The organism is Streptomyces sp. NRRL S-495 (assembly GCF_000966955.1).
GTDB lineage: Bacteria > Actinomycetota > Actinomycetes > Streptomycetales > Streptomycetaceae > Kitasatospora > Kitasatospora purpeofusca.
Window position 1 is genome coordinate 1 of the sequence record NZ_JZWY01000111.1, and the last position, 43960, is coordinate 43960.

General features: G+C 72.6%; 32 protein-coding genes, 1 pseudogene and 1 riboswitch. Of the genes and pseudogenes, 13 read left to right on the forward strand and 20 right to left on the reverse strand.

The genetic code is table 11. The annotated features are described in order from the left end of the window. The 5 genes from VR45_RS42140 to VR45_RS07935 form a co-directional block, all read right to left on the reverse strand. On the reverse strand, positions 1-1386 hold a 1386-nt coding region (locus VR45_RS42140), incomplete at its 3' end, for a right-handed parallel beta-helix repeat-containing protein (RefSeq protein ID WP_199925913.1). A 195-nt stretch (positions 1387-1581) separates the two neighbouring features. Then, the gene (locus VR45_RS07920) at positions 1582-2271 is read right to left on the reverse strand and encodes an SDR family oxidoreductase (RefSeq protein WP_045938949.1); all 690 of its coding nucleotides are present in this window, start codon (positions 2269-2271) and stop codon (positions 1582-1584) included. 13 nt (positions 2272-2284) lie between these two features. Further along, positions 2285-2809 (reverse strand): TIGR00730 family Rossman fold protein, encoded by a 525-nt coding sequence (locus VR45_RS07925; protein WP_045938950.1) that lies wholly within the window; start codon positions 2807-2809, stop codon positions 2285-2287. A gap of 57 nt (positions 2810-2866) precedes the next feature. Continuing rightward, complete coding sequence (locus VR45_RS07930; RefSeq protein WP_052708927.1) at positions 2867-3070, reverse strand: Uma2 family endonuclease; 204 nt, start codon at positions 3068-3070, stop codon at positions 2867-2869. Between the two features lie 28 nt (positions 3071-3098). Next, positions 3099-3563, reverse strand: a complete 465-nt coding sequence (locus tag VR45_RS07935) for an NUDIX domain-containing protein (protein WP_045938973.1) — start codon at positions 3561-3563, stop codon at positions 3099-3101. On the opposite strand from VR45_RS07935, the pseudogene VR45_RS50480 reads away from it, so the two are divergent. After that, positions 3550-3726, forward strand: a pseudogene (locus VR45_RS50480) (GntR family transcriptional regulator); the annotation flags it as partial. The gene VR45_RS07935 and the pseudogene VR45_RS50480 overlap by 14 nt on opposite strands. 494 nt (positions 3727-4220) lie before the next feature. Here the strand turns inward: VR45_RS50480 and mnmA are convergent. Further along, positions 4221-5360, reverse strand: coding sequence for a tRNA 2-thiouridine(34) synthase MnmA (mnmA, locus tag VR45_RS07945; protein ID WP_045938951.1), 1140 nt, complete (start codon positions 5358-5360; stop codon positions 4221-4223). A gap of 97 nt (positions 5361-5457) precedes the next feature. Beyond that, a complete protein-coding gene (locus VR45_RS07950) occupies positions 5458-6639 on the reverse strand; it encodes a cysteine desulfurase family protein (protein ID WP_045938952.1) in 1182 nt (393 codons plus the stop codon). Between the two features lie 293 nt (positions 6640-6932). Here VR45_RS07950 and VR45_RS07955 point away from each other — a divergent pair, with 293 nt between their 5' ends. Continuing rightward, entirely contained in the window at positions 6933-7718 is a 786-nt protein-coding gene (locus VR45_RS07955) for an IclR family transcriptional regulator (RefSeq protein WP_045938953.1), read from the forward strand. Here the strand turns inward: VR45_RS07955 and VR45_RS07960 are convergent. From VR45_RS07960 to VR45_RS07995, 8 genes are all read right to left on the reverse strand, one after another. Next, a complete protein-coding gene (locus tag VR45_RS07960) occupies positions 7654-8313 on the reverse strand; it encodes a trimeric intracellular cation channel family protein (protein ID WP_045938954.1) in 660 nt (219 codons plus the stop codon). The genes VR45_RS07955 and VR45_RS07960 overlap by 65 nt on opposite strands. Positions 8314-8356: 43 nt before the next feature. Beyond that, a complete protein-coding gene (locus VR45_RS07965; RefSeq protein ID WP_045938955.1) occupies positions 8357-9421 on the reverse strand; it encodes a dipeptide ABC transporter ATP-binding protein in 1065 nt (354 codons plus the stop codon). 34 nt (positions 9422-9455) lie between these two features. Next, positions 9456-10526: an ABC transporter ATP-binding protein gene (locus VR45_RS07970; protein ID WP_045938956.1), complete on the reverse strand. Its 1071-nt coding sequence runs from the start codon at positions 10524-10526 to the stop codon at positions 9456-9458. Beyond that, on the reverse strand, positions 10523-11533 hold the full coding sequence (locus VR45_RS07975; protein ID WP_045938957.1) for an ABC transporter permease: 1011 nt from the start codon (positions 11531-11533) through the stop codon (positions 10523-10525). The genes VR45_RS07970 and VR45_RS07975 overlap by 4 nt, the downstream gene beginning before the upstream one ends. 100 nt (positions 11534-11633) lie before the next feature. Beyond that, entirely contained in the window at positions 11634-13415 is a 1782-nt protein-coding gene (locus VR45_RS07980; protein ID WP_045938958.1) for an ABC transporter substrate-binding protein, read from the reverse strand. Between the two features lie 56 nt (positions 13416-13471). Beyond that, the gene (locus VR45_RS07985) at positions 13472-14461 is read right to left on the reverse strand and encodes an ABC transporter permease (protein WP_045938975.1); all 990 of its coding nucleotides are present in this window, start codon (positions 14459-14461) and stop codon (positions 13472-13474) included. A gap of 475 nt (positions 14462-14936) precedes the next feature. Beyond that, positions 14937-15752, reverse strand: a complete 816-nt coding sequence (locus VR45_RS07990; protein WP_234325880.1) for an enhanced serine sensitivity protein SseB C-terminal domain-containing protein — start codon at positions 15750-15752, stop codon at positions 14937-14939. 306 nt (positions 15753-16058) lie between these two features. Further along, positions 16059-16853, reverse strand: coding sequence for an enhanced serine sensitivity protein SseB (locus tag VR45_RS07995; protein ID WP_045938959.1), 795 nt, complete (start codon positions 16851-16853; stop codon positions 16059-16061). A 216-nt stretch (positions 16854-17069) separates the two neighbouring features. After that, positions 17070-17176: riboswitch (glycine riboswitch) on the forward strand. A 215-nt stretch (positions 17177-17391) separates the two neighbouring features. On the opposite strand from VR45_RS07995, the gene gcvT reads away from it, so the two are divergent. The 4 genes from gcvT to VR45_RS08015 all read left to right on the forward strand — a co-directional run bounded on the left by gcvT (position 17392) and on the right by VR45_RS08015 (position 21890). Further along, entirely contained in the window at positions 17392-18513 is a 1122-nt protein-coding gene (gene gcvT, locus VR45_RS08000) for a glycine cleavage system aminomethyltransferase GcvT (protein WP_045938960.1), read from the forward strand. Positions 18514-18600: 87 nt separating this feature from the next. After that, positions 18601-18984: a glycine cleavage system protein GcvH gene (gene gcvH, locus VR45_RS08005; RefSeq protein ID WP_045938961.1), complete on the forward strand. Its 384-nt coding sequence runs from the start codon at positions 18601-18603 to the stop codon at positions 18982-18984. A gap of 79 nt (positions 18985-19063) precedes the next feature. Next, positions 19064-20332 carry a serine hydroxymethyltransferase gene (glyA, locus tag VR45_RS08010; protein WP_045938962.1) on the forward strand — a complete coding sequence of 423 codons (1269 nt, stop codon included), beginning with the start codon at positions 19064-19066 and terminating at the stop codon, positions 20330-20332. Between the two features lie 190 nt (positions 20333-20522). Beyond that, the gene (locus tag VR45_RS08015; RefSeq protein WP_045938963.1) at positions 20523-21890 is read left to right on the forward strand and encodes an L-serine ammonia-lyase; all 1368 of its coding nucleotides are present in this window, start codon (positions 20523-20525) and stop codon (positions 21888-21890) included. Between the two features lie 515 nt (positions 21891-22405). Here VR45_RS08015 and VR45_RS08020 read toward each other — a convergent pair. The 4 genes from VR45_RS08020 to VR45_RS08035 all read right to left on the reverse strand — a co-directional run bounded on the left by VR45_RS08020 (position 22406) and on the right by VR45_RS08035 (position 27459). Then, entirely contained in the window at positions 22406-22903 is a 498-nt protein-coding gene (locus VR45_RS08020; protein WP_233290167.1) for an ATP-binding protein, read from the reverse strand. Positions 22904-23081: 178 nt separating this feature from the next. Then, the gene (locus VR45_RS08025) at positions 23082-24119 is read right to left on the reverse strand and encodes an Ig-like domain-containing protein (RefSeq protein WP_052708930.1); all 1038 of its coding nucleotides are present in this window, start codon (positions 24117-24119) and stop codon (positions 23082-23084) included. A gap of 434 nt (positions 24120-24553) precedes the next feature. Then, complete coding sequence (locus tag VR45_RS08030; protein ID WP_234325879.1) at positions 24554-25843, reverse strand: Ig-like domain-containing protein; 1290 nt, start codon at positions 25841-25843, stop codon at positions 24554-24556. A gap of 176 nt (positions 25844-26019) precedes the next feature. Further along, positions 26020-27459 (reverse strand): Ig-like domain-containing protein, encoded by a 1440-nt coding sequence (locus tag VR45_RS08035; protein WP_063772434.1) that lies wholly within the window; start codon positions 27457-27459, stop codon positions 26020-26022. 239 nt (positions 27460-27698) lie between these two features. Between VR45_RS08035 and glgX the strand changes: the two genes are divergently transcribed. The 4 genes from glgX (at position 27699) to VR45_RS08055 (ending at position 34660) form a co-directional block, all read left to right on the forward strand. After that, positions 27699-29954, forward strand: coding sequence for a glycogen debranching protein GlgX (gene glgX / locus VR45_RS08040; RefSeq protein WP_045938965.1), 2256 nt, complete (start codon positions 27699-27701; stop codon positions 29952-29954). A 116-nt stretch (positions 29955-30070) separates the two neighbouring features. Then, complete coding sequence (locus VR45_RS08045; protein ID WP_078896317.1) at positions 30071-31930, forward strand: ABC transporter ATP-binding protein; 1860 nt, start codon at positions 30071-30073, stop codon at positions 31928-31930. Then, positions 31927-33780 carry an ABC transporter ATP-binding protein gene (locus VR45_RS08050; protein WP_045938966.1) on the forward strand — a complete coding sequence of 618 codons (1854 nt, stop codon included), beginning with the start codon at positions 31927-31929 and terminating at the stop codon, positions 33778-33780. Before VR45_RS08045 ends, VR45_RS08050 begins: the two co-directional genes overlap by 4 nt. A 127-nt stretch (positions 33781-33907) precedes the next feature. Further along, on the forward strand, positions 33908-34660 hold the full coding sequence (locus VR45_RS08055; RefSeq protein ID WP_045938967.1) for a class I SAM-dependent methyltransferase: 753 nt from the start codon (positions 33908-33910) through the stop codon (positions 34658-34660). Positions 34661-34748: 88 nt separating this feature from the next. Here the strand turns inward: VR45_RS08055 and glgP are convergent, their stop codons facing one another. Continuing rightward, entirely contained in the window at positions 34749-37412 is a 2664-nt protein-coding gene (gene glgP, locus VR45_RS08060; RefSeq protein WP_045938968.1) for an alpha-glucan family phosphorylase, read from the reverse strand. A 1037-nt stretch (positions 37413-38449) separates the two neighbouring features. Between glgP and VR45_RS08065 the strand changes: the two genes are divergently transcribed. From VR45_RS08065 to VR45_RS08075, 3 genes are all read left to right on the forward strand, one after another. Then, positions 38450-40405, forward strand: coding sequence for an alpha-1,4-glucan--maltose-1-phosphate maltosyltransferase (locus VR45_RS08065; RefSeq protein ID WP_045938981.1), 1956 nt, complete (start codon positions 38450-38452; stop codon positions 40403-40405). Further along, the gene (treS, locus tag VR45_RS08070) at positions 40402-42126 is read left to right on the forward strand and encodes a maltose alpha-D-glucosyltransferase (protein WP_045938969.1); all 1725 of its coding nucleotides are present in this window, start codon (positions 40402-40404) and stop codon (positions 42124-42126) included. The genes VR45_RS08065 and treS overlap by 4 nt, the downstream gene beginning before the upstream one ends. Before the next feature lie 349 nt (positions 42127-42475). Continuing rightward, entirely contained in the window at positions 42476-43858 is a 1383-nt protein-coding gene (locus VR45_RS08075; RefSeq protein ID WP_353612670.1) for a maltokinase, read from the forward strand. The last annotated feature ends 102 nt before the right edge of the window (positions 43859-43960 follow it).

The following is a 43960-nucleotide window of genomic DNA, read 5'->3' on the forward strand; positions in this document are numbered from 1 at the left end:
GTTCAGGGTGGAGGTGGTCGCCCTCTCGTCGATCAGCGAGGAGGGGCTCGACCAGGCGTAGCCGAACGGACGCACCGCGAGGTCGCCGTCCCGCGTCGGCTCGGTCGCGGTCACGGTCATCGTCACGGCCGTCACACCGTCGACCGGCACCCCGGCCACGCCCGTGACCGGCAGGTTGACCGTCTCCCCCGGCGCCACGGCCCGCGCCTGCGGAACCCCGATCGCCTCCCGGGTGTCCAGCAGCCGCACCGGGCCCACCGGCGTGTACGCGCTGCCGCCGGTCCGGTCCTCGTACGCGCCCCGGTCGCGGGTTCCGCTGCCGGTACCGGTGTTGGGCACCGTCGGGTCGTCCTGCGCCGCGTTCCCCTTGAGGTCGACGGTCAGCATGCCGGGCGCGTTCTCGTCGGCCGAGTCGAACTGGTGCTTGGGCGCGTCGGGCCGGTTCCGCGCGTCCCTGGACGTGGGTTCGACGAAGTCGTGGGCGCCCTGTCCGCTGGCCGCTGTGAAGGCCGCCCGGTCCGTGTACCCGGTGCCGGCCCAGTCGTAGGCGGGCGACCCGCTGCGCGAGTCGACCACGTTGTAGTCGAGCTTCAGACCGGCCGTGGCGCTCCGGTCGACGGTGATGCCGACGGCCGGGGTGCTCGCGTCGCAGCGCTCGCCGCGCTCGTTCGCGGTGTTGATGACGTTGTTCTCGACCGTGGTTCCGGCGGAGGCACCGGTCAGGACGAGGCCCTTCGAGCAGTCCCCGAGGGTGTTGCTCACGACGACGGTGCCCGGGGCGCCGTCGACCCGGACGGAGCCGGCCGTGTTCGTGCTGAGCACGGTCCCGGTCGAGCCGCCGTCCACCGTGATGTCGGAGAAACCGCTGCGGACGGCACTGACCCGCTCGGAGCCGTTGGTGATCCGCAGCGCCGGGCCGCCGGCCAGACCGACCTCCGAGAAGGACACGTCGCGCGAGCCGTCGACGAGCACGGCCGTGTTCTGCGGTCCGGTCAGAACCTTCAGCACCTCGAACCGGACGTGTTGGGCCCCCTTGACGGTGAGTCCCCCGCCGGGCTTGTCGGAGGTGCCGAGGTAGGCCCAGCCCGAGTTGTACGGCGCGGGCTGTCCGGCCGTCGGGCCGCGGAAGGTGATGGGTGCCTCGGCCGTGCCCGAGTGGTCGACGGTCACGGGCTCGACGTAGGTGCCGTCGGCGATCTGGACCGTCTGGCCGGGCCGGGCCGCGGCGGCCGCGGCGGCCACCGTGCAGTAGGGCCGGGCCAGGGTGCCCGTGCCGTCGTCGGCACAGGCGGCCGCGGCCGCGTTGTTGACGTAAAGAGTGGTGGCGGCCGCCTGCGCGCCGCTCGTCGCGACGGCCGGCAGGCCGACCGTTCCGAGCAGCGTCACGCCGACCGCAAGTGTCGTGCGAATTCTGGACATGGAACCCCCCTGACAGGCCGACGGCCTGACAACATGTCAATCCTCTGCACCCGGACAGGCCGAGGACGAACGGACGAACCCAAGGACGACCTTCGCGCCTTCACGGTTCCCCCGCCGAAAAGCCGGGGCGCCGGACCTGCCGGCGCCCCGTTCGTGGACCTCCTACCGCCCCGGGCGGACGGTGATGTCGGTGATCTCCGCGTCCCGGGAGGCGTCCAGCGCCGCCAGGACCGCCTTCGCCACCGACTCCGGCTCGATCCACTGGCCGGCGTCGTACACCCGGCCCTCCTGCTGGTGCACCTTGACCTGCATCGCGGTGGCGGTACGGCCCGGGTACACCGAGGTGACCCGCACGCCGTTGCCGTGCTCCTCCAGCCGCAGCGAGTCGGCGAGGGCCCGCAGCCCGTGCTTGCTCGCCGCGTACGCCGACCAGTCGGCACTCGCCCGCAGCCCGGCGCCGGAGTTGACGAACACCACATGGCCCTTGGCCAGCCGCACCGAGGGCAGCAGCAGCCGGGTCAGCTCGGCGGGGGCGACCAGATTGACGTTCAGGGTCTCCTGCCAGGCCTTGACCGGCAGTTCGCCGACCGGGGCCAGCTCGACCATGCCCGCCACGTGCAGCAGCGAGTCCAGCTCGACCGGCGGCGTCTGGTGCCCGAGGGCCCAGGAGAGCTTCGCCGGGTCGGCGAGGTCGCCGACCAGGGTCCGCGCGCCGGGGAAGCGCTCGCGCAGCTCGGCGGCGCGGCGGGCGTCGCGGGCCAGCAGCCAGAGCTCGTCCCCGCGCTCGGCGAGACGGGTGGCGAGGACGGCGCCGATGCCGGAGCCGGCGCCAGTGATCAGATGAGAGGCCATGACCGTGATCCTCTCAGCCCTTGAGCTGTTCGAAGACCTGGGCCGGGGCGTCGGCGAAGGTGATCAGCTCGCCCAGCGGGCGGGGCAGGAAGCCCTCGGCCTCCATCCGCTCCAGCTGGGTGCGCAGCCCCGCGTAGAAGCCCTCGGTGTCCAGCACCACCACCGGCTTGTCGTGCAGCGCGTGCTTCTTCAGCTCCAGCACCTCGGTCACCTCGTCCAGGGTGCCCAGCCCGCCGACCAGGACCACCACCGCGTCCGCGCGCATCAGCAGCTGCGCCTTGCGCTCGGCCAGGTCGGCGGTGGTGACCAGCTCGTCGGCCCCGTCGTACGCCTTGTGCTTCAGGAACTCGACGGAGATGCCGACCAGCCGCCCCCCGGCAGCCTTCACCCCGTCGGCGAGCAGCCCCATCAGCCCGGCGTTCGACCCGCCCCACACCAGGGTGTGCCCGCCCTCCCCGAGCAGCCGGGCGAACTCGGCGGCGGGGGCCGAGTAGCGGTCGTCGAGCGAGTACGCGGAGCAGAAGACGCAGATATTCATAGTGCCTCCCGGTCTATCACGCCCCCGCACCCCCGCTCACCGGGTTTGTCCGCCGCCTCAGTCCTTGTACGGGACGAGCACCGCCAGGTCCAGCATGAAGCCGAACGGCTCCGGAATGCCGATCCCGTCACCGAACTTCCGGTCCGTGCGGGTGTGGTAGCGGTCGTGGTCGGGCTCGGAGAACAGCGTCACCGTCCGCTCGCGCGGGTCCACGATCAGGTAGAGCGGGATCCGCATCACGGCGTAGTCGTGCAGCTTCACGCCACGCCCTCCAGGCGACTCGCGACCGTCAGCCGAGCAGTTGCCGCCCGTCATGGGACCGCGTGGCCGGTGCGGCACTGTCCCGGAGCGCGTCCAGGACACGTACCGCGTACACCTCGGCCATGCGGTCGGACACCTCGGCCGGTGCGAGCCAGGCGACGGCGGTCGACTCCTCCGAGAGCCGCTCGCTCCCGCTCTCCGGTCGGCAGCGGAACACCAGGGCGACGATTCCGCGACTCACGTTCTTGTAGACGCCGGTCAGCCGCTCCACGCCGACCTTGATCCCGGTCTCCTCGAACACCTCGCGCCGCACGCCGTCCTCAACGGCTTCCGCCACCTCCAGCACTCCGCCCGGCGGCTCCCAGGTCCCGTTGTCGGCCCGCCTGATCGCCAGCACCCGGCCGTCCTCCCGCACCACCACCCCGGCGACGGACACCGAGTGGAGCGGCGTTGACCGGGAGTTCCCGGCGCTGTTCCTCATGTGCAGGAGAATAGGAGCCTCGAATGGTGACGTGGCCTCGTCGGCCACAGCAAAGTACTTGCAGATCGCGGCCGATCTCGCCGCACAGATCGCATCGGGCGGCCTCGCCCCCGGCGCGACCGTGCCCAGCGAAGCCGAGCTCATGCAACGGTACGGAGTGGCGTCCGGCACGGTGCGCAAGGCCGTCGCACTGAGTCCCGGCGCGCCGGTGATCCACCTCGTTCGCGATGCCGTCGCCACGGACGACCGGGTGGTCGGCGTGTGCGACACCGTCATGGCCGCCGACCAGTTCGTCCTCGACCACCGCTTCCCCGCGCGGGACTGAGGAGCTGTCAACTCTGTCGACCTGCCGCGGGATTCTCCCGCGGCAGGTCGACTCATGTACATGAGCGCATGGCAGAAGCCCGTTCAGAGGAGATGCGGCCCTGCAAGGGCGGAGGTCGTTCACGCCGACCTGGCGATCACCCGGTGAGGCCGTCGGAGGACAGGCCCGACTCCGATGACGTGTGTCCCGGCGCCGATCCCGTCCGGGCCTGGGCCGCGTACGGCGTTTCAGCGGCGGCCGCGCTCCACGTCCTCACCGCGGCCCTGGTGCTGATCGGCCACTTCCGCTGAACGCCGCCCGCGCCGCCGGGTCGGCGGCGCGGGCGGTCACGGCCGAGCTCGTCCTCAGACGTTGACGGCCGGGCGTTCCGTGGTGGCGATGGTGGCGGAGCCGACGACGCGGGTGCCGTCGTAGAGGACGACGGCCTGGCCGGGGGCGATGCCGCGGGCCGGGGTGTCGAGGTCGACGCGGAGGGTGTCGTCGGTGACCGAGGCGCTGACCGGGACCTCCTCGCCGTGGGCGCGCAGCTGGGCGGTGTAGCGGCCGTCGGCCAGGGGCTCGGTGCCGCACCAGCGGGGGCGGATCGCGGTGAGGCCGGTGACGTCGAGGCCCTCGGCCGGGCCGACGGTGACGGTGTTGTTCACCGGCGAGATGTCCAGTACGTAGCGCGGCTTGCCGTCGGCGGCCGGGCGGCCGATCCGCAGGCCCTTGCGCTGGCCGATGGTGAAGCCGTAGGCGCCGTCGTGCTCGCCGAGCTTGGTGCCGTCGACGTCCAGGATGTCGCCGGTGGCGGTGCCGAGGTGGCGGGCCAGGAAGCCCTGGGTGTCGCCGTCGGCGATGAAGCAGATGTCGTGCGAGTCGGGCTTCTTGGCGACGCCCAGGCCGCGCCGCTCGGCCTCCTCGCGGATGACGTCCTTGGTGGTGTCGCCGAGCGGGAAGAGCGAGTGGGCGAGCTGGTCGGCGTCGAGCACGCCGAGCACGTAGGACTGGTCCTTGGCCGCGTCGACGGCCCGGTGCAGTTCGCGGGCGCCGTCCGGCCGGTCGACGATCCGGGCGTAGTGGCCGGTGCAGACGGCGTCGAAGCCGAGGGCGACCGCCTTGTCCAGCAGCGCCGCGAACTTGATCTTCTCGTTGCAGCGCAGGCACGGGTTGGGGGTGCGCCCGGCCGCGTACTCGGCCACGAAGTCGTCGATGACGTCCTCGCGGAAGCGCTCGGCGAGGTCCCAGACGTAGAACGGGATGCCGATCACATCGGCGGCGCGGCGGGCGTCCCGGGAGTCCTCGATGGTGCAGCAGCCGCGCGCGCCGGTGCGGAAGGACTGCGGGTTGCTGGACAGGGCCAGGTGCACACCGGTCACCTCGTGGCCTGCCTCGACCGCGCGGGCCGCGGCGACGGCGGAGTCCACCCCGCCGGACATCGCCGCGAGCACACGCAGGCGGCCGGTGGGGGACGGAGCGGTCGGGGCACCCGGGAAGTCAGTCATGATGACAACAAGCGTACGTGGTGCCGCCCGGCATTCCACCGGGGTTCCGGCTCAGCGCCGGACGGCCTTCCCGCTCGGCACCGGACGGCCTTCCGGCTCAGCGCCGGACGGCCGCGAGACCGGCGTTGCGGGCGCGCTGGACGGCCGGGGCGATGGCCTCCGCGAGGGCGGTGACATCGTCGCGGGTGGAGGTGTGGCCGAGCGAGAAGCGCAGCGAGGCCCGGGCGAGCAGCGGGTCGACGCCCATCGCCAGCAGCACGTGGCTGGGCTGCGGGACGCCGGCCGAGCAGGCCGAGCCGGTGGAGCACTCGATGCCCCGGGCGTCGAGCAGCATCAGCAGCGCGTCGCCCTCGCAGCCGGGGAAGGAGAAGTGCGCGTTGGCGGGCAGCCGCCCCTCCCCCGCCGGGTCGCCGTTGAGCACCGCGTCCGGGACGGCGGCGAGCACGCTCGCGACCAGTTCGTCCCGCAGCCCGCCGAGGGCGAGGGCGTGCTCCTCGCGGCGTTCGACGGCGATGGCCGCGGCGGCCGCGAAGCCGGCGGCGGCGGGGGCGTCCAGGGTGCCGGAGCGGACGTCGCGCTCCTGGCCGCCGCCGTGCAGCAGCGGAACGGGCGTCGCGCCGCGCGACAGCAGCAGCGCGCCGATGCCGAACGGGCCGCCGATCTTGTGGCCGGTGACGGTGAGCGCGGTGAGTCCGGAGCCGGCGAAGGAGACCGGCACCTGGCCGAGCGCCTGCACCGCGTCGGCGTGCATCGGGATGCCGTACTCGGCGGCGACGGCGGCGAGTTCGGCGACCGGCTGGACGGTGCCGACCTCGTTGTTGGCCCACATGACGGTGACCAGCGCGACCGAGGCGGGGTCGCGTTCGATCGCCTCGCGCAGCGCCGCCGGGTGCACCCGGCCGAGCGCGTCCACCGGCAGGTAGTCGACGGTGGCGCCCTCGTGCTCGGCGAGCCAGTGCACGGCGTCCAGCACCGCGTGGTGCTCGACGGGGCTGCACAGCACCCGGGTGCGGGCCGGGTCGGCGCCGCGGCGGGCCCAGTACAGGCCCTTGACCGCCAGGTTGTCGGACTCGGTGCCGCCGCCGGTGAGGACGATCTCGCTGGGCCGGGCGCCGAGCGACTCGGCGAGCGACTCGCGGGCCTCCTCGACCACCCGGCGGGCCCGGCGGCCGGCCGCGTGCAGGGAGGAGGCGTTGCCGACGACCCCCAGGTGTGCCGTCATCGCGGCGATCGCCTCGGGCAGCATCGGCGTGGTCGCCGCATGGTCCAGGTATGGCATAACCATGCGATTGTAGTGGCCCTCCGGCCTGCACCGGACCGGTGCGTCCGGCACGGCCGGGCGCACCGCACCGATCCGGCCACCGGACGGCGGTCACCGGGGCGGTGCCCCTCGGGGCAGCCCCGGTACGGGATTCGGCCCCCGAACGGTTAGCCTGACGGCCACCAGCACGCGGCCGGACGGCCATCGCCACGCGGCCCGACGGCCATCACCACCCGGCAGGACGGCCACCGCCACCCGGCGCGAAGGCCACCGCCACGCGGCCCGGCCGGAACCAGGAACGGGGGAGCGCAATGTCGCAGTCGGTCGATCGGGCGCTGACCCTGCTCGGCTCGCTCGGCGACGGACCGGTGACCCTGGAGCAGGCCGCCGGCTCGATCGGGGTGCACAAGTCCACCGCCCTGCGGCTGCTGCGCACCCTGGAGGAGCACGGCTTCGTGCACCGGCTGTCCGACCGCCGCTACCGGCTCGGCGGCCGGGTGCTGTCGCTGGCCCAGCGGGCGCTCCAGGAGATCGACGTCCGGCAGGTCGCCGCCCCGTACCTGGCCGCGCTGAACGAGCGCTGCGGCTGCACCGTGCAGCTGGCCGTGCTGCAGGACGACGAGGTGCTGTACCTGGACGAGCTGGCCGGCCGCTGGAGCACCGATCCGGGCCGGCCGACCCGGATCGGGCGGCGGGCGTCGGCCGCCGGGACGGCGATCGGCCGGGTGCTGCTGGCCGGGCTGCCCCCGACCGGTGCGGCGGCGAGCAGTGCGGCGGCGAGCGGTGCGGCGGCGGACACCCTGGCCGCCGAACTGGCGGCGGTGCGCCACCGGGGCTGGGCGGCGGAGTCGGCCGAGCACCGGGAGGCGGTCACCTGCGTGGCGGCGCCGGTGGCGGGCAGCGACGGGCGGGCGGTCGCGGCCTGCGCGATCTCGGCGCCGGCCGACCGGATGCCGTCGGCCGAGCTGCTGCGGCTGGTGCCGGAGCTGCTCTGCACCGCGGAGGCGGTCTCGCTGGCGTACGGCGGCTCGCCTACTCCTCGCTGGTGCGAGAACCGTTGCGGTGCCAGGCCCGCGGCGCGCGCCAGCCGTACTTGAGGGCGAGCATCCGCAGGATGAACGCGGTCAGCGCGGCGGCGGTGCCGGTGGCGGCGGTGAGGCTGTCGAGGGCGATCAGCACGGCGACCAGGGCGGCGCCGACGAGGGCCGGCACGGCGTAGATCTCGCGGTCCCAGCGCAGCAGCGAGGGGAGTTCGCCGGCCAGGACGTCGCGCATCACCCCGCCGCCGGCGGCGGTCACCATGCCGAGGGCGACCGAGGAGACCGCGCCGAGCCCGTAGTCGTGGGCCTTGGCGGTGCCGGTGACGCAGAACAAGCCGAGGCCGAGCGCGTCGAGGGTCTGCACGGCGCGGTTGATCCGCTCGACCTCGGGGTGCAGGAAGAAGACCACCAGCCCGGCGAGCAGCGGGGTGACGAAGTAGCCGAGGTTGCTGAACGCGGCGACCGGGGTGGCGCCGATGACGAGATCGCGCATCACTCCGCCGCCGAGCGCGGTGACCTCGGCGAGGACGCAGATGCCGAAGATGTCCATGTTCTTGCGGACGGCGAGCAGCCCTCCGGAGAGGGCGAAGACGAAGATGCCGACGAGGTCCAGCGACTGCTGCACGTCGGAGGGGAAGATCTGCGAGGTCACCGCACCAGTGTGACCCGGCCGGTCCTCCCCTCCGACCGCGCGGTCAGGCGGAGGCCGGCGCCCCGGCGCCGGTGACGGCGTTCTCCGGGAAGTGGCAGGCCACCTGGTGGCCGGCCGTCGCCGCGACGAGCGGCGGCTCCTGGCTCGCGCAGATCTCCTGGGCCTTCCAGCAGCGGGTGCGGAAGCGGCAGCCGCTCGGCGGGTTGATCGGCGAGGGCACGTCGCCCTTGAGCAGGATCCGCTCGCGCCCGCCGCGCTGGCGCCGGCGCGGGTCGGGCACCGGGACGGCCGACATCAGCGCGGTGGTGTACGGGTGCATCGGGCTGCGGTAGAGCGAGTCCCGGTCGGCGATCTCGACGATCTTGCCGAGGTACATCACGGCGACCCGGTCGGAGACGTGCCGGACCACCGAGAGGTCGTGCGCGATGATCAGGTAGGTCAGGCCGAGTTCCCGCTGGAGGTCGTCGAGCAGGTTGACCACCTGGGCCTGGATGGAGACGTCCAGGGCGGAGACCGGCTCGTCGGCGACGATCATCCGGGGCCGCAGGGCGAGCGCCCGGGCGATGCCGATGCGCTGGCGCTGGCCGCCGGAGAACTCGTGCGGGTAGCGGTTGTAGTGCTCGGGGCTGAGCCCGCACAGCTCCAGCAGTTCCTGGACGGCCTTCTTGGTCCCGCCCTCGGGCTCGGCCTTCTGCAGCCGGAACGGCGCGCCGACGATGGTGCCGACGGTGTGCCGCGGGTTCAGCGAGGAGTACGGGTCCTGGAAGATCATCTGGATGTCGCGGCGCAGCGGCCGCATCGCCCCGACGCCCAGGTGGGTGATGTCGGTGCCCTCGAACTCGATCGTCCCGGCGGTCGGCTCGTCGAGCCGGGTGACCAGCCGGCCCATGGTCGACTTGCCGCAGCCGGACTCGCCGACGACGCCCAGGGTCTCACCGGCGTTGACCGTGAAGTCGATGCCGTCGACCGCCCGGACGGCGCCGGTCTGGCGCCGCATCAGGCCGCTGTGGATGGGGAAGTGCCGGGTCAGGCCGGTCACCCGGAGCAGCGGCTGCCGATCCGGGGCGGGCGCCGGCGCGGGGATGGTCGCCGCCTGGGTGTCCGTCATCGGTTCTCTCCAGAAAGGTGGTACGAGTCCGGGCTCACAGCCGGGGCGCGATCTCTTCGGTGAAGATGCGGTGCCGCTCGGAGAGCGCGAGGTGGCAGGCCGCGTGGTGGCCGGGCGCGACCTCGGTGAGCCCCGGGGTCTCCTCGGTGGAGCGCCCGCCGGTCAGCGCCGCGTAGGGGCAGCGCGGGTGGAAGGCGCAGCCGGACGGCACGTTGATCAGGCTGGGCGGGGTGCCCTTGACCGGGACGAGCCGCTCCTGGAGCTCCCGGTCGAGGCGCGGCATCGAGCCCAGCAGGCCCCAGGTGTAGGGGTGTTCCGGCGAGTCGAAGAGGGTCTCGGCCGGGCCGCGCTCGACGCACTTGCCGCCGTACATGACGAGGATGTCGTCGGCGAGCTCGGCGACCACCCCGAGGTCGTGGGTGATGATGATGACGGCCGAGCCGAACTCCTCCTGGAGGTCCCGGATGAGGTCCAGGATCTGCGCCTGCACGGTGACGTCCAGGGCGGTGGTGGGCTCGTCGGCGATCAGCAGCGAGGGGTCGTTGACCAGGGCCATGGCGATCATGGCGCGCTGGCGCATGCCGCCGGAGAACTGGTGCGGGTAGTCGTCGACCCGGCGGTCGGGCTGCGGGATGCCGACCCGGTCGAGCATCTCGACGGCGCGGGCGCGGGCCTGCTTCTTGTTCGCCTGCGGGTGGTGCACCCGGTAGGCCTCGACGATCTGCTGCCCCACCGTGTAGTAGGGGTGCATCGCGGTCAGCGGGTCCTGGAAGATCATCGCCATCTGGCGGCCGCGCAGTTCCCTGACCCGGTCCGGGCCGGCCGCGACGAGGTCCTCGCCGTCGAGCCGGATCTCGCCGGTGATCCGGGCCCGCTTGGAGCGGTGCAGGCCCATGATGCCGAGCGAGGTGACGGACTTGCCGGAGCCGGACTCGCCGACGATGCCGAGGGTGCGGCCCTTGGCCAGGTCGAAGCTGACCCCGTCGACGGAGCGGACCAGGCCGTCGTCGGTGTCGAAGTGGATCCGCAGGTCCCGGACGGAGAGGTACGGGTCCCCTCCGGCCGGGGCGGCCGCGCGGGCCGGGGTCTTCTGGAGCTCGGTCACGACAGCCTCACTCGGGGGTCGACAGCGGCGTACAGGAGGTCAACCACGAGGTTGCAGAGGACGATGAAGAAGGCGGCGAGCAGCGTGGTGCCGAGGATCTTCGGCAGGTCGTTGTCGGAGATCGCCTGGACGGCGAACTGGCCGACGCCCTGGAGCGAGAAGACCTGCTCGGTGATCAGCGCACCGCCGAGCAGCAGACCGAGGTCCATGCCGAAGATGGTGACGATCGGGGTGAGCGCGGCGCGCAGTCCGTGCCGGGTGACGACCTTGCGCTCGGCCAGGCCCTTGGCCCGGGCGGTGCGGATGTAGTCCTCGCTCATCGTCTCCAGCATTCCGGCGCGGGTGAGCCGGGCGTAGAGCGCGGAGTAGAGGAAGGCCAGCGAGATCCAGGGCAGGATCAGGTTGCGGGCCCACATCAGCGGGTCGTCGGTGAAGTTGACGTACTGCAGGTTGTCCAGGATCGGCCACTCGTAGCTGAACACCGTGAGCAGCAGCGCGCCGGTGAAGAAGACCGGCAGCGAGACGCCGGCGAGCGCGATGCCCATCGAGATCCGGTCGAAGATCGAGCGCGGCTTGAGAGCGGAGACGACGCCGGTGGCGACGCCGGAGACCAGCCAGAGCGTGGCCGCGCCGATGGCGAGCGACAGCGTGACCGGGATCCGCTTGGACAGCTCGGGCCAGACCTCCAGGTGGTTCTTGAAGGAGTAGCCGAAGCAGGGCACGTGGCAGGTGGCCGGTTCCGGTCCGAACTTGTATTCGGCGCCGCTGACCAGCCCCTTGAGGAAGTTCCAGTACTGGGTGTACAGCGGCTGGTCGAGGCCGAGGTTCTTCTTGACCGCCGCGATCGCGTCGGGAGAGGGGTTCTTCCCGATGTACTGGGTGGCCAGCTGGTCGACCGTCTCGCCGGCGAGGCGCGGGAGCAGGAAGAAGATCGCGAAGGTGACCGCGCTGACGACCAGCAGCAGCACCGCCGCGGCGAGGATCCTGCGGATGATGTAGGCAAACACAGTTGGTCGGCTCCGGCCGCCCGCCGCCGTCCGGGGTCCTCCGGACGGCGGCGGGCTTGCCGCTGCCTTCACCTGCCTTCAGGGATGCGGAGCCAGGCTCTTACTTGGTGGTGCCGATGTTCAGGTAGTCGTACTCACCCGAGAAGGCCGGCGTGGACGCGAGGTTGGTGGCGTTGTCCGGGCGGTACAGGAAGACCTTGAAGTCGGTCAGCGGGACGTAGACCGCCTGCTCCATGACCTTCTTGTCGATGTCGCCGTAGATCTTCTCGCGGGCCGCGCGGTCCGGGTTGGTGGCGGCGTCGTCGAGCAGCTTGTTGACCGCCGGGTCGTTCAGCGAGGCCAGGTTGCTGTTGCCGGAGGCCTTGATCGCGCGGCCGTCGACGATCTGCTGCAGGAAGCCGTAGCCGGTCGGCCAGTCGGCGCCCCACTGCATCATCATCAGACCGATGTTGTGCTCCTTGGCGAACTTCGGAGCGCCGGCGCTGTCGGCCAGGTACTTGCCCTGCGGGAACTGCTGGATCTCGGCGTTGATGCCGACCTTCTTCAGCGCGGCCTGGATCGAGGTGGCCGCGGCGACCTCGGTGGCGCGCTCGGTGCGGGCGGAGAGCACGGTGGTGATGCTGTCCTTGCCACAGGCCTTCAGCGCGGCCTTGGCCTTGGCCTCGTCACCCTTGTTGTCCTTGGTCTCCCAGACGTTGAAGTCCTGGTGGCCCGGGATGTCGGGCGGGAGCACGGTGTTGGCGACCTGGCCGCGGACGGGGCCGCCGAGCGCGGTCTGCACCGAGACCTTGTCGACCGCGTACTGGACGGCCTTGCGGCACTCGATGTTGTCGAACGGCGCGACATCGGTGTTGATGGCCATGTAGACCAGCCGGCCGCCGTAGGCGTTGTCCGTGTTGGCCTTCAGCTTCGGGTTCTGCAGGATCTGCGCCTGGGTCTGCGGGTCGACACCGCCACCCACCAGGTCGACCTGGGCGTTGCCGGCCAGCAGGTCCTTGTCGATGGTGGCCTGGTCGATGTTCATCCGGAGCACGATCTTGTCCGGCAGCTGCTTGCGGATCGGGTCGGTGCTCGGGTCCCAGTTGGTGTTCGGGACCAGGACGGCCTGCTTGCCGTCCTCGTAGGACTCGAACTTGAAGGAGCCGGAGGAGACGATCTTCTTGACGTACTCGGCGCCGGTGTCCTTGGCCTGCGGGACCGGGACCGTCTGCGGGGCGCTGACCAGGTAGTCGAAGTCGGCGAAGGCGTGCGTCAGGTGGAAGACGATGGTGGTGTCGTCCGGGGTCTCGATCGACTTCAGGTCGCCGGTCTTGTCCTTGTACGGACCCTCGTACGGCGTGGGGTTGTCGACCAGCAGCTCCTTGAAGTACGTCGGGCCGTTGGAGTTCACGTCCGGCGCGAAGTTGGAGCGCTCGACGGCGTACTTGACGTCCTTCGAGGTGATCGGGGTGCCGTCGTCGTACTTCAGGCCCTTGCGCAGCTTGTACGTCCAGCTCAGGCCGTCGGCGCTGACCTGGCCGAGCGACTCGGCGAGGTCCGGGACGAGCTTGTTGCCCGCCTCGCCGGCGCCCGGCTGGAAGGTGGTGAGCGGACGGCCGTACAGACGCGAGAAGTTGTAGATGTACGCGTAGTACGTGTTGCCCGGGTCGAGCGAGTCGGGGGTGCCCTTCATCTCGAAGGTCACCGTCCCGCCCTTCTTGTCCGAGGCGTTGACGATGCCCTTGGTGGCCGCGTTGGCACCGGTGCCGCCGGCGGCCTCGGTGGCGGAGCCGGAGGCGGTGGACTTGGCGTCGGTGCTCTTCGCGCTGGACGAGCAGCCGGTGACGACCAGGACCGCGGCTGCGGCCGTGGCGGTCAGTGCGACGGTACGGGACCTACGCATGGGTGAGATCAACCCCTTGAGGAAGTGTTGGCCGAACGAGGGATCCTGACGCGGCGTCAGTTGCTCTTGGGATCGAGGGCGTCACGCAGCCCGTCGCCGAGCAGGTTGAAGGCGAGTACGGTGACGAAGATCGCCACACCGGGGACCACCATGTACTGGGGGTCCACCTGGTAGTACCGGATCGCGTCCTGGAGCATGCCGCCCCAGGAGGCCTGTGGGGGCTGGATGCCCACGCCGAGGAAGCTCAGCCCGGCCTCGAAGAGGATGTTGGTCGGGATCAGCAGGGTCGAGTAGACCAGGATCGGACCGACCAGGTTGGGCAGGAGCTCCTTGAAGAGGATGAACGGCCCGCGGGCGCCGAGGCTCCGGGCCGCGTAGACGAACTCGCGCTCGCGCAGCGAGAGGGTCTGACCGCGCACGATCCGGCCCATGTAGGGCCAGTTGAAGAAGCCGATCACGAAGATCAGCACCATGATGTGCAGCGGGAGGCCGTGCAGGCCGAACGCGCCGCCCTGCAGCGAGGTCGAGATCGCGATCGCGAACAGCAGCAGCGGGAAGGCGAGGAAGACGTCCATCACCCGGCTGATCAGGGTGTCCACCCAGCCGCCGTAGTAGCCGGCCATGATGCCGAGCACGGTGCCGATGGTGTTGGACAGCACGGTCGCGCCGAAGGCGACCAGCAGGGAGACCCAGGAGCCCTCGATGACGCGGGTCAGCAGGTCACGGCCCTGCAGCGGGTCGACGCCGAGCGGGTGGTCCCAGCTCATGCCACCCCAGTCGCCGAACGGCAGACCGCCGAGGTCGGCGTCCAGGAGGTCCTGGTGGAGGGCGTCGGGGTCGAGGCCGAAGGCCGATTCGATCGGCTTGGCCAGCACGGCGAGCAGGATCAGCAGGATCACCACGACGCCGCCGGCGACGGCGGCCTTGTCCCGCTTGAAGCGGGTCCAGGCGATCCGGCCGAGCGAGCGGCCCTCGATCTTCTTGGCCGGGCTCGCGGCGGCGTCTGCCTCCGGTGCGTTGCCGGCGGTCTTGATGGGTGCGGTCATGGTCAGTTCGGTCCCCTCGCCGACGGTGGCCGGCCCACGGGTGCCGGGCACCGGGATCGGCGGCGCGGCTGGTGCGGACGTGCTTGGGTGCGGACGTGCGGAGGTACAGGAGCGGGGTGTTTCCAGCGGTACGACTGGCTCAGTACTGCTGCCACGCGGGATGGGCGTCACGTGGATCATGCGGTCCGCCAGCGCGTTCGCCCTTGTGGGACGCCAACCACGCGCGGCGGGCTGTTGCAGAACTCTCTGCCATCCGAACTGGCTTACGCCAGCCCTGACCACCGACAGATGCCCAACTGTGATCTGTGTGCATGCACCTCCCCGACCATCGGCATATCCCTCTTCACACAGCTGTAACAGCCATGTCAAGATGGGTTCCATCCGTTTCGGGGAGAACGTCCGAAAAAACGCCGAAACCGGCCTGACAAGGCGTCAAGCCGGTTTCGTGGCGCGGGATTCGGGGCCTGCGCCCCGGTCAGCGACCGGGGTAGCCGGGCCACGGCTGCTGCGGCGGCGGCTGCTGCCCCGGCCAGGCCGGAGCCGGCGGCTGGGTGCCGTAGCCGAAGCCCTGCCCCTGGGCGGGGCCCTGCTGCGAGGCGTACGGCGGCGGGGGCACCGGCGGGTACGGGCCGGTCTGCGGACGGCCGTGCCCGGCCGCCTCCCGGTCGTAGAACGGGCGCGCGTGGGCCCGCATCCACAGCGCCACCGGGTCGAACTCGTCCGCCATCGCCACCGTCGAGACCGCCAGTCCCTCCGGCGCGACCGCGATCGCCCGCTGCATCAACGCCCGCACCGCCTCCACCGTGGGCGGCGAGCTCTCGTACAGCTCGAGACCGATGGCGAGGTACGGCTCGCCCACCGACGGCCGCACCCAGGCCCGGCGCAGCGCCCGCACCGCCCGCACCTCGGCCGCCTGCCGCTCCAGCAGCGCGAAGAACTGCTGGGCCGGCACCTGCGGCTCGCTCAGCTTCAGCGGACCGGCCGGCAGCCGGTCCAGCCCCGCCGCCACCCGGCGCAGGTCCGCCCACGGCACCCCGACCCCGCCGCCCGGGGCGTGCGGGTTCAGCCACAGCCCCCAGCGGGTCCGGTACAGCGAGGCCGCGATCTCCCGGCCGGAGATCACCTCGTGCGCCCGCGCCCAGCCGGACGCCGCCAGCTGCTCGGGCGAGGTGACGGCCGGCGCGTAGCCGTGGCCGCTGATCTCCATGTTCCCGTACTGGGCGTCGGCGCTGCCCGGCGTCCCGTGCCACAGCAGCATCCAGACCCGGCCCTCGGCGAGCGCGTTCAGCATCGTCTCGTAGGCCTCGTAGCGCTCCGGCGCCACCTCGCGCAGGGCGCGTTCCAGCGCGCCCGGATCCGGGCGTCCGGTGGGCCCCTGGCCCCAGGGCCCCGGTGCGCCGCCAGCTACCGATCCCGCACTCATGCGCCCACCTCGTTGCGCCTCTTCGTTCCTCGTCCGTCACCGGCGGCCCGGCGGCCGTCAGCACGCACCTTATGGGGCGCCGTCGACCACCGCCACGCCGACGTGCCAGGGCCCCTGCCGCTCCCCCGCCCGCGTCCGGCCCGAAAGGCGCCGGACGGACGGCCGGGGACCGGCTCAGCCCCGTACGTGGAAGGGCGCGACCCGGTTCACCATCCACTCGACCACCGGATCGTCCGCGAGGTCGAGCAGTACGAGGTGGACGCCACCGGGCAGCGGCGCGGTTCCCAGCGCGCGCCCCAGCGCCTCGTTCACCGCCCCCGGGTCGGCCGGGGCCGCCGGGTCCAGCTGGACGCCCACGAACATCACGGTCGGCTCGCCCTCGACACTGGCCAGCGCCCGCCGGGCGCTCAGCACCCCCGGAAGCTGCGCCAGTTCGGCGCGGCAGGCGGCCAGGAACAGCTCCGGGTCCTCGCCCGGCACCGGCTCGCGCAGCGCCACCCGGCCCCCGGACGGCGCGTCCTGAGCGGCGTCCCAGCGGTCCTCGCGCGGTCCGCGGCGCAGCTCGGCCACACCCTCCGGCGGGACCGGGATGCCCACCGGGGCCTCGGGGTTGACGGCGATGCCGACGCCCAGCGGCAGGCCGCGGGCGAACTCCCACACCGGCGCGACCGCGAACGCCATCCCCGGCGCCTGCTGGAGCAGCACCTCCTGCGAGGAGAACACCGGGACATAGGGGCCACCGGCCAGTTCCAGGGTCGGCAGGTCCAGCGCCCGCCCCTGCGGGTCGCCGCCGGACGGCAGCGGGATCCACACCTGGCTGCGCGCCAGCACCTCGATCACCCGCGGGGTCGCGCCCGGGTCGCCGAGCGCGGCGGTGAGCACCTGCTCCAGCTCGTTGGCCGGCCATGTGCCGCCGGCCGGCGCCGACTGCGCCCCGCCCCAGCCCTGCTGCTCCACCGGGTTGCCCATCCGCCCCTGTACCGCCCTCCGCTCGCCGATTCCCGCAGCCTAGCGTCCGGGCGGGACGGAACGGGACGCGGAACGGAAGCGAACGGAAGCGAACGGACCCGGGAGCGGAGCGGGGCGCAGAAGGCGGCCCCCTCTCCCGCCATCGGTGCGGACGTGCCATGATGTGCGCGTCTGCGGTGGCATCCACCCAGGCCCTCCAACTCCATACCGGCCGCTCGAACCCGCGCGGGAGAGTCCGGAGTGCCCCGTCCTGGCGGCACAGCCGGCGCCGAAGGAGCAAGTCCTCCCCGGAATCTCTCAGGCCCCCCTACCGCACGGGTTAGGCAGATCTGGAAAGCGGTGCACGGCCCTGCCGTCCGCCCACCCACGGTGCAAGCCGCCATGCTGTCCTTTGCAGGGCAGTGGACGGTGAAGCTCTCAGGTACGACGACAGATGGGGAGACCCAGCCGCCGCATGCCCGCGCGCAGGGTCCGCCCCGTGCCCGGGCCGGTCCCGGCGTGCGCACCCCTGAGTGCCCCGACCGAGGAGTTCCTGGCCATGTCGTCCCTCCGCCTCACCGCGCTCGACGCGCTGCACCGCGCCCTCGGCGCCACCATGACCGACTTCGCCGGCTGGGACATGCCGCTGCGCTACGGCAGCGAGCGCGAGGAGCACCTCGCCGTCCGCACCAAGGCCGGCCTGTTCGACCTGTCCCACATGGGCGAGATCACCGTCACCGGCCCGCAGGCCGGCGAGATGCTGGACCACGCCCTGGTCGGCTTCGTCTCCGCGCTCGGCGTGCTGCGCGCCCGCTACACCATGATCTGCGCCGAGGACGGCGGCATCCTGGACGACCTGATCGTCTACCGCCTGCGCGAGGACGCCTTCCTGGTCGTCGCCAACGCCTCCAACGCCCAGCTGGTGCTGGACGAGCTGATCGCCCGCGCCAAGGGCTTCAACGCCGTCGTCTCCGACGACCGCGACGCCTACGCGCTGATCGCCGTCCAGGGCCCGGAGTCCACCGCGATCCTGGCCGACACCACCGAGGCCGACCTGCCCGGCCTGAAGTACTACGCGATCCTCCCGGCCCAGGTGGCCGGCCGCGACGTGCTGCTCGCCCGCACCGGCTACACCGGCGAGGACGGCTTCGAGATCTTCTGCAACCCGGGCGACGCCGAGCAGATCTGGCAGGCGCTGACCGCGGCCGGCACCGACCGGGGCCTGATCCCCTGCGGCCTGTCCTGCCGCGACACGCTGCGCCTGGAGGCCGGCATGCCGCTGTACGGCCACGAGCTGTCGACCGAGCTGACCCCGTTCGACGCCGGCCTCGGCCGGGTGGTGCGCTTCGACAAGACCACCAACGAGGGCGCCTTCGTCGGCCGCAAGGCCCTGGAGCGCGCCGCCGCCGAGGCCGAGGCCAACCCGCCGCGGGTCCTGGTCGGCCTGGTCTCCGACGGCAAGCGGGTGCCGCGCGCCGAGTACACCGTGGTCTCCACCGAGGGCGCCCCGATCGGCCGGATCACCTCCGGCTCGCCCTCCCCCACCCTCGAGAAGCCGATCGCGATGGCCTACGTGGACGCGGCCCACGCCGCCCCGGGCACCACCGTCGCGGTGGACGTGCGCGGCAAGCACGAGCCGGTGCAGGTCGTGGCGCTGCCGTTCTACAAGCGCGCCCGCTGACGCCGCTCCCCCACCTTTCCCTCGCGAGGCTCGTCCGCCCCTCGGGCCGCTTCGCCGTACCCGCTTCCCATCCTGGAGAATGACGCCATGAGCAACCCCCAGCACCTGCAGTACACCGAGGAGCACGAGTGGCTGACCGCCGCCGACGCCGACGGTGTGTCCACGATCGGCATCACCCAGCACGCCGCCGACGCCCTCGGTGACATCGTCTACGTCGAGCTGCCCGAGGTCGGCGCCACCGTGACGGCCGGCGAGACCTGTGGCGAGCTGGAGTCGACCAAGTCGGTCAGCGACCTGTACTCGCCGGTGACCGGTGAGATCACCGAGGTCAACGAGGACGTCAAGAACGACAACACCCTGGTCAACAGCGACCCCTTCAACGGCGGCTGGCTGTTCAAGGTCCGCGTCGAGGCGACCGGCAAGGTGCTGACCGCCGACGAGTACACCGCGCTCACCAACCCCTCGGCCTGAGCCCCGCCGGGGCGGCCCGCCCGCAGCGGCCGCCCCGCCCGCCGGCCCTCCTCCCTCTCACTTCCGGGAAGACTCCACCATGACGGTTCTGAACCAGTCCCTGCACTCCCTCGACCCGGAGATCGCCGCCGCGGTCGACGCCGAGCTGCACCGCCAGCAGACCACCCTGGAGATGATCGCCTCCGAGAACTTCGCCCCGGTGGCGGTCATGGAGGCCCAGGGCTCGGTCCTGACCAACAAGTACGCCGAGGGCTACCCCGGTCGCCGCTACTACGGCGGCTGCGAGCACGTCGACGTGGTCGAGCAGATCGCGATCGACCGGATCAAGGCCCTGTTCGGCGCCGAGCACGCCAACGTCCAGCCGCACTCGGGCGCGCAGGCCAACGCCGCCGCGATGTTCGCGCTGATCAAGCCGGGCGACACCATCCTGGGCCTGAACCTGGCCCACGGCGGTCACCTGACCCACGGCATGAAGATCAACTTCTCCGGCAAGCTCTACAACGTGGTGCCGTACCACGTGGAGGAGAAGTCCGGCCAGGTCGACATGGCCGAGGTCGAGCGGCTGGCCAAGGAGCACCGCCCGCAGCTGATCATCGCCGGCTGGTCCGCCTACCCGCGCCAGCTCGACTTCGCCGAGTTCCGCCGGATCGCCGACGAGACCGGCGCGCTGCTGATGGTCGACATGGCCCACTTCGCCGGCCTGGTCGCCGCGGGTCTGCACCCCAACCCGGTGCCGTACGCGGACGTGGTCACCACCACCACCCACAAGACCCTGGGCGGCCCGCGCGGCGGCGTCATCCTCTCCAAGGCCGAGCACGCCAAGAAGATCAACTCCGCGGTCTTCCCCGGCCAGCAGGGCGGCCCGCTGGAGCACGTCATCGCCGGCAAGGCCGTCGCCTTCAAGGTCGCCGCCTCCGAGGAGTTCAAGGAGCGCCAGCAGCGCACCCTGGACGGCGCCCGGATCCTGGCCGAGCGCCTGCTCCAGGCCGACGTCACCGAGGCCGGCGTCTCGGTGCTGTCCGGCGGCACCGACGTCCACCTGGTCCTGGTCGACCTGCGCAACAGCCAGCTCGACGGCCAGCAGGCCGAGGACCGGCTGCACGAGGTCGGCATCACCGTCAACCGCAACGCGATCCCGAACGACCCGCGCCCGCCGATGGTCACCTCCGGCCTGCGGATCGGCACCCCGGCGCTCGCCACCCGCGGCTTCGGCGCCGAGGACTTCCGCGAGGTCGCCGACATCATCGCCGAGGCCCTGAAGCCGGCCTACGACGAGACCGTCGCCGCCGCCCTGAAGGCCCGGGTCACCGCCCTCGCCGAGAAGTACCCGCTGTACCCGAACCTGTAGGTCCCTCCTGTTCGGCCGCGGGTGACCGGGCTCACGCCGCCCGGACACCGGGGATTCCGGGGCACCGCGCACACTGGAAGGTGCGCGCGGTGCCCCGACCCGTGTCGGTCGCCCGACCCACCACCTCCGCCACTGCCGTCCCTCCCTCCCCGCCGGCACCACCCACGAGACCAGACAAGGACGTCACTCCGTGGCCATCAGCGTCTTCGACCTCTTCTCCATCGGCATCGGCCCGTCCAGTTCCCACACCGTCGGCCCGATGCGCGCCGCCCGGATGTTCGCCCGCCGCCTGAAGTCCGAGGCCCTGCTGGACGAGGTGACCGCCGTCCGGGCCGAGCTGTTCGGCTCGCTGGGCGCCACCGGCCACGGCCACGGCACGCCGAAGGCCGTCCTGCTGGGCCTGGAGGGCTACTCCCCGCGCACCGTGGACGTCGACCGGGCCGACCTCGACGTCGAGCGGATCACCGCCGAGAAGCGGCTCAACCTGCTCGGCACGCACCCCATCGACTTCGACCGCGACTCCCAGCTGGTGCTGCACCGGCGGCGCTCGCTGCCGTACCACGCCAACGGCATGACCCTGTGGGCCTTCCGGGCCGACGGCTCCACCGTGCTGGAGAAGACCTACTACTCGGTCGGCGGCGGCTTCGTCGTGGACGAGGACGCGATCGGCGCGGACCGGGTCAAGCCCGACGACACCTCGCTCAAGTACCCCTTCCGCACCGGCGACGAGCTGCTCCGGCTCAGCCGGGAGACCGGCCTGTCGATCTCCGGCCTGATGCTGGAGAACGAGAAGGCCTGGCGCAGCGAGGAGGAGATCCGGACCGGGCTGCTGGAGATCTGGCAGGTCATGCAGGAGTGCGTCCGGGCGGGCATGTCCCGCGAGGGCATACTCCCCGGCGGCCTCAAGGTGCGCCGCCGCGCCGCCTCGGGCGCCCGCGCGCTGCGTGCCGAGGGCATCGGCCCGGCCAACGCGATGGAGTGGGTCACCCTCTACGCGATGGCGGTCAACGAGGAGAACGCCTCCGGCCGCCGGGTGGTCACCGCCCCGACCAACGGCGCGGCCGGCATCATCCCCGCCGTCCTGCACTACTACCTGAACTTCATCCCCGGCGCGGACGAGGACGGCATCGTCCGCTTCCTGCTCGCCGCGGGCGCGATCGGCATGCTCTTCAAGGAGAACGCCTCCATCTCCGGCGCCGAGGTCGGCTGCCAGGGCGAGGTCGGCTCGGCCTGCTCGATGGCGGCCGGCGGCCTCGCGGAGGTCCTCGGCGGCTCGCCCGAGCAGGTCGAGAACGCCGCCGAGATCGGCATCGAGCACAACCTCGGCCTCACCTGCGACCCGGTCGGCGGCCTGGTCCAGATCCCCTGCATCGAGCGCAACGGCATGGCCTCGGTCAAGGCCGTCACCGCCGCCCGGATGGCCCTGCGCGGCGACGGCCGCCACCACGTCTCCCTCGACAAGGCGATCAAGACCATGAAGGAGACCGGCGCCGACATGAAGATCAAGTACAAGGAGACCTCGCGCGGCGGCCTCGCCGTCAACGTCATCGAGTGCTGACACCGGCCCCACTCACGCCCGCGCCCCCGCCCACCGGCGGGGGCGCGGGCGTTCTGCCGGGTCAGGCGGTGGGGAGGCGGCGGTGGTCATGGCGGATCCCCCTCGATGTCGCCGCCCGGCGATGCACCGGGCGGCCTCGGGACCACGGCAGGAAGTGAAGCCGACTTCAGGTCAAGCATGATCAGGAGCGGAAGATCGTGAATAATCTCAGGCGCTGACGTGAACCTATGCAAATTCCGAAGGTGAACTAAGTTACAAACCTTCCATTCGAAGCCACTCGGTTTGCCCACATGCTGAGATCCATGCGATAGTCGACCTGTCCGACGGCGGCTGCCACCAGCTGGCCCACCGCCTCATGGACAGTTGATCCTCGGCCCGCCCGACCTGGCACGGCCGACACCCATCGCGCGGCACGCACCCCCTTGGCCGGCGCGATGACTTGCAGGGGCTTGCAGGGGCCCCCAGCCGCCGGACCACGGCGCAGTCGGGGGCCCCGCGTGTTTTCCGGGCGCGGTTCAGACCCGCTCGCGGACCTTCAGCTCGAACCAGACGCCCTTGCCGCGCGGCAGCAGGTCGGCGCCCCAGCGGTCGGCCAGGTCGTCGACCACCTGGAGCCCGCGTCCGCGCTCGGTGACCGGCAGCGGCTCGGCCAGGATCATGCAGGGCAGCGCCCGCGAGGAGTCCCGCACCTCGACCCGGAGCCAGCCCGGTTTCCGCACCACCTGGAGCCCGATCGTCCGCCCCGCGGCATGCCGCACGGCGTTGGCGACCAGCTCGCTGGTGAGTAACTCGCACACCTCCAGGTGCTGGTGCAGCTCCCAGGCACCCAGGACCGCGAGCACCAGTCGGCGCGCCACCGGTCCGGTCTCCGGCCGGGACGGGAGCCGCACCTCACCCGGCGTCGTCCGGTCGCACAGCCTGCCGGCGTACAGCCGCTCCAGCTCGTCGCAGCTGAGCCGTTCCAGCGCCGCCAGGGAGTCCTGGAACGACCCCCACGACGCTTCGGCGACCAAGCTGGAACCCGGAATCGATGACTGATCTGTTTCGCCCCAACCCGCCATGCGCCCCATCATTGCGGAACGCAAGCGGCCGCGTACGGACAATGAACAAACGATCACTACTCTTTCGGCATATGCCGGGTGCAACCCGAACCCACGTTCGCAAGGCCCGGGCCGCCGGCCCGCCGAGGGTCTACCAGGCGCTCCAGTCCACGTTCCAGCCGCTGAGGCCGTTGTCCGGCGCGACCTGCCCGCGGGTGGAGTTCCGCACCGTGACGACGTCCCCGATGATCGAACCGTCGTAGAACTGACCCGCCGAGGTGGCCGCTCCGCCGCCCTTGACGTCCTTCAGACCCACGCAGCCGTGGCTGACGTTGTCCTCGCCGAAGGCGTTGCTCCAGTAGTTGCCGTGCACATAGGTGCCGGTGTCGGTCAGCCGCATGGAGTGCGGAACCTGCAGGTCGTAGGGGGCGCCGGTCATCCCGGGCAGGGTGCTGGACTGCATCCGCACCACGCCCTCCTTGGACATCACCACCATGGTGCCGTTCCAGGTCGGGTGCTCGGCCGAGCCGGAGGTGATCTCCACCTCCGAGCTCTGCCCGTCCCGGACCACCGTCATCCGGTGCGTCTTGGCGTCAACAGTCGAAACCTGGGATCGCCCGATAGTGAAGGGCTCGTCCCGGTCCACGCCCCCGTAGACGCCCGGCGCGATCTCCACGCTCTTCAGCCGGTACTTCGCGGTGACCTTGGTGCCCGGGGTCCAGTACTTCTCCGGGCGGAAGTCCAGCCGGCGGTTGCCGAACCAGTGGCCCTTCAGCACGGTGCCGTCGCTGGTCTCGAAGGAGATGCCGCGGGCCACGGCGTCCTTGTTCTTCACGTCCTTGTCGAAGGCGACCGAGACGATCATGCCGACGCCGTAGGTGGCGTTGTCCTGGATGTTGTCGCTCGCCTTCGCCTCCCGCTCGGGCGTCAGCGTGGTGAAGCTGCTGTCGGCCGAGGCGACCACGCCGCCGGCGTCCGCCGCCAGCGCGCTCACCTGGTACGCGGTGCCGACCGCCAGCGGGCCGGACGGGCTCCAGCTCGCGCCGTCGGCGGCGAGGGTGCCGGCCACCTCCTTGCCGGTCCGGTCGCTCACCTTGACCGTGGTGAGCTTCCCGCCGGACACCGCGACCTTGAGCGAACCGTCCGGGGCGACGTCCACGGCGCCGCTCTTCGGCTGGATGTCCACCACGGCCTGCGAGACCTTGGGCGCGGCGGCGGTGGCGGCACCGGTGGCGGCACCCGCGGCCGGAGCCCCGGAAGCCTGACCGCCGGCCGGGGCGGCGGACGACGGGACCCCCGCGGTCCCGCCGGCCCGCGGTCCCGCCGGCCCCCAGCTCGGCCTTGGCCGCCGTCCCGCCCCCGGACCCGCCGCTCCCCCCGCAGGCGCTGGTCAGCACCAGCGCTCCGCCGACCAGCCCCGCGGCCACCACCTTGCGTATCGACTTCACCGTCGTCCCCCTCGTTCGTGTCACGGTGTTCGACATTTACACGCGCCGTGTCCCGGAAAGGTTGCGCCGTTCGGGGGGGCATCGGCCCCGAAAACGCGACCGGCCCGACCCCAACGAGTGAGGATCGGGCCGGTCGTGGCAGTTCCGTGACTGGCGGGGCTACTGGCGGGTACGACTACCAGTTCGCCCAGGCGATGTTCCAGCCGCTCAGGCCGTTGTCGGGGGCGACGACCTTCTCCTTGGAGTTCTTGATGGTGATGACGTCACCGATCATCGAATCGTTGAAGAACTTGCCGGCCACCGAGGCGTCGCTGCCGCCCTTCTCGTCCTGCATCGAGATGCAGCCGTGGCTGGCGTTGGACTTGCCGAACGGGTTGGCCCAGTAGTTGCCGTGCACGAAGGTGCCCGAGTTGGTCAGCCGCATCGCGTGCGGCACGTCCGGGATGTCGTACTCGCCGCCGAGGCCGACGGTCTGCGAGTTCATCCGGGTGACCTTCTCCTTGGACATCACCACCATGGTGCCGTTCCAGGAGGGGTTCTTCTCGTCGCCCAGGGTCACCGGCACGGTGCGGCTGTCGCCGCCGCGGGTCACCGTCATCTGGTGGGTGGCCGAGTCGGCGACCGAGACCTGGGAGCGGCCGATGGTGAACGGCTCGTCCTTGTCGATGTCGCCGTAGACGCCCGGGGAGACCTCGACGTTCTTCAGGCGGTACTTGATGACGACCTTGGTGCCCGGGGCCCAGTACTTCTCGGGGCGGAAGTCCAGCCGCTTGGTGCCGAACCAGTGGCCCTTCACGGTGGTGCCGTCGCTGGCCTCGAAGGTGATGCCCTGGACGACCGCGTCCTTGTTCTTGACGTCCTTGTTGAAGACCACCGAGACGATCATGCCGACGCCGTAGGTGGCGTTGTCGGCGATGTTGTCGTTGGTGGAGATCTTCTTCGCCGGGGTCAGCGTGGTGAACGAGGTGGTCGACGCGGCCACCAGGCCCTCGGCGTCGGTGGCCTGGGCGTTCACCTTGTACGCCATGCCGACGGCCAGCGGGGCGCTGGGCTTCCAGCCGCTGCCGTCCGCGGTGATGGCACCCGTGACCGGCTTGCCCTCCTTGTCGGTCACCTCGACCGTGGTGAGCTTGCCGCCGGTCACCCCGACCTTCAGCGCGCCGTCCGGGGCGACGTCCTGGGCGCCGTCCTTGGGCTCGACGTTCACCACGGCGGCCGAGGTCTTCGGCGTGGCGGAGCTCTGGCCGGGAGCCGGCGTCCCGCCGTTGCCCGCGGCTCCGGCGTCCGAGGCGCCCGCGCTGGCCGTCGCGTCACCCCCGCCGGCGGCCTTGTCGTCACCCCCGCTGTTGCAGGCCGCAGTGAGCAGCAGCACCCCACCCATCGCCAACGCCACCGCGCTCTGGCGCAGACGGCGGCTGGTGACAGTGGTACGTATCGCGGCGTCGGCCGCCCTAACCGGCTTCACGGTCTCTCCCCTCCCGGTGTCCATCACTGTGGACGCGCTGGTGCCCGAACGGGTTGCACCGGACCGGCGATCTTCCGCGCCGAGCTTCGGCGCGGCAAGCAGGATAGCTGGGCCGATCGGGTGAATCCTGGGAGGGCTACCGGTGAACGCGGGTGAAGATCATCCGCACATGGCCGTCAGGGCCTGGCCCCCGACGACGGAGCCGGGGGAACGGCCGGGGGAACACCCGGCGGGAGGCCCGGGGAGGGGCTCGGCACCGGACTCGGCGACACGCTCGGCGGGGTACCGGGGGACGCGCCCGGCGACACGCTCGGCGGAGCACCCGGGGACGCGCCCGGCGGCGCACTCGGGGACGGACCGGCGGACGAACCGGCGGACGGAGTGCCGGAGGGGCTCGCGGCCGGCTGGAGGGCGCTCCCGGCCACCCACTGCGCCCAGGGCAGGTTCCAGCCGTTCAGCCCGTTGCTCGGCGGGACCGCGTCCCCCGTCGAGGCCCTGACCTCCAGCACGTCCCCCGGGATGGTGTGCTCGAACAGCCAGCCCGCCGGCGTCTCCCCGCTCGCCCCGCCCTTGGCGTCGGCCAGCCCGATGCAGCCGTGGCTGGTGTTGGCGGTGCCGAACACCGACGGGTTGGCCCAGTAGTTGCCGTGCACGAAGGTGCCCGAGTTGGTCAGCCGCATCGCGTGCGGCACGTCCTTGATGTCGTACTCGTCGCCCATCCCGACGGTCTGCGAGTTCATCCTGGTCACCCGGTACTTCTCGGACACCACGAGCACGCCCCGGTAGGTCGTGTGCTTGGCGTCCCCGCCGGACACCTTGAGGGTGCGCACCACCCGGCCGCCCTGGCCGGCCCGGACGGTGAGGGTGTGGGCGTCCAGGTCGACGGTGGAGACCTGGGACCGGCCGACGGTGAACCGGACGTCCTTGTTCTGGGTGCCGAACTCGCCCGGGGCGCCCTGGACGTCCTTGAGCCGCAGCGCGACCGCCACCTTGGTGCCCGGCGCCCAGTACGCCCGGGGGCGGAAGTCCAGCCGCTGGCCGCCGAACCAGTGCGCGGCCACCTCCACCGGCGGGTCGGCGGTCACCGCGATCGCCCGCTCCACCGCCGCCCGGTCGGTGACCGGGCGGCTGAACCGCAGCGAGACCGGCATTCCCACCCCGACCGTGGAGCCGTCCTCGGGGGTGAAGAAGGCGACGAAGGTGTGCGCCCGGGCCATGGTCGAGAAGTCGGCGTGCTGGACCGCCCGCTGCCCCTGGTCGTCCTCGGCCACCGCGTCCAGGGTGAACTTCGTGCCCAGCGGCAACGGGCCGTCCGGCGCCCAGCCGGTGCCGTCCGCGGAGAGCGAGCCGGGCACCTCGCCGCCCCGGCTGTCGGCCAGCCGCACGGACACCAGCCGGCCCTGGGCGACGCTCACCCGGACCGGGCCCTCGGGCGGCAGGTTCTGGGTGTCGTCGGCCGGCAGCGCGGTGATCGACGCCCTGGAGGCCGGCGGCGGACCGGACGGCTCCGCCCGGACGGCGTCCGCGCTCGTGCTCCCCGGCTCGCCGCCACCGCCGGAGCACCCGGCCAGCACGGCCAGGCAGCAGCCCACCGCCGCCAGCCGCCGTGCCCACATCCGTCCTCGGGGCCGCATCCCGGGACCTCCCGCCGTAGCCGTCCGATACCCCGCACAACGAGGGCGGTCCCGGCAGGACACGCCGACACGCCGGAAGCACCCACTCCGACGGCCCAGCAACGCGGCCGCGCCCGGGCGCCATCCGCCGGTAACACGGTGTTAAGCCGCTTCCGTCCGGTGCGATCAGGGAATGAGACACCGCACGGGGTCCGGGACACCCCGTCAGGGAGGGCACCGCCATGGCGTCAGGGCAGGAGTCGGCGGCCGCCGTGCGCGCGCACGCCCCCACGGCCGTCAACGGGCACCGCGCGCACGGACACCCCGGCGAGCGGCCGGACGGCGAACCGCCCTGGCCGGGCAGCCGGCTGCCGCTCGGCGCACGCTTCCACCCCGGCCCGGACGGCCGCCCCGGCACCAACTTCGCGCTCTGGGCCGGCGGCGCCGAGGCCGTCGACCTCTGCCTCTTCGACGAGGACGGCCGGGAGAGCCGGCTGCGCCTCACCGAGCAGGACGCCCACACCTGGCACGGCTTCGTCCCCGGGGTCCTGCCCGGCACCCGGTACGGCTACCGGGTGCACGGCCGCTGGGACCCGTGGACCGGCGCCCGGTGGAACCCGGCCAAACTGCTGCTCGACCCCTACGCCCGAGCGGTCGACGGCGGCTACACCGCGCACGACGCGGTCTGCTCCGCCGTCCGCAACTGGCCCGAGGCCGAGGTCGCCGACACCGTCCGGGACAACCGCGACTCGGCCCCGTACGTGCCCAGAGCCGTGGTCGTCCGGGACGACGACGACTGGTCCGACGACCACCGGCCGAAGACCCCGTGGGCCGAGACCGTCCTCTACGAACTGCACGTACGCGGCTTCACCCGCCGCCACCCCGAGGTCCCGCCCGAGCTGCGCGGCACCTACGCCGGACTCGCCCACCCCGCCGCGATCGCCCACCTCACCGGCCTGGGCGTCACCGCGGTCGAGCTGCTCCCGGTCCACCACCACGTCAGCGAGGACCACCTCCAGGCCCGCGGCCTCGTCAACTACTGGGGCTACAACACCGTCGGCTACTTCGCCCCGCACGCCGGCTACTCCGCCGCCGGCTCGCGCGGCGGCCAGGTCGGCGAGTTCAAGCGGATGGTCCGGGCCCTGCACGCCGCCGGCATCGAGGTGATCCTCGACGTCGTCTACAACCACACCGCCGACGGCGCCGAACTCGGCCCCGCGCTGCTCCTGCGCGGCATCGACAACGCCGGCTACTACCGGCTGCCGCCCAACCGCCCGCGCGGCTACGCCGACTACACCGGCTGTGGCAACAGCCTCGACACCCGCCGCCCCCAGGTCGTCCGGCTGATCACCGACTCGCTGCGCTACTGGGTGCACGAGATGGGCGTGGACGGCTTCCGCTTCGACCTCGCCGCCACCCTCGCCCGCGGCGCCGACGGCGGGGTCACGATGGAGCACCCGCTGCTCTCGGCCATCGCCCAGGACCCGCTGCTCAGCCGGGTGAAGCTGATCGCCGAGCCCTGGGACGTCGGCCCGGGCGGCTACCAGGTGGGCGGGTTCCCGCCGCCCTGGGCCGAGTGGAACGACCGCTACCGCGACACCGTGCGGGACTTCTGGCGCGGCGCCCGCCCGGACGTCCGGGAGCTCGGCTACCGGCTCTCCGGCTCCTCCGACCTCTACCAGCGGGACGGCCGGCGCCCGTACGCCTCCGTCAACTACGTGACCGCGCACGACGGCTTCACGCTGCGCGACCTCGTCTCCTACGACCGCAAGCACAACGAGGCCAACGGCGAGGCCAACCGGGACGGCACCGACGACAACCGCTCCTGGAACCACGGCGCCGAGGGGGAGAGCGCCGACCCCGCCGTCACCGCCCTGCGCCGGCGCCAGCTGCGCAACCTCACCGCCACCCTGCTGCTCTCCGCCGGGGTCCCGATGATCACCGCGGGGGACGAGTTCGGCCGCACCCAGGGCGGCAACAACAACGCCTACTGCCAGGACAACGAGGTGAGCTGGCTGGACTGGTCGCTGCTCGACGACCCGGCCTGGCGCAGCCTGTACGACTTCACCGCCCGACTGGTCCGGCTCCGCCGCGAGCACCCGGTGCTGCGGCAGCGGGCGTTCTTCTCCGGTCGCGCCACCGCCCCCGGCGGCCGGCCCGACCTGGCCTGGTTCACCCCGCTCGGCAAGGAAATGACCGAGGCCGACTGGTTCGCGCCGACCGCCGCCGTGGGCATGCTGCTGGCCGGCACCGCGATGTCGGAACGGGACGCGCGCGGCCGCCCGCTGCTCGACGACAGCTTCCTGCTGCTGCTCAACGCCGGCCCCGAACCGGTCCCCTTCGTCCTGCCCGGCACTCCCCGGGCGGCCGACGGCACCGGCTACGAGACCGTGGTCGACACGGCGGCGGCGGACGGCGGCCCTGCGGGGCGGCACCTCCCCGGCGACCCGGTCCCGCTCGGCGCCCGCGCCCTGCACCTGCTCCGGGCCGTCCCCTGACCCGGCCGTCCCCTGCTCGGGCCGTCCCCCACGGGCGGCCCCGGTTGGCCGGTTCTCGACGACAGGTCCGAAAAACCGGATGAGAAATGACACGTACCCGGCCTACCCTCACCGCGATGGCCGAGAACCAAGCCCCCGACACCGCCCCCGACTCCGAGACCGGCTCCGACCCCGAGCCAGGCAGCGAGCCACCCGCCCCCCGCCGGTCGACGGTGCGCTCGCTGCTGCGCCTGTGGCCCTACGTCCGCCCGATCCGCACCCGGCTGGCCGTCTCGGTCACCGCCGCGATGCTCGCCTCGCTCAGCGCCCTGCTGGTCCCGACCGTCCTCGGCCGGATCGTGGACGGCCCGATCGCCGAGCGCGACCTCGGCGGCCTCTGGGCCCCGGCGGCCCTGCTGCTCCTGCTCGGCCTCGCCGAGGCCGCCCTGTTCTTCACCCGCCGGGTGGTGCTGGCCCGGCCGCTGGCCGGCGTCGAGACGGCGATGCGCGGCGACCTCTTCGCCAAACTCCAGCGGCTGCCGGTGTCCTTCCACGACCGCTGGGGCTCCGGCCAGCTGCTCTCCCGCGCCACCTCCGACATGTACACCATGCGGCTGTTCCTGGCCTTCCCGCTGGTCTTCCTGATCGTCAACACGGTGACCTTCCTGGTCGGCACCGCGCTGATGTTCACCCAGGACTGGCGGCTGGCACTGATCGTGCTCGGCCCGGCCGTCCCGCTGCTGATGCTCACCCGCCGCTTCGAGGCCGGCTACTCGGGCGCCGCCCGCCGCGCCCAGGACCAGAACGGCGACCTCGCCACCGTGGTCGAGGAGTCCGTGCTCGGCATCCGGATCCTCAAGGCCTTCGGCCGCCACCGCTCGATGGCGGAACGTTTCCGCGAGCACTCCCGGCAGCTGCGCCGCACCGAGCTGCGGAAGGCCGGCCTGCTCGCCAACCTGTGGTCGGTCATCGTCGGCCTGCCCGAGCTGGCCCTCGGCTGCGCCCTCGCGGTCGGCGTCCACCTGGTCGCCCAGGACCAGATGTCCGCCGGCACCCTGGTCGCCTTCCTGTCCACCGCGCTCTCACTGCGCTGGCCGGTCGAGTCGCTGGGCTGGCTGCTCGCCTACGCCAACGAGGCCGCCACCGCCACCGACCGCTTCTTCGAGGTGCTGGACGAGCCCGAGGCGGAGGCCGCCGAGGCCCCCGCGGGCATCCCCGCCGGCTCCACCGACGCCCAGGACGGCATCCGGCTCACCGGCGTCCGCTTCCGCTACCCCGACGCCCCGGCCGACACCCCCGACCTGCTCCGCGGCGTCGATCTGCACATCCGCAGCGGCGAGACGATGGCCCTGGTCGGCGCCACCGGCAGCGGCAAGACCACCCTCACCGCCCTGCTCCCCCGCCTCTACGAGGCCACCGGCGGCAGCATCACCCTCGACGGCCGGGACATCCGCGAGTTCGACCGCACCCGGCTGCGCGAGCTGGTCGCGGTCGCCTTCGAGGAGCCCACCCTGTTCTCCGCCACCGTCCGGGAGAACGTGCTGATGGGCGCCCCCGGCGCGGACGAGGAGCGGCTGCTCACCGCGCTCGCCACCGCCCAGGCCGGCTTCGTCGAGAAGCTGCCGGAGGGCGTCGCCACCGAGGTCGGCGAGCAGGGCCTCAGCCTGTCCGGCGGCCAGCGCCAGCGGCTCGCGCTGGCCCGCGCCGTGGTCGGCGACCCGGCCTTCCTGGTGCTCGACGACCCGCTGTCGGCGCTGGACGTGCACACCGAGGCGCTGGTCGAGCGCGCCCTGCGCCAGGTCCTCGCCGCCACTACCGCCCTGGTGGTCGCGCACCGGCCGAGCACCGTACTGCTCGCCGACCGGGTCGCCGTCCTCGCCGAGGGCCGGATCGAGGCCGTCGGCACCCACCAGGAGCTGCTGCGCGACTCGGCGCGCTACCGCGAACTGATGTCGGGCGAGGCCGCCCTCGTCCCCGAGGGGAGCACCGCCCGATGACCACCACCGTCGAACCCGCCGCCGCGCGCACCGACCCGGCCGCGCCGGACGAGGAGGAGCTGCCGGCCCCGCCGGCCGACGAGGAGGACATCCCCGTCCCGCCCGGCGCCCCGCGCGCCCTGCTGCGCTCGCTGCTCGGCCCGCACCGGGGCCGGATCGCCACCGCCATGGCGGTGATCCTGCTCCAGCAGGCCGCGCTGCAGGCCGGTCCGCTGCTGGTCGCCTTCGCGATGGACCGGGGCATCCCCGCCCTGCGCGAGCACGACTCCGGACCGCTGGTCGCGGTGGTGGTCGCCTACCTGGGCTGCGCGCTGCTCGGCACCCTGCTCCAGTGGGCGTTCATCAAGATCAGCGCCCGGGTCAACCAGGACATCCTGCTGGACCTGCGCGGGCGGATCTTCCGGCACGCCCAGCGGCTCAGCCTGGACTTCCACGAGCGCTACACCTCGGGCCGGATCATCTCCCGCGCCACCAGCGACGTGGACGCGCTGCGCGAACTGCTCTCCGAGGGCCTCCAGGAGCTGCTGACGGTCTTCCTCTCGGTCTGCTCCATCTCGGTCATCCTGCTGGTGCTGGACTGGCGGCTCGGTCTGGCCTCGCTGGCCTCCTTCCTGCCGCTGTGGCTGATCGCCCGCTCGTTCCGGCGTCGCTCGCGCCGGGTCTACCGGCGTTCGCGCACCGCCGCCGCCTCGCTGATCGTCCGCTTCACCGAGACCATGAACGGCATCCGCCCGGTCAAGGCCTTCCGCCGCGAGCGGGCCAATGACGCGGCGTTCGGCGTGGTGAACCGGCAGTCGGCCACCGCCACCGCGGACGGCCTGCTGGAGATCGCCCGGTACGTCGGCCTCTCCCGGGGCACGGCCAATGTGTGGACCACCGGCGTGCTGGTGCTCGGCGCCTGGCTGGTCACCGACGGCGCCGTCGAACTGGGCGTGCTGACCGCCTTCGTGCTCTACCTGCGCCGGCTGTTCGACCCGATCGACCAGCTGGCGATGTTCCTCAACAGCTACCAGTCGGCCGCCGCCGCCCTGGAGAAGATCGCCGGCCTGCTGGCCCACGAGCCGACCGTCGCCGAGCCGACGGAGCCGAAGGAGCTGCCGGCCACGTCCGTGACCGGCCGGGAGGTCGGCTTCGAGAGGACCAGGTTCGCGTACCGCACCGGCAAGGAGGTGCTGCCGCCGTTCGACCTGGTGCTGCCGGCCGGGCAGACCGTCGCCGTGGTCGGTGCGACCGGGGCCGGCAAGTCGACGGTGGCCAAGCTGCTGGCCCGGTTCTACGACCCGACCGAGGGCCGGATCACCCTGGACGGGGTGGACCTGCGCGACCTCGCCGGTCCCGAGCTGCGGCGCGGGGTGGTGATGGTGACCCAGGAGTCCTTCCTGTTCTCCGGCACCGTCGCCGAGAACATCGCGATCGGCCGGCCCGGCGCCACCCGGGCCGAGGTCGAGGCGGCCGCCCGGGCGATCGGGGCGCACGCCTTCATCGCCGAGCTGCCGGACGGCTACGACACCGATGTGCGCAAGCGCGGCGGGCGGATCTCGGCCGGCCAGCGGCAGCTGGTGGCCTTCGCCCGCGCGCTGCTCGCCGACCCGGCGGTGCTGATCCTCGACGAGGCCACCAGCTCGCTGGACGTGCCCGGCGAGCAGGCGGTGCAGCGGGCGATGCGCACGGTGCTGGCCGGACGGACGGCCGTGATCATCGCCCACCGCCTCTCCACCGTGGAGATCGCCGACCGGGTGCTGGTGATGGAGCAGGGCCGGATCGTGGAGGACGGCAGCCCGCGCGAGCTGATCGACGGCGCCGGGCGCTTCGCCCGGCTGCACCGGGCCTGGCGGGACAGCCTGGTCTGACACCCCGCTCGCGACCCTGCCGCACGCCCACATGGGTAATAGTCCATAGACCCTTTCGTCTATTACCGAAAGGGTCTATGGTCGTTTCCGGGGCCTACCGCCCCCGGGTCTGCGAAGGGGAACGAGCATGGTCGACCGTCAGCACTGGGAGCAGTGGCAGCGCAGCTGGGACCGGCAGCAGGAGTGGTACCTGCCCGACCGCGAGGAGCGGTTCCGGGTGATGATCGACCTCGTCGGGGCCGTGACCGGCCCGGCCCCGCGCGTCCTCGACCTCGCCTGCGGCACCGGCAGCATCACCGAGCGGCTGTTCGCCCGGCTGCCCGGCGCCACCAGTGTGGGCGTGGACCAGGACCCGGCGCTGATGACCATCGCCCGGGGCGTGCTCGGCGAGGACGAGCGGTTCACCCTGGTGACCGCCGACCTCAAGGACCCGCAGTGGGCAAGCGCCCTCCCGCCGGGACCGTTCGACGCGGTGGTGACCGCCACCGCCCTGCACTGGCTGCCCGCCACCGCCCTGGCCCGGCTCTACACGGACCTGGCCGGACTGCTCCGCCCCGGCGGGGTGTTCCTCAACGCCGACCACATGCCGGACCCGGAGGTCCCGCTGCTCAACGCCGCCGAGCGGGCCCAGCGGCACGGGCGGCAGGAGCGCGAGAAGGCCGAGGGCGTCCTCGACTGGGAGTCCTGGTGGCTCGCCGCCGCGGCCGACCCGCTGCTCGCCGACCAGGTGGCTGCCCGCAACGCGCTGTACGGCTCGCACGCCGACGGCGAGTCCCACCCGGCCGGCTGGCACACCGAGCGGCTGGTGGCGTCCGGCTTCGCCGAGGCCGGGGTGGCCTGGCGCTCGGTCACCGACGCCATGGTGGCGGCCGTCCGCTGAGCAGACCGTCCACCTAACGGGGCGGCCCACCGGGCGGGGCGGTCCACCGGGCGGGGCGCCGGTCCGGTCGGCGCCCCGCCCGGTGCGCTCAGCGCAGCAGCACCGCGTCCATGCCCGGTACCTCCGGCGGCAGCGCCACCAGGCCCAGCTCGGCGGGCGAGGCCAGCCGGGGGTGCGCGGGCAGGACCCGCACCGTGTAGCCGAACGGCCCGGTGCGGCCGAGCTCCAGCGAGCCCTCGTACCTGGTCCGCCCGTCCAGGTCGGGCCCGCCGACCGGCTTGAGGGCGAGCAGGCAGGCGTCCGAGATCCGGTCCGACTCGTCCACCCGGCCGGAGACCACCTGGACCTCGACGTCGGCCGGCTCCAGCGGACCGAGGGTCACCTGCACCCGCAGCGCGAGGGCGCTGCCCAGCTCCTGCGCCTCGTCCGGGCAGTCCGCCTCGACGTGCTCCACCCGGACGGCCGGCCAGGCCTCGCGCACCCGGGCCTTCCACCCGGCCAGCTTCCGGGCGGCGCGGTGCGCCCCGCTGCCGGCCAGCTCCCGCTGGGCCTGCGCGGCCGGGGCGTAGAGCCGTTCGACGTACTCGCGGACCATCCGGCCCGCCAGCACCTTGGGCCCGAGGGTGACCAGGGTGTGCCGGACCATCGCGATCCACCGGTGCGGCAGGCCGTCCGAGCCCCGGTCGTAGAAGCGGGTGGCGACCTGCTCCTCGATCAGGTCGTAGAGCGCGGCGGCCTCGATGTCGTCGCGCCGCTCGGCCTCCCGGCTGTCCGGGTCGAGCACGCCGTCGCCGGTGTCGGCGGTGGGGATCGCCCAGCCGTTCTGGCCGTCGAACCACTCGTCCCACCAGCCGTCCAGCACCGACAGGTTGAGGCAGCCGTTGAGCGCGGCCTTCATCCCGGAGGTGCCGCAGGCCTCCAGCGGGCGGAGCGGGTTGTTCAGCCAGACGTCGCAGCCCGGGTAGAGGTGCCGGGCCATCGCCATGTCGTAGTCCGGCAGGAAGACGATCCGGTGCCGGACGGCGGGGTCGTCGGCGAAGGCCACCATCTGCTGGATCAGCCGCTTGCCGCCGTCGTCGGCCGGGTGGGCCTTGCCAGCCACCACGATCTGCACCGGCCTGGTCGGGTGCAGCAGCAGCGCGCGCAGCCGCTCCTGGTCGCGGAGCATCAGGGTGAGCCGCTTGTAGGAGGGCACCCGGCGGGCGAAGCCGATGGTGAGCACGTCCGGGTCGAGCACCGAGGAGACCCAGCCGAGTTCGGCCTCGCCGGCCCCGCGCTGGTGCCAGGAGGCGCGCAGCCGGCGGCGGACCTCGTCGACCAGCTGGGCGCGCAGGGTGCGGCGGAGGTCCCAGACCTCGGTGTTGCCGATCCGCTCCAGACCGGTCCAGCGCTTGGTCTCGCCGGTGGTCATGGCCTCCTCGGCGCGGTCGGCGCCGATCTCGGCGGCGCCGAGCCGGACGACCGCCGGGTCGATCCAGGTGGCCGCGTGGACGCCGTTGGTGACCGAGGTGATCGGCACGTCCGCGGCGTCGAAGCCCGGCCAGAGGCCGTTGAACATCGAGCGGCTGACCTCGCCGTGCAGGGTGGAGACGCCGTTGGCGCGCTGGGCCAGCCGCAGGCCCATGGCGGCCATGTTGAACAGCTTCGGGTCGCCGCCGCGCCAGGTCTCGGCGCCGAGCGCGAGCACCTGCTCGACCGGGACGCCGGGGAGCGCGGTCTCGCCGCCGAAGTGCCGGGCCACCAGCTCGCGGTCGAACCGGTCGATGCCGGCCGGGACGGGCGTGTGGGTGGTGAAGAGGGTGCCGGCCCGGACCGACTCCAGGGCGGCCGCGAAGTCGAGCCCGGCGTCCGCGACCAGTTCGCGGATCCGCTCGACGCCGAGGAAGCCGGCGTGGCCCTCGTTGGTGTGGAAGACCTCGGGCGCGGGGTGGCCGGTGAGCCGCTGGTAGGCGCGCACGGCCCGGACGCCGCCGACGCCGAGCAGCATCTCCTGCAGCAGCCGGTGCTCGCTGCCGCCGCCGTAGAGGCGGTCGGTGACGTCGCGCTCGGCGGGCGAGTTGGCCTCGATGCCGGAGTCCAGCAGCAGCAGCGGGACCCGGCCGACCTGGGCCTTCCAGATGTGCGCGGCCAGGGTGCGGCCGCCGGGCAGGGCGAGGTCGACCCGGCTGGGCGTGCCGTCCGGTTCGCGCAGCAGGGTGACGGCCAGCTCGTCCGGGTCGAGCAGCGGGTAGCGCTCCTGCTGCCAGCCGTCCCGGTCGAGGGACTGCCGGAAGTAGCCGTGCCGGTAGAAGAGACCGACGCCGATGATCGGGACGCCGAGGTCGCTGGCGGCCTTGAGGTGGTCGCCGGCGAGGATGCCGAGGCCGCCGGAGTACTGGGGCAGCGCGGCGGCGATGCCGTACTCGGGCGAGAAGTAGGCGATGGCGGCGGGGGGCGGCGCGGCGGCCTGCTGTCCCGCCGTCTGGTACCAGCGCGGGCCGGCCAGGTACTCCCGCAGGTCGTCGGCGAGGTCGCCGAGCCGGCGCAGGAACCTGCGGTCGGCGGCGAGCGCGGCGAGCCGGGCGGCCGGGACCTCCCCGAGCAGCCGCACCGGGTCCTCGCCCGTCGCGGCCCACACGTCCGGGTCCACGGACCGGAAGAGGTCCCGGGTCTCGGGGTGCCAGGACCAGCGCAGGTTGAGAGCCAGCTCGTGCAACGGCTGGAGTTGTTCGGGCAGGACGGTGCGGACGGTGAATCTGCGGATTGCCTTCACGGCGTGAAGCGTAGCCTCGCCCGATGGCATGATGGTGCGTCAGTTGGGCTATTCGGCATCCGTTCGGCCTATTGATGAGATCGCATTCGGCGCATTGGACTGCACGGGGGGCGCACGAGGCGCACTTTCCGGGGCGCCGCGCCACCAATACGTGAACACCGCGGAACAGATCCATTTCCGCCGGCGGGCCCGCGCCCGATCACCTCCGAAACTCCGGCCGGACCGGTGCGGAATCGGCACCGCGGGTGCGAGGATGAACCGCGGTCGTCGATGCTGCGGGGAGTGCGGAGACGGGTGGCGTTCCCCCGCGAAGCAGCACGTCCGAATCCTTTTCGTGTTGATCGTTCGTCATCCTGATTGGTCCATTCGGCGCCCATCGCCGACCGCCGCGTGTCCTCGCGATCATCCCGCTCGTTCACGGGTGGGTCGGGTCTCCAGGGGCGCGCTCCGGGAGGCGTGCGCCGGGACGCGCGCGGGCTCTCGGGCCCTCCGCCACGGGCTCGGCGGGAGCGGGGCAGGTTGCCCGGAACGGCGGCGCGGGCAGGCTTCCGGTCGCAGGTCCTCCCCACCCAGCAGTCCTCCCGGTACTCCCCTGGCCGAGCCGGCCCGCGGGAGCTGCCGCCGATCTCGGGCAGGAGCTTGGCATGCACGGCGACACGCGGGACCAGTCCACACCGGTGGCGGACACCCTCGACGCAGCGGTCGCGGAATCCGCCGGACGGATGGATTCTGACGCTCGGACGGACACGGCGATGCCGGGGCCCCGGGGCGCCGGGGCAGACCGTACGGAGCGGCCGGACGAGCCGGCCCGACAACCCGGGGCCGAGGACAGCCCGACCGCCCCCGGCCCGACCAGGGCCGCGACCTCGCGCGGGCGCACCACCGCCCGCGGCGCGAGCGCCTCCGAACCCGCCACCGGCCGGGCCGGGGGCGCCGCACCGGCCGGGGCGCCCGCCGCGCGCCCCGCCGCCGGCCGGGCCCGCGCGAAGCCCGCCACCACCCGCAAGACCGCCCGCACGACGAGAGAGAGCGACACCGTGATCGGCCGCATCCCCGTCCTGGACGTCAGTCCCCTCGTGGACGCCGGCCGCCGCCCGGCCAAGGCCGTGGTCGGCGAGTCCTTCCCGGTCTCCGCGACCGTGTTCCGCGAGGGGCACGACGCGGTCGCCGCCAATGTGGTGCTGCGCAACCCGCGCGGCCGCGGCGGCCCCTGGACGCCGATGCGCGAGCTGGCCGAGGGCTCCGACCGCTGGGGCGCGCAGGTCACCCCGACCGCCCCCGGCCGCTGGTCGTACCTGGTCGAGGCCTGGTCCGACCCGGTGGCCACCTGGCGCAAGGCCGCGGCGATCAAGCTGCCGGCCGGGATCGACACCGCGCTCGTCCTGGAGGAGGGCGCGCAGCTGCTGGACCGCGCCGCCGCCGGGGTCCCGAAGAAGGAGGGCCGGGCGGTGGTACTGGCGGCCGCCGAGGCACTGCGCGACCCGGCCCTGCCGCCGCTGTCCCGGCTGGCCGCCGCGCTCGCCCCCGAGGTGCAGGAGCTGCTGGGCCGCTTCCCGCTGCGCGAACTGGTGAGCGCCTCGCGGCCGGTGCCGCTCCAGGTGGACCGGGAGCGGGCGCTGTTCGGCTCCTGGTACGAGTTCTTCCCCCGCTCCGAGGGGGCGGTGGTCGACCCGTCCGGGGTGGAGCCGCCGCGCTCGGGCACCCTGCGGACCGCCGCCGAACGGCTGCCGGCGGTCGCCGCGATGGGCTTCGACGTGGTCTACCTGCCGCCGGTCCACCCGATCGGCCGTGCCTTCCGCAAGGGCCCGGACAACAGCCTGACGGCCGGCCCGCACGACGTCGGCTCGCCCTGGGCGATCGGCTCCCCGGAGGGCGGCCACGACGCCGTCCACCCGGACCTCGGCACGATCGAGGACTTCGACCACTTCGTCGCCGAGGCCACCGCGCTGCACCTGGAGGTGGCGCTGGACTTCGCGCTCCAGTGTTCGCCGGACCACCCCTGGGTGAACAAGCATCCGGAATGGTTCAGTCACCGGGCGGACGGCACCATCGCCTACGCCGAGAATCCCCCGAAGAAATATCAGGATATTTATCCGATCAACTTCGACCAGGACATGGACGGAATCGTCAAGGAGACGATCCGGGTCCTCCGGTTCTGGATGGCGCACGGGGTGCGGATCTTCCGGGTCGACAACCCGCACACCAAACCGGTGGTCTTCTGGGAGCGGGTGCTCGCCGACATCGCCCGCACCGACCCGGACGTGGTCTTCCTCGCCGAGGCCTTCACCCGCCCGGCGATGATGCACACCCTGGGGAAGATCGGTTTCCACCAGTCGTACACGTACTTCACCTGGCGCAACACCAAGGCCGAACTCACCGAGTACCTCACCGAGCTCACCGGTGACGCGGCCGCCTACATGCGCCCCAACTTCTTCGCCAGCACCCCGGACATCCTGCACGCCTACCTCCAGGACGGCGGCCGGGCCGCGTTCGCGATCCGCGCCGTCCTGGCGGCCACCCTCTCCCCCAGCTACGGCGTGTACGCCGGCTACGAGCTCTACGAGAACGAGCCGGCCCACCCCGGTTCCGAGGAGTACCTGCACTCGGAGAAGTACGAACTGCGCCCCCGGGACTGGAGCCGCACCGACACCCTCGCCCCGCTGCTCACCGTCCTGAACCGGCTGCGCCGCCGTCACCCGGCCCTCCAGCAGCTGCGTTCACTGCGCTTCCACCCCACCGACAACGACCAGGTGCTCGCCTACTCCAAGACCGCCCCGACGCCCGACGGCCTCACCGACCACCTCATCACCGTGGTCAACCTGGATCCGCACCACACCCAGGAGGCCACCGTCACCCTGGACGGGGACGGGCCGTACGCGGTCCACGACGAGCTCACCGGTGCCGCCTACACCTGGGGCCGGCACAACTATGTCCGGCTCGACCCCTCAGCCGAGCCGGCCCACCTCCTCACGGTTCGGAGGAACCCAGCGTGACAGTCAACGAGCCCGTCCCCGACACCTTCCCCGAGACCTCGAAGAAGAACCTGGACCCGGAGTGGTTCAAGCGTGCGGTCTTCTACGAGGTGCTGGTGCGGTCCTTCCAGGACAGCAACGGCGACGGGGTCGGAGACCTCAAGGGGCTCACCGCCAAACTCGACTACCTGCAGTGGCTCGGGGTCGACTGCCTCTGGCTGCCGCCGTTCTTCGCCTCGCCGCTGCGCGACGGCGGCTACGACGTGTCCGACTACAAGTCGGTGCTGCCGGAGTTCGGCGACCTCGCCGACTTCATGGAGTTCGTCGACGCCGCGCACGCCCGCGGCATGCGCGTGGTCATCGACTTCGTCATGAACCACACCAGCGACCAGCACCCGTGGTTCCAGGCCTCCCGGGAGGACCCGGACGGCCCGTACGGCGACTTCTACATGTGGGCCGACGACGACAAGCAGTACCCGGACGCCCGGATCATCTTCGTCGACACCGAGACCTCCAACTGGACCTACGACCCGGTGCGCAAGCAGTACTTCTGGCACCGGTTCTTCTCCCACCAGCCCGACCTCAACTACGACAACCCCCGGGTCCAGGACGAGATGATCGCCGGGCTGCGGTTCTGGCTGGACCTCGGCATCGACGGGTTCCGGCTGGACGCGGTGCCGTACCTGTTCGCCCGGGAGGGCACCAACTGCGAGAACCTCCCGGAGACCCACGAGTTCCTCCAGCGGGTCCGCAAGGAGATCGACGCCGACTACCCGGACACCGTGCTGCTCGCCGAGGCCAACCAGTGGCCGGAGGACGTCGTCGACTACTTCGGCGACTTCGCCTCCGGCGGCGACGAGTGCCACATGGCGTTCCACTTCCCGGTGATGCCGCGGATCTTCATGGCGGTCCGCCGGGAGTCCCGCTACCCCGTCTCGGAGATCCTCGCCAAGACGCCCAACATCCCGCACGGCTGCCAGTGGGGGATCTTCCTGCGCAACCACGACGAGCTGACCCTGGAGATGGTCACCGACGAGGAGCGCGACTACATGTACGCGGAGTACGCCAAGGACCCGCGGATGCGCGCCAATGTGGGCATCCGCCGACGGCTCGCCCCGCTGCTGGAGAACGACCGCAACCAGATCGAGCTCTTCACCGCCCTGCTGCTCTCCCTGCCCGGTTCGCCGGTGCTCTACTACGGCGACGAGATCGGCATGGGGGACAACATCTGGCTGGGCGACCGGGACGGCGTCCGGACCCCGATGCAGTGGACCCCGGACCGCAACGCGGGTTTCTCCTCCGCCGACCCGGGCAGGCTCAGTCTGCCGCCCATCATGGATCCGGTGTACGGCTACCAGGTGACCAACGTCGAAGCGCAGCAAAGCAGTTCGAGTTCGCTGCTGCACTGGACGCGTCGCATGATCGAGATCCGCAAGCTCAACCCGGCGTTCGGCCTCGGCAGCTACACCGAACTGCCCTCCAGCAACCCCGCGGTGCTGGCCTTCGTCCGTGAGTACGAGGGAGACCTGGTCATGTGCGTGAACAACTTCTCGCGGTTCGCGCAACCGACCGAACTGGACCTGCGGCGGTACGGCGGACGGAATCCGGTCGAGCTGATCGGCGGGGTGCGCTTCCCCTCGATCGGCGAGTGGCCGTACCTGCTCACCCTGGCCGGGCACGGCTTCTACTGGTTCCAGCTCCGTCGGCCCGCCCGGCCGAGCGGAACCGTGCGGCCGAAGTAACGATCCGGCAGCCGCCGCGGATCCCACCGAACCCTCCGGGGGCGCGAGTTCGTACCCCGCGCCCCCGGTCGTCTCTGCACCACCGCGTACGGAGAACAGCCCAACGGCCACCCACACGAAGGCGTGACACCCGGGCCCAGCGCTCGCGTGCCGCGCCGCCGCGCCGCCGCAATCCGGAAGACTGACGGACCCGGCCAGACCCGTCGGGCGATCCGCCCAGCTCCTCCGGGGAAAGGGAGTCATGTCCGAAACCTCCCGTTCGCAAGTCCCCCTGCACCAGGACGCCCCCGCCGGCTCCGCCGCGCCGGCCGTCCCGCGGGGTACCGGGGTCCGGAGGACCGCCCTGGGGGTGAGCGAACTCGTCCAGGCGGCGCTGCCGCTGATCGCCGAGTGGCTACCCACCCAGCGCTGGTACGCCGGGAAGGGGCGGCCGATCACCGGCCTCACCCCCGTGGTCGGCACCCCCCTCCAGGTCGGCGACCCCGCCCTGCTGCACCTGCTGCTCCGGGTCGAGCACGCCGCTACCACCGGTGTGCCGCACGGCGACCTGTACCAACTGCTGCTCGGCATCCGCTCGCAGGGCCCGGCCGGCATCGAGCCGACCGCCGTCCTCGGCCGGCTCACCCAGGGCCCGTACGACGGGGCGACGCTCTTCGACGCGGTGCACGATCCGGAGCTGACCGGGCGGCTGCTGGAGCACCTGGCCACCGGCGACCGGTTCGGCGCGCTGTCGTTCCGCCGCACCCCCGGCTCCGGACTGCCCACCAACCTGCCCGGGCGCGCCTCCACCGCCGAGCAGTCCAACAGCTCCGTCATCTACGGCACCTCGTACATCCTGAAGCTGTTCCGCCGCGTCCACCCCGGCACCAACCCCGACCTGGAACTCTCGCTCGCGCTCTCCCGGGCCGGTTCGACCCGCATCCCCCGGGTCGCCGCCTGGTTCGAGAGCCGGCTGGAGCGCGCCGAGCCGGCCACCCTCGGGCTGCTCCAGCGCTACCTCCCGGAGGCCGAGGACGGCTGGGAGCTCGCCCTCGACCAGGTCGGCCGGCTGAAGGGCGACCCCTCGCCCGGGAACTTCGCGATCGAGGCGCACCGGCTCGGCCGGGCCACCGCCGAGGTCCACCGGGTGCTCGCCCGATCGATGCCGGTCGCCCGGCTGGACCGGGGGCAGACTCGGCAGCTGGCCACCGCGATGACCGACCGACTGGACAGCGCGGTCGCCGCCGTCCCGGGGCTGATGCGCTACCGGGGCGCCCTCCGCTCGGCCTTCGGCCAGATGGCCGACGCCCATCCGGACGGCCTGGCGGTCCAGCGGATCCACGGCGACCTGCACCTCGGCCAGGCCATGCGCACCCCGCACGGCTGGGTCCTGCTGGACTTCGAGGGCGAGCCGGCCAAGTCGGTCGCCGAACGGCGCGAACCGCAGACCGCGCTGCGGGACGTCGCCGCGATGCTCCGCTCCTTCGACTACGCCGCCGCCCACCTACTGGCCGGCGGACCGCCCGACCCGGAACTCGCGCACCTCGCCGCCGCCTGGGCGCAGCGCAACCGCACCGCCTTCTGCGCCGGCTACACCGCGGGCGGCGGCACCGACCCGGCGGCCTCGCCGGAGCTGATGCGCGCGCTGGAGATCGACAAGGCGGTGTACGAGGTGGTCTACGAGGCCAGGCACCGGCCGAGCTGGCTGCCGATCCCGCTGGCCGCCATCAACCGGCTCGCCCTCACCGTCTGACCCGCCGCGCCCCCTCGCCGGCCGGTCCGGCCCCCGCCCCACCGGGGGCCACCCCCTCCTCCCCCTCCTCCTCTCCCGTTGCGCCGCCGGAGCCCCTCCCCC

Coding starts and splice junctions, on each gene's coding strand:
- VR45_RS07920 (WP_045938949.1), bottom strand. CDS start 2,271: ATGGCCTCTCATCTGATCACTGGCGCCGGCTCCGGCATCGGCGCCGTC.
- VR45_RS07925 (WP_045938950.1), bottom strand. CDS start 2,809: ATGAATATCTGCGTCTTCTGCTCCGCGTACTCGCTCGACGACCGCTAC.
- mnmA (WP_045938951.1), bottom strand. CDS start 5,360: ATGACTGACTTCCCGGGTGCCCCGACCGCTCCGTCCCCCACCGGCCGC.
- VR45_RS07950 (WP_045938952.1), bottom strand. CDS start 6,639: ATGCCATACCTGGACCATGCGGCGACCACGCCGATGCTGCCCGAGGCG.
- VR45_RS07955 (WP_045938953.1), top strand. CDS start 6,933: ATGTCGCAGTCGGTCGATCGGGCGCTGACCCTGCTCGGCTCGCTCGGC.
- VR45_RS07965 (WP_045938955.1), bottom strand. CDS start 9,421: ATGACGGACACCCAGGCGGCGACCATCCCCGCGCCGGCGCCCGCCCCG.
- VR45_RS07980 (WP_045938958.1), bottom strand. CDS start 13,415: ATGCGTAGGTCCCGTACCGTCGCACTGACCGCCACGGCCGCAGCCGCG.
- VR45_RS07985 (WP_045938975.1), bottom strand. CDS start 14,461: ATGACCGCACCCATCAAGACCGCCGGCAACGCACCGGAGGCAGACGCC.
- VR45_RS07990 (WP_234325880.1), bottom strand. CDS start 15,752: ATGCTGAACGCGCTCGCCGAGGGCCGGGTCTGGATGCTGCTGTGGCAC.
- VR45_RS07995 (WP_045938959.1), bottom strand. CDS start 16,853: ATGGGCAACCCGGTGGAGCAGCAGGGCTGGGGCGGGGCGCAGTCGGCG.
- gcvT (WP_045938960.1), top strand. CDS start 17,392: ATGTCGTCCCTCCGCCTCACCGCGCTCGACGCGCTGCACCGCGCCCTC.
- gcvH (WP_045938961.1), top strand. CDS start 18,601: ATGAGCAACCCCCAGCACCTGCAGTACACCGAGGAGCACGAGTGGCTG.
- glyA (WP_045938962.1), top strand. CDS start 19,064: ATGACGGTTCTGAACCAGTCCCTGCACTCCCTCGACCCGGAGATCGCC.
- VR45_RS08035 (WP_063772434.1), bottom strand. CDS start 27,459: ATGTGGGCACGGCGGCTGGCGGCGGTGGGCTGCTGCCTGGCCGTGCTG.
- glgX (WP_045938965.1), top strand. CDS start 27,699: ATGGCGTCAGGGCAGGAGTCGGCGGCCGCCGTGCGCGCGCACGCCCCC.
- VR45_RS08045 (WP_078896317.1), top strand. CDS start 30,071: ATGGCCGAGAACCAAGCCCCCGACACCGCCCCCGACTCCGAGACCGGC.
- VR45_RS08050 (WP_045938966.1), top strand. CDS start 31,927: ATGACCACCACCGTCGAACCCGCCGCCGCGCGCACCGACCCGGCCGCG.
- VR45_RS08055 (WP_045938967.1), top strand. CDS start 33,908: ATGGTCGACCGTCAGCACTGGGAGCAGTGGCAGCGCAGCTGGGACCGG.